This is a genomic window from Thermoanaerobacter siderophilus SR4 (assembly GCF_000262445.1).
In the GTDB taxonomy this organism is placed as follows: domain Bacteria; phylum Bacillota; class Thermoanaerobacteria; order Thermoanaerobacterales; family Thermoanaerobacteraceae; genus Thermoanaerobacter; species Thermoanaerobacter ethanolicus.
The window spans coordinates 1725007-1782677 of the sequence record NZ_CM001486.1 but is presented as its reverse complement, the minus strand read 5'-3'; the positions used below and the strand labels follow the sequence as shown (position 1 = coordinate 1782677).

At 33.7% G+C, this 57671-nt stretch carries 49 protein-coding genes and 6 pseudogenes (1 of these 55 running past the window's edge); 5 read left to right on the top strand and 50 right to left on the bottom strand.

Annotated elements, in window-relative coordinates; translation table 11 throughout:
• A protein-coding gene (locus THESIDRAFT1_RS08695; RefSeq protein ID WP_003871506.1) for a lytic transglycosylase domain-containing protein crosses the window boundary here: on the top strand, positions 1-344 show its 3' portion. The gene continues 229 nt to the left of window position 1, outside the view; the window shows 344 of its 573 coding nt (coding positions 230-573); its start codon lies off the left edge, out of view; the stop codon is at positions 342-344.
• A gap of 59 nt (positions 345-403) precedes the next feature.
• Here THESIDRAFT1_RS08695 and ltrA read toward each other — a convergent pair whose 3' ends face one another.
• From ltrA to THESIDRAFT1_RS08600, 20 genes are all read right to left on the bottom strand, one after another.
• On the bottom strand, positions 404-1816 hold the full coding sequence (gene ltrA / locus THESIDRAFT1_RS08690) for a group II intron reverse transcriptase/maturase (protein WP_006570150.1): 1413 nt from the start codon (positions 1814-1816) through the stop codon (positions 404-406).
• Positions 1817-2257: 441 nt separating this feature from the next.
• Positions 2258-2821, bottom strand: a complete 564-nt coding sequence (gene pdxT / locus THESIDRAFT1_RS08685; protein ID WP_180367019.1) for a pyridoxal 5'-phosphate synthase glutaminase subunit PdxT — start codon at positions 2819-2821, stop codon at positions 2258-2260.
• Between the two features lies 1 nt (position 2822).
• Entirely contained in the window at positions 2823-3701 is an 879-nt protein-coding gene (gene pdxS / locus THESIDRAFT1_RS08680) for a pyridoxal 5'-phosphate synthase lyase subunit PdxS (RefSeq protein ID WP_004397232.1), read from the bottom strand.
• 418 nt (positions 3702-4119) lie between these two features.
• Positions 4120-5748 (bottom strand): MBL fold metallo-hydrolase RNA specificity domain-containing protein, encoded by a 1629-nt coding sequence (locus tag THESIDRAFT1_RS08675; RefSeq protein WP_039929300.1) that lies wholly within the window; start codon positions 5746-5748, stop codon positions 4120-4122.
• 19 nt (positions 5749-5767) lie between these two features.
• Positions 5768-5950: a hypothetical protein gene (locus THESIDRAFT1_RS08670; protein WP_006570148.1), complete on the bottom strand. Its 183-nt coding sequence runs from the start codon at positions 5948-5950 to the stop codon at positions 5768-5770.
• Positions 5943-6383, bottom strand: a complete 441-nt coding sequence (gene mntA, locus THESIDRAFT1_RS08665; protein WP_003871029.1) for a type VII toxin-antitoxin system MntA family adenylyltransferase antitoxin — start codon at positions 6381-6383, stop codon at positions 5943-5945. The genes THESIDRAFT1_RS08670 and mntA overlap by 8 nt, the downstream gene beginning before the upstream one ends.
• Positions 6384-6424: 41 nt before the next feature.
• Positions 6425-7669 carry a TIGR02679 family protein gene (locus THESIDRAFT1_RS08660; protein ID WP_157632017.1) on the bottom strand — a complete coding sequence of 415 codons (1245 nt, stop codon included), beginning with the start codon at positions 7667-7669 and terminating at the stop codon, positions 6425-6427.
• 42 nt (positions 7670-7711) lie between these two features.
• A complete protein-coding gene (locus THESIDRAFT1_RS08655) occupies positions 7712-11878 on the bottom strand; it encodes a TIGR02680 family protein (RefSeq protein ID WP_006570146.1) in 4167 nt (1388 codons plus the stop codon).
• A complete protein-coding gene (locus THESIDRAFT1_RS08650; protein WP_006570145.1) occupies positions 11871-13022 on the bottom strand; it encodes a TIGR02678 family protein in 1152 nt (383 codons plus the stop codon). Before THESIDRAFT1_RS08650 ends, THESIDRAFT1_RS08655 begins: the two co-directional genes overlap by 8 nt.
• A gap of 10 nt (positions 13023-13032) precedes the next feature.
• The gene (locus tag THESIDRAFT1_RS08645; protein ID WP_006570144.1) at positions 13033-14520 is read right to left on the bottom strand and encodes a TIGR02677 family protein; all 1488 of its coding nucleotides are present in this window, start codon (positions 14518-14520) and stop codon (positions 13033-13035) included.
• A 127-nt stretch (positions 14521-14647) separates the two neighbouring features.
• Positions 14648-14776, bottom strand: coding sequence for a hypothetical protein (locus tag THESIDRAFT1_RS14620; protein ID WP_279624996.1), 129 nt, complete (start codon positions 14774-14776; stop codon positions 14648-14650).
• An 80-nt stretch (positions 14777-14856) separates the two neighbouring features.
• Positions 14857-15207: a phenylpyruvate tautomerase MIF-related protein gene (locus THESIDRAFT1_RS08640; protein WP_006570143.1), complete on the bottom strand. Its 351-nt coding sequence runs from the start codon at positions 15205-15207 to the stop codon at positions 14857-14859.
• 29 nt (positions 15208-15236) lie between these two features.
• The gene (locus THESIDRAFT1_RS08635; protein WP_006570142.1) at positions 15237-15458 is read right to left on the bottom strand and encodes a type II toxin-antitoxin system HicA family toxin; all 222 of its coding nucleotides are present in this window, start codon (positions 15456-15458) and stop codon (positions 15237-15239) included.
• Positions 15458-15664, bottom strand: a complete 207-nt coding sequence (locus THESIDRAFT1_RS08630; RefSeq protein WP_006570141.1) for a type II toxin-antitoxin system HicB family antitoxin — start codon at positions 15662-15664, stop codon at positions 15458-15460. Before THESIDRAFT1_RS08630 ends, THESIDRAFT1_RS08635 begins: the two co-directional genes overlap by 1 nt.
• Positions 15665-15727: 63 nt before the next feature.
• A complete protein-coding gene (locus THESIDRAFT1_RS08625) occupies positions 15728-16105 on the bottom strand; it encodes a nucleotidyltransferase family protein (protein WP_006570140.1) in 378 nt (125 codons plus the stop codon).
• A gap of 59 nt (positions 16106-16164) precedes the next feature.
• Positions 16165-17427 (bottom strand): Nramp family divalent metal transporter, encoded by a 1263-nt coding sequence (locus THESIDRAFT1_RS08620; RefSeq protein ID WP_006570139.1) that lies wholly within the window; start codon positions 17425-17427, stop codon positions 16165-16167.
• A 22-nt stretch (positions 17428-17449) separates the two neighbouring features.
• Positions 17450-18814 carry an RtcB family protein gene (locus THESIDRAFT1_RS08615; protein WP_039929539.1) on the bottom strand — a complete coding sequence of 455 codons (1365 nt, stop codon included), beginning with the start codon at positions 18812-18814 and terminating at the stop codon, positions 17450-17452.
• Between the two features lie 678 nt (positions 18815-19492).
• Entirely contained in the window at positions 19493-20410 is a 918-nt protein-coding gene (locus tag THESIDRAFT1_RS08610) for an aldo/keto reductase (RefSeq protein ID WP_006570137.1), read from the bottom strand.
• Positions 20411-20603: 193 nt separating this feature from the next.
• Entirely contained in the window at positions 20604-21158 is a 555-nt protein-coding gene (yfcE, locus tag THESIDRAFT1_RS08605; RefSeq protein ID WP_006570136.1) for a phosphodiesterase, read from the bottom strand.
• Between the two features lie 423 nt (positions 21159-21581).
• Positions 21582-22664 (bottom strand): Rpn family recombination-promoting nuclease/putative transposase, encoded by a 1083-nt coding sequence (locus THESIDRAFT1_RS08600; protein WP_006570135.1) that lies wholly within the window; start codon positions 22662-22664, stop codon positions 21582-21584.
• A 508-nt stretch (positions 22665-23172) separates the two neighbouring features.
• Here THESIDRAFT1_RS08600 and THESIDRAFT1_RS08595 point away from each other — a divergent pair.
• The gene (locus THESIDRAFT1_RS08595; protein ID WP_006570134.1) at positions 23173-24183 is read left to right on the top strand and encodes a DUF7309 domain-containing protein; all 1011 of its coding nucleotides are present in this window, start codon (positions 23173-23175) and stop codon (positions 24181-24183) included.
• A gap of 235 nt (positions 24184-24418) precedes the next feature.
• Here THESIDRAFT1_RS08595 and THESIDRAFT1_RS08590 read toward each other — a convergent pair whose 3' ends face one another.
• From THESIDRAFT1_RS08590 to THESIDRAFT1_RS08575, 5 genes and pseudogenes are all read right to left on the bottom strand, one after another.
• A complete protein-coding gene (locus tag THESIDRAFT1_RS08590; protein WP_006570133.1) occupies positions 24419-24598 on the bottom strand; it encodes a hypothetical protein in 180 nt (59 codons plus the stop codon).
• A gap of 70 nt (positions 24599-24668) precedes the next feature.
• A pseudogene (locus tag THESIDRAFT1_RS08585) lies at positions 24669-25702 on the bottom strand (Rpn family recombination-promoting nuclease/putative transposase).
• Between the two features lie 256 nt (positions 25703-25958).
• Positions 25959-26489 carry a hypothetical protein gene (locus THESIDRAFT1_RS14965; RefSeq protein WP_244262620.1) on the bottom strand — a complete coding sequence of 177 codons (531 nt, stop codon included), beginning with the start codon at positions 26487-26489 and terminating at the stop codon, positions 25959-25961.
• The gene (locus THESIDRAFT1_RS14960; RefSeq protein ID WP_244262619.1) at positions 26486-26878 is read right to left on the bottom strand and encodes a nuclease-related domain-containing protein; all 393 of its coding nucleotides are present in this window, start codon (positions 26876-26878) and stop codon (positions 26486-26488) included. Before THESIDRAFT1_RS14960 ends, THESIDRAFT1_RS14965 begins: the two co-directional genes overlap by 4 nt.
• Positions 26879-27103: 225 nt before the next feature.
• Positions 27104-28207: a plasmid pRiA4b ORF-3 family protein gene (locus THESIDRAFT1_RS08575; RefSeq protein WP_006570130.1), complete on the bottom strand. Its 1104-nt coding sequence runs from the start codon at positions 28205-28207 to the stop codon at positions 27104-27106.
• Positions 28208-28491: 284 nt separating this feature from the next.
• Between THESIDRAFT1_RS08575 and THESIDRAFT1_RS08570 the strand changes: the two genes are divergently transcribed.
• Positions 28492-28806 (top strand): hypothetical protein, encoded by a 315-nt coding sequence (locus THESIDRAFT1_RS08570; protein WP_004397309.1) that lies wholly within the window; start codon positions 28492-28494, stop codon positions 28804-28806.
• Between the two features lie 332 nt (positions 28807-29138).
• On the opposite strand, the gene THESIDRAFT1_RS08565 is transcribed toward THESIDRAFT1_RS08570, so the two are convergent.
• The gene (locus THESIDRAFT1_RS08565; protein WP_039929293.1) at positions 29139-29579 is read right to left on the bottom strand and encodes a DUF4209 domain-containing protein; all 441 of its coding nucleotides are present in this window, start codon (positions 29577-29579) and stop codon (positions 29139-29141) included.
• 189 nt (positions 29580-29768) lie between these two features.
• A complete protein-coding gene (locus THESIDRAFT1_RS08560; protein ID WP_039929290.1) occupies positions 29769-30287 on the bottom strand; it encodes a hypothetical protein in 519 nt (172 codons plus the stop codon).
• 153 nt (positions 30288-30440) lie between these two features.
• On the opposite strand from THESIDRAFT1_RS08560, the gene THESIDRAFT1_RS08555 reads away from it, so the two are divergent.
• Complete coding sequence (locus THESIDRAFT1_RS08555) at positions 30441-31667, top strand: IS256 family transposase (RefSeq protein WP_006570127.1); 1227 nt, start codon at positions 30441-30443, stop codon at positions 31665-31667.
• Between the two features lie 1153 nt (positions 31668-32820).
• On the opposite strand, the gene THESIDRAFT1_RS08550 is transcribed toward THESIDRAFT1_RS08555, so the two are convergent.
• Complete coding sequence (locus tag THESIDRAFT1_RS08550) at positions 32821-34038, bottom strand: IS110 family RNA-guided transposase (RefSeq protein WP_006570126.1); 1218 nt, start codon at positions 34036-34038, stop codon at positions 32821-32823.
• 348 nt (positions 34039-34386) lie between these two features.
• Here THESIDRAFT1_RS08550 and THESIDRAFT1_RS13270 point away from each other — a divergent pair, with 348 nt between their 5' ends.
• Positions 34387-34491 (top strand): transposase, encoded by a 105-nt coding sequence (locus tag THESIDRAFT1_RS13270; protein WP_244262618.1) that lies wholly within the window; start codon positions 34387-34389, stop codon positions 34489-34491.
• A 315-nt stretch (positions 34492-34806) separates the two neighbouring features.
• Here the strand turns inward: THESIDRAFT1_RS13270 and THESIDRAFT1_RS08545 are convergent.
• The 22 genes and pseudogenes from THESIDRAFT1_RS08545 to THESIDRAFT1_RS08450 all read right to left on the bottom strand — a co-directional run bounded on the left by THESIDRAFT1_RS08545 (position 34807) and on the right by THESIDRAFT1_RS08450 (position 57413).
• Positions 34807-35755 (bottom strand): annotated as a pseudogene (locus tag THESIDRAFT1_RS08545) (SDR family oxidoreductase).
• Between the two features lie 34 nt (positions 35756-35789).
• Positions 35790-37435, bottom strand: a pseudogene (locus THESIDRAFT1_RS08540) (polysaccharide biosynthesis protein).
• Positions 37436-37675: 240 nt separating this feature from the next.
• Positions 37676-38794, bottom strand: a complete 1119-nt coding sequence (locus tag THESIDRAFT1_RS08535) for a DegT/DnrJ/EryC1/StrS family aminotransferase (protein WP_006570123.1) — start codon at positions 38792-38794, stop codon at positions 37676-37678.
• Entirely contained in the window at positions 38795-39454 is a 660-nt protein-coding gene (locus tag THESIDRAFT1_RS08530) for an acetyltransferase (RefSeq protein ID WP_006570122.1), read from the bottom strand. It abuts the gene before it with no gap.
• A gap of 23 nt (positions 39455-39477) precedes the next feature.
• Positions 39478-40083: a sugar transferase gene (locus tag THESIDRAFT1_RS08525; RefSeq protein WP_006570121.1), complete on the bottom strand. Its 606-nt coding sequence runs from the start codon at positions 40081-40083 to the stop codon at positions 39478-39480.
• Positions 40080-40880 (bottom strand): hypothetical protein, encoded by an 801-nt coding sequence (locus tag THESIDRAFT1_RS08520; protein WP_006570120.1) that lies wholly within the window; start codon positions 40878-40880, stop codon positions 40080-40082. The genes THESIDRAFT1_RS08525 and THESIDRAFT1_RS08520 overlap by 4 nt, the downstream gene beginning before the upstream one ends.
• Positions 40881-40923: 43 nt before the next feature.
• A complete protein-coding gene (locus THESIDRAFT1_RS08515; RefSeq protein ID WP_006570119.1) occupies positions 40924-41541 on the bottom strand; it encodes a hypothetical protein in 618 nt (205 codons plus the stop codon).
• A gap of 215 nt (positions 41542-41756) precedes the next feature.
• On the bottom strand, positions 41757-42089 hold the full coding sequence (locus THESIDRAFT1_RS14135) for a glycosyltransferase family protein (protein WP_244262617.1): 333 nt from the start codon (positions 42087-42089) through the stop codon (positions 41757-41759).
• A gap of 47 nt (positions 42090-42136) precedes the next feature.
• On the bottom strand, positions 42137-42991 hold the full coding sequence (locus THESIDRAFT1_RS08510; protein ID WP_244262616.1) for a glycosyltransferase family 4 protein: 855 nt from the start codon (positions 42989-42991) through the stop codon (positions 42137-42139).
• Between the two features lie 36 nt (positions 42992-43027).
• Positions 43028-44119 (bottom strand): non-hydrolyzing UDP-N-acetylglucosamine 2-epimerase, encoded by a 1092-nt coding sequence (wecB, locus tag THESIDRAFT1_RS08505; RefSeq protein ID WP_006570117.1) that lies wholly within the window; start codon positions 44117-44119, stop codon positions 43028-43030.
• A 26-nt stretch (positions 44120-44145) separates the two neighbouring features.
• A complete protein-coding gene (locus THESIDRAFT1_RS14130; protein WP_244262615.1) occupies positions 44146-44877 on the bottom strand; it encodes a glycosyltransferase family 4 protein in 732 nt (243 codons plus the stop codon).
• Between the two features lie 116 nt (positions 44878-44993).
• Positions 44994-45365 (bottom strand): glycosyltransferase family protein, encoded by a 372-nt coding sequence (locus tag THESIDRAFT1_RS14125; RefSeq protein ID WP_244262614.1) that lies wholly within the window; start codon positions 45363-45365, stop codon positions 44994-44996.
• 12 nt (positions 45366-45377) lie between these two features.
• Positions 45378-46316, bottom strand: a complete 939-nt coding sequence (locus THESIDRAFT1_RS08495; RefSeq protein WP_006570115.1) for a D-glucuronyl C5-epimerase family protein — start codon at positions 46314-46316, stop codon at positions 45378-45380.
• Entirely contained in the window at positions 46313-47455 is a 1143-nt protein-coding gene (locus THESIDRAFT1_RS08490; RefSeq protein ID WP_006570114.1) for a glycosyltransferase, read from the bottom strand. The genes THESIDRAFT1_RS08495 and THESIDRAFT1_RS08490 overlap by 4 nt, the downstream gene beginning before the upstream one ends.
• 19 nt (positions 47456-47474) lie before the next feature.
• Positions 47475-48068, bottom strand: a complete 594-nt coding sequence (locus tag THESIDRAFT1_RS14120; RefSeq protein WP_244262613.1) for a hypothetical protein — start codon at positions 48066-48068, stop codon at positions 47475-47477.
• An 856-nt stretch (positions 48069-48924) separates the two neighbouring features.
• On the bottom strand, positions 48925-50097 hold the full coding sequence (locus THESIDRAFT1_RS08480) for a glycosyltransferase family 4 protein (RefSeq protein WP_006570112.1): 1173 nt from the start codon (positions 50095-50097) through the stop codon (positions 48925-48927).
• 156 nt (positions 50098-50253) lie between these two features.
• Positions 50254-50961 (bottom strand): acyltransferase, encoded by a 708-nt coding sequence (locus THESIDRAFT1_RS08475; RefSeq protein ID WP_006570111.1) that lies wholly within the window; start codon positions 50959-50961, stop codon positions 50254-50256.
• A gap of 5 nt (positions 50962-50966) precedes the next feature.
• Positions 50967-52046 (bottom strand): annotated as a pseudogene (locus tag THESIDRAFT1_RS08470) (Gfo/Idh/MocA family protein); the annotation flags it as partial.
• 42 nt (positions 52047-52088) lie between these two features.
• On the bottom strand, positions 52089-53414 hold the full coding sequence (locus tag THESIDRAFT1_RS08465; RefSeq protein ID WP_006570109.1) for a nucleotide sugar dehydrogenase: 1326 nt from the start codon (positions 53412-53414) through the stop codon (positions 52089-52091).
• 4 nt (positions 53415-53418) lie between these two features.
• A complete protein-coding gene (locus THESIDRAFT1_RS08460) occupies positions 53419-54534 on the bottom strand; it encodes a DegT/DnrJ/EryC1/StrS family aminotransferase (protein ID WP_006570108.1) in 1116 nt (371 codons plus the stop codon).
• Between the two features lie 152 nt (positions 54535-54686).
• Positions 54687-55454, bottom strand: a pseudogene (locus THESIDRAFT1_RS08455) (Rpn family recombination-promoting nuclease/putative transposase).
• 329 nt (positions 55455-55783) lie between these two features.
• Positions 55784-57413: pseudogene (locus THESIDRAFT1_RS08450) on the bottom strand (AAA family ATPase).
• Positions 57414-57671: the final 258 nt, after the last annotated feature.

The window sequence follows — 57671 nt, the reverse complement described above, 5'->3', positions numbered from 1 at the left end:
ATGTAGATGCAAATCTCATCAGAGCGGTCATCAAAGCAGAGTCTAATTTTAATCCATTCGCAGTTTCTTCTGCAGGAGCGATGGGACTTATGCAGCTTATGCCTTCAACTGCAAAGGAATTAAATGTATCCAATCCTTTTGACCCTTCTCAAAATATAGATGGAGGAGTAAGATACCTAAAAAATTTGTTGGATACTTACCATGACATAAGATTAGCATTAGCTGCATATAATGCTGGTCCTCAATCAGTAGAAAAATATCAAGGTATTCCCCCTTACCAAGAAACTATAAATTATATAAACAAAATTTTAAATGACTTATATAATCGAGTAGGAGCTGAATAATTATTTTATTCAGCGTCCTCTCACACCACCGTACGTACCGTTCGGTATACGGCGGTTCATTAGGAATTGTGTACAATTAGATATCTTTGGGATAAACTCTTATAACCTATGCTTTCAAAGTATTTATTTGTAAGAGTCTTATTTAGGATTGGGCTATTGGATATTCTCCAGTAGCCTTTCCTTGTATTGGCGTATTCCCAGGCTTTTTGTTCTTCTACTCCTAGTTTTACTAAGTTATCATGCTTCGTTTTTATCTTCTTCCATTGTTTCCATATACATGCCCTTAGTCTTCGCCTTATCCATTCGTCAAGGGTTTTCATTATGCTTTTCGCGTCTGCTAATCCAAAATAGTTGGCCCATCCTGTTGTTATTTGATTTAGTCTTTTTATTCTGTTTTCCATGCTTATTCCCTTGTTCCGATTGGTTATTTCTCTTACTTTTTCCTTAAACCTTTTGATGGATTTTTCATGGATTCTTATTCTTACTTCGTTTTCTTTTGTATAGAATGAAAATCCAAGAAATTTTCTTCTCCATGGTCTATCTACAGCACTTTTTGCTTCGTTGACTTTTAGTTTTAATTTGCTTTCTATGAATTTCTTTATGCTCTTCATTACTCTGTTTCCTGCAGACCTGCTTTTTACATATATGTTGCAGTCATCTGCATATCGGCAGAATTTGTGCCCTCTCCTTTCAAGTTCTTTGTCTAGTTCGTCCAACATTATGTTTGCTAATAGGGGACTTAATGGCCCTCCTTGGGGTGTCCCTTCTTCTGTTGATATTTTGATTCCGTTTATCATTACTCCTGATTCTAGGTATCTTCGTATTAACTTTAGTACTCTTTTGTCCCCTATCCGCTTTTCTAGTTTGGACATTATTATGTCGTGGTTTACTCTGTCAAAGAACTTTTCTAAGTCCATATCTACAACCCATGTGTATCCTTCATTTATGTATGCTTCTGCGGCTTTTATTGCGTCTTTTGCACTGCGTCCTGGTCTGAATCCATAACTGCTATCAGAAAATGTATGGTTGTAGACTCTATTTAGTATTTGGGCTATTGCTTGTTGTATTAACCTATCTAGTGCTGTAGGTATTCCTAGTAGTCTTACTCCTCCATCTGGTTTGGGAATTTCTACTCTTCGCACTGGTTGTGGTTTGTATTTCCCCTCCAGCAGTTGTTGTTTTATGGTTGCCCAGTTTTCTTTGAGATACGGTAGAAGTTCATCTACTCCCATCCCATCGACTCCATGGCTTCCTTTATTTGCAACAACGCGCTTGTATGCTGCTTCCATGTTCCTTCGTTCTACTATCATTTCAAGCATCTTGCCGGTATATCTTTGTACCTCGTTTCTTCCATCTTCCGACGCCGATGATATACTATGCACTTCCGTTGTCTTTTGAAATTCCATTTCTCTATTCAACGGACAGCCTCTTTGTTGAGTTGTCTGCAGTCTTCGCATATCTTTCGAGTCCATAAGATTTCCAAAACCTCCTAACGTTCGGTCCTTCCTTATCTATTCATGTCTAGATAAGTACTATGACCTCTGCTGACTTCTCAAGGTTCAGCCATACATCACTGCATGGGTTGTCACTTCAGATTTTACTTCCATGACTTATCCTTGAGACCTCCCCGGGTAAGAACGATAACTTTCATCTCATATATCTGCCAGATTTACTGTATGGGATTCGGGTAGTGTTGGACTTCGTTTTGTTACGCAAACTCATCCATCCCAATTCAGCCTCTTATCTGGTTCTTGTTCATCAGACCGAGATTTTGCCTTAAGCTTCCTTCAGATTCCACCTCACGATGGACACCCTTGCTCTTGGCTAGTGGTTCCCACTACCAAGCCCACAGCGGACTTTCACCGCCTAGTTATCGCCCATGCCGGGCGCACGTAAAAAAGGGCTTTAACAAGTTAAAGCCCTAAAAAGTATTTGTAAAAGCTCAAATCATCTGTAAGTTCTGGATGAAATGCTGTAGCAAGTAAATTGTCCTGCTGTGCCGCAACAATTTTACCTTCATATTTTGCAAGTATCCTAACACCATCCCCTACACTCTCTATATACGGCGCTCTTATAAACACCGCTTCTATCTCATTTTCAGATACCGCTGGTATCATAAGCCGCGTCTTGAAACTGTCAATCTGACTTCCGTAAGCATTTCGTCTAACAGTAATATCCATTATTCCAAGGTGTATCCTCTCATCATTAACTATATGTTTAGCCATAAGTATCATGCCTGCACAAGTACCCCATATAGGAACTTTCCTCTCGTTTAACTTTAAAATGGCATCTTTAAGCCCAAAATCTACAAGTATTTTTCCTATTGCAGTGCTTTCGCCACCTGGAATAATGAGGGCATCGAGAGTTAAGATAGTGTCCCTGTCCTTTGCCTCTACCGCTTCAATTCCTTTTATAAGCTTTAATTTATCCATATGTTCCTTAACAGAGCCTTGAACTCCCAAAACTCCTACGCGCAAATTACCATCCCCTTGTTGCATATAAATCTTTTTCTTCCAGTTGCCTTATATCTATGCTGGCCATCGCTTCTCCTAGCCCTTCTGAAACTTCCGCAATTATTTCCGGCCTATCAAAATATGTTGTGGCTTTTACTATAGCAGCTGCCATTTTCTCAGGGTTTTGCGATTTAAATATTCCTGAACCCACAAAAATTCCATCTGCACCCAGTTGCATCATAAGTGCCGCGTCTGCCGGTGTGGCAATACCTCCCGCTGCGAAATTCACAACTGGAAGTCTTCCGTGTTGTGCAACATATTTTACAAGGTCATAGGGCGCCTGAAGTTCTTTTGCAGCAGCCATAAGTTCGTCTTCCCTTAAAGTTGTAAGCCTTTTTATTTCGGCATTTATCGTCCTCATATGCCTTACAGCCTCTACTACATTTCCAGTCCCTGCCTCTCCTTTTGTCCTTATCATTGAAGCTCCTTCTCCTATGCGCCTTAAAGCCTCTCCGAGGTTTCTCGCACCGCATACAAACGGCACTTTAAAATCCCATTTGTTTATATGGTACATCTCATCTGCAGGGGTTAAAACTTCGCTTTCATCAATAAAATCTATCCCGAGTGCCTCTAAAATCTGTGCTTCCACAAAATGCCCAATTCTAACTTTTGCCATAACAGGGATTGATACTGCTGCCTTTATCTCCTTTATTATTTTAGGATCTGACATTCTTGCAACTCCGCCTCTTGCCCTAATATCAGCTGGCACCCTTTCAAGTGCCATGACAGCGACAGCACCTGCTTTCTCAGCAATAATTGCCTGTTCTGGTGTTGTCACATCCATTATGACTCCACCCTTTAGCATTTGGGCTAAATTTTTATTTAGTTCATACCTTTCATTCATTGTTCTATTCCTCCTTACAATTGTATCGGTATTTGTATGTATCCTAATATCAATTGTATCTATTAAATAATAACAAGTCAATCGGAACATTATAGATACAAAAAAAGAATGCATAACGCATTCTTCAGTTTGTTGACAAAATTATCTTCTCTTAAGGAAGCATTTTGCATTGTTCGCTCCAGAGTTACAAAGCGACTAAATATAAGCTCGACCTCGGACTCCGGCAGGGTTCCTACGTCAGGTGGCGTCCATGCCTCAGGTGCCCGCCTCCGCCGTCCTTGGCTTCGGCCCTGCCTCCGTTCCTTGGTCTTGCTAAGTTTAGTTGCCGCTTTGTAACAAGTCGCTTCACCTATGCAAAATGCCTCCTCTATATGAAAAAAAGAGGTTTGTCTACAGTCTAAAGAATGCATAATGCATTCTAATCTAAAAGTTCTCTATACAATTTCATTAAACTTTCATTTATATTGTTTAACTCACTTACAATAGGACTTAAATCTTTTGTTATATCTTTACTGTTTATTAACTCTTGAAGTTTATTCAATGCTTTGTCACTTCTTAATTTCATTTCTTCGATCTTGTTAGTAAGTTCAACGCTCAGCTTAACTTTATCTTCAGCTTCTGCAGTAAAAAGTTTATCTTCTTCAAAATTATATGTATCATATCGCGAGGGTATCAAAGTCTCTATGCCAAGTTGATTTTCAATCTTATCTGCTAGTTCTTTTTGTGCTTCATCTTCCCCGTGTACAATGAATATTTTCCTTGGCTTATCCGTAAATTGAGAAAGCCAATCTAATATACCCTTTTGGTCTGCGTGTCCAGAGAAACTTTCTATATATTCTATTTCAGCTTTTACGCTAATATCCTCACCAAATATTTTGACATTTTTTTCTCCTTCCAAAAGTTTACGTCCTAAGGTCCCTTTTGCCTGATACCCCACAAACAAAACCGTGCATTCTGGCCTCCACAAATTGTGTTTTAAATGGTGTTTAATTCGCCCAGCTTCACACATCCCACTGGCTGATATGATTATGACAGGTGTTTTAATTTCATTTAGTGCTTTTGATTCTTCTACACTGTGGGTAAAGTGCAAATTAGGAAAGTCGAGGGGTAAATCTCCTCTTTTAATGTATTCTTGAGCTTCACTGTCCAAATATTCAGGATGTTTAGTAAAAACATCTGTTATAGAAGTTGCAAGTGGACTATCTACATAAACAGGTACGTTGTTTAAAAACTCTATTTCGTCTTTGTACAATTCTCTGTTTTTATGTAATTCATATAAAAGTTCTTGAGTCCTTCCGACAGCAAAAGAAGGTATTATGACATTTCCGCCTCTCTTTACGGTTTTTATGATAATCTCCATGAGTTTTTTTGCCCTATCTCCAATATCTTCATGAAGCCTATTGCCATATGTGGACTCACACAAAACATAATCCGCACTCTTAATCGGTGTAACTTCTTTTAAGAGAGGAATTTCTTTATTCCCCAAATCCCCTGAAAATACAATTTTAGTCTCCTTACCTTTTTCATTTACCCAAACTTCAATTATAGAAGAGCCAAGCATATGTCCTGCATCATTAAATCGAACTCTCACATCTTGCGCTGGTTCAATTATTTCTCCATAATCTACTCCATAGAAAATGCTTAAAGAATCTTTCGCATCATCAGCCGTATAAAGAGGTTCCCTCAAAGGCTTGCCTGCCCTTTTTCTTTTTCTATTTTTCCATTCACTTTCCATCTCTTGTATATGCCCACTGTCTGGGAGCATATACCTGCATAAATCCACGGTAGCTTTTGTAGCGTAAATCCTTTTTCTGTATCCCCTCTTGTACAAAAGAGGAATTCTTCCACTGTGATCTATATGGGCATGAGTCAAAAGCACAAAATCGATATCATTTACATCAAAAATAAATTCTTGATAGTTTAGCTCGTCTTCAACTTCTCCCCCTTGAAACATTCCGCAGTCAACAAGAAACTTAGTCTTTTCCGTCTCAACTAAATAGCATGAGCCTGTAACCTCTTTAGCAGCTCCCAAAAAACTTATTTTCACAATAACGTCTCCTTTCATATTAGGAATAATAATTTTCTTCGATCCATTTATTTTGAATTCCTCTTTCTATTCCCCAATATTTGAGCATATCCTCTTTTATATTTTCTTTATTTACTTCTTGCGATACTTTTTTTAACAATATTAAATTTTTTTGTAACTCTTTTATTTTAGAATTTATTGTTTCTATTATACTTTTAGTCACTATTATCACCTACAACACTTTTTACCCATTCTTTAATAACATCCATCTGCACTTTTCTAAAATATTCCATGTCCATATATTCTCTTAGAGTTTTAACCTCAAATTCCACCTTTACATCTTCATTTTCTTCAAAAATAAGTTTGCCGTGCTTTATTACTTGATGCCTTAACACTGGATTTGCAGAATTTAATACTACCAAATCTATATCATCTCGTTTAAATATTGAAACCAAATCGCCAATTAAAGCAAGTTTGTCCATAGGATCATATCCATTCCCTAAAAGTACCGCAATATCAAGGTCACTATTTTTTGTATTAGTGCCTTTACTATATGAGCCAAAAACATATATCAACTTTATGTCATATTTACCCTTTAAATATTGCAAATTTCTCTTAAATATTTCTTCCACTTCTTTTAAATCTCTCTGAACCACTACAGACACCTCTTTAAGAAGGCATACTTATTACCTTAATTTTACCACTCCCCCTTACCTTCTTCAATCAATTTTATATCATTTATAATATCATCTATTATAAGCTCCTGATACCCTGCTTTTTTTATTATTTTCATCTCCTTTGCCACATCAAAGAGTAAAGGTGATTCAATCTTATTTAGCTTACTAAGCCTCACATCATTTATGACTTCATTTGAAAGAGATTTTAAATAATCTTCTAGGCCGTACCTTAAAAAGTGAAACTTGTCTTTATACCTTCTGTACAATCTATCTGCTATCATAAGCCCCTCTGGGTCAAAATCTCCCGAGTAATATATCTCTGTCCCTTCTTTATAAAGCATGTCCAAGAGCAGGAGAGAAGAAAGTTTTGGCTGGCCATATGTGCATACAAGAGGAAATACTTTATTTGTAGCATCTATTAAAGATGTAAAAACTGAAGGATTCTCTACAACATACACTTTCTTAGAAGGGCTTATGACTCTCTCAATTTTACTCAAATTTAAAAGAGGAACTTGCAAGACTTGATTGCTTTCATAAGCAGCCTTAAATACTTGATTTTCCATATCGCCCTCATATGCCAAAAGTCCTGAGAGTGTGACATAATTGGATATTTCATCTATCAAAATACCAACGTTGTAATAAAGTTCTGATATTTCTTCACTTCCTTTTACTTCATTAAGCCCCATTAAAGTGCATAAAGCGTTTATAAACATACTTCCAGCTTCTGTATTTGAATCAAAATAGTGAGGATTACGTGCAATCTGGGAAGAAAACACCGGCAGTCTTTTCTTTTCCCCTTTATAAACAGGCAAATTGTTTATGGCATCGCATACGTACATTATATCTTTTTTTAATCCGTCCTTATCATTTAAATACCTCTGATTTACTGCCCTTACCCCTACAGCGGTTCCTTCATACAAACTTTTTAGCCAATCAATGCACTTACATTCCTGGTATTTAGAGAAGAGCTCTTTAAAGAACTCTTCTCTTTCTTTTGCCAATATTTCCATATCCTCTTTTTTGCTGGTGAGTTTTTCGCCAAAATAGTATTCCAGTATGTCTTTTAGCGTATACTCCTCAAATCGAGTATTTTTTAGCGACTCTTCAAACTTTGCCACATCAATGGATGCAGATTTTTTTGTCCTATAGTCTTTTTTAAAATGGTTTGTAAGTACTTCTTTTTCATCTTCCGTAAGATTATCAAGCTTTACAACGCCTCCAAGACGTCCTAAACTTCTGTACTTTTCCCGTATACCTTCAAAAATCCTCTTGTATCCCTTTTTTCTTTAAAATATTTAAGTTCTTCTTTATTCATTTATAGCACCCACTTCTGTAGCGGCAACCTCCTCTTTCTCAGGAAGTATAAGATGCTTTACCTTTCCATCCCACAAATACTTCATGACCAATACAGCCTTTGCATTTTTTGGCCTTACAAGTTCATAAATTGAAAGCTTGGGAACAGTGTCATAATCTCCCCACAAAACCTGCGAATTCATTATATAATTAAACCTTAAATCCTCAATCAGTTTAAACATATCCCTTATGTTTGTGTCATCAACTCCTGCAAATGCTTCATCCAGAGATATTATGCGAGGTGCAGCCGGCGATGCTCCCTCATATCTTGAGTAAACCGCGGAAAATAAAGGTATATACATGGCCATCGCTTTTTCTCCGCCGCTTAGCTTATTAAAGGCATTATCAGTAAGCTCCTTGCGGCTTTCCCCTTCTTTTCTGTAGTAAAGCTTAAACTCAAACCAATCCCTGTAATCTAATATTTCTTTCATAATCTTGTGAAAAGTTTCTGTATTGTTTTTTTCCTCCATTGCCCTCCTGGCTCTTTCTACTTTTGACCTAAAATGATTTACAACTTTATCAAAGACTTCCTTTTTCAGCATATCAGCATCGGATTTTAAAATATCCACAAGCTCTTTTGTGTCAAGTTCTTCTTCATTAGAAGCAGGAATGCTTCTCCACTCAATAGAGAACTTAAGTCCGCTGGAAGTATCCCTTTCAGACATGAGTTTATTCATTTTCTTTACCCATTCTTCTGCTTTAAAAATCTTTGCTCTTATCTTAATTCCCACATTGTGCATTATAATCTCTTCAAAAAGAATCTTATCAGTCTCTCTTAAAAGGCTTTCATTCGCCATTATATCTTCTTCAATATTAGAATAAAGCGTATATAAAGACACAATTTTACCATTTATATTTGCTGTAATATTGAGCCTTCTCTGCTTATTCTTTGCCTCTTTTATTCTTTCATTGTCTCCCTCATAAGCTTCGTCAAAGATATTGCCAATTGAAAGCCCATATTCCAAAAGTTCGTTGCGAGTTTCAAAATACACATTTTGAAGTCTCTCTGTAAACTTTTCTCTGTCAAAGCCCGCTTTGTCAAAAAAGCCTTTGTATTCAGAAAGAATGCTTTTGCTTAATTTTAACATATCCTCCATTTCAACGTCTTGCTTGACAAAGCCAAGTGCTAATTCCTTTTTTAAACCCTCTTCAACAATATTGTAAATTTTCTCTTTAAGATTAATCTCTTCTTCAATGTTTAAAAGGTCTTTTAAGCTTCTCTGTAGCCTCTCCTCAAGTTTTGCTTTTTCGGCTGATTTATTTGTAATCTCTTTAGGTATTTCCTCCAGCCTTTTTAGGCAAATCTCCAGTTCTTTTTCAATTTCTTCAAGTCCAAGTTCTTTTAATGTCTCTTTTAGCATCTCAATTTTCTTAACAGAACTCTGTATTTTGTTTTCCAGTACGTCTATTTCGTACTTTAAGTTATCAATATCGTATTCTAAATCTTGTTTTTGCTGCAATAACATTTCTTCGTTTGAAATGTGCAAAACATATTTGTTGTATAGTATTTCTACTTCATTAAGCCCTGAAGCGTATTCTTCCGCATATTCATACGCAGAAGAATAGGTATCAATATCTGGATGTATGTTTATGCCAGATGTCAATTCTCTTACAACAGCTTTCTTTTTCTGAAGGTCCTCAAAACAGTTTTTAACTGTGAAAAGCTGTCCATCGAGTTTATGAGAGGTGTATTCATAATCAGCCTTTGCCGTTTTTAAATATCTATATGCTTCTTCAATGTCTTCTTTCCCGGGAAATGCCGAATATTCGTAATCCAGCCTCTGTATCCTTAATTTTTTTGCATTTATTTCCTCATCGATTGCAGATATTTCAGCTTTTATAGCCTGTATTTCTTCTTGTATAGATTTAATAAGCTCTTCTCTGTAGCGCTTTCTAGACTCACTCCCGATGTACTTTGATTTAACTTTATCCCGTGCTTTCCCTTTTATTACTCCTATTCCATATGCGCCCTTTGAATCGATATAGGTTGTCCCGCCTTCTTCTGATACAAATATATTGCTTAAAGCATCTGAAATATCTTCTGGTGAAACCCCTTCTTCATTGTCAACTACTTTAAAATATTGAGATACATTTAACATCATATTAAAGCTTCCAGGCATAACATATTTATCCGCCATATTGCTGTCCATTTGAAGAGCTTTTTCAAAATATTCTTTTGGCACGATAAGAGCATCCAAAAGCCCCATGTCTTCTATCGCAGCTTCTATATTGCCTCTTGTCTCTTCATCCACATCCTCTTTAAAATCAATCGCCATGTAAAGAGGAATGTAAGGAATTCCAGCTTCTTTAAGCCTTTTTCTGTTGTTTATGACTTGTTCATCTCTTTCGGGCTCAGGATCTTTTTTGTTTTTCCATTCCTCCAATAACTTTTCTTTCTCATGAAGTTGATTTTCTTTTGCCTCTCTTTGATTTTCTAATCTTAAAATTTCTTGCTGAATTCCATTTAGTATTTCCTCATAGGGTTTTCTCACAAAAGCCAAAATATCGTCAAATCCTTTATCCTCTCCATACGCCAGTATGACACGGCTTAAGCCTTCCAATTGGCTACTTAAAAGCTTAAGCTCTGCATTGCCCTGTGACCAACTATAAACTCTTTCAACATATTCTCTTTTTTGTTCGTCAAAAAGCCTTTCTGCCTCATTAAGCTTTTTAGCCCTGTCTTCTCTTTCTTTTTTAAGCCTTTCCTGCTCTTTAAGTGCGGCATCATACCTTTTATTTGCTTCTATTTCTTCTCTCAATGCACTCATTGCACGCTTTATTTTATCTTTATGCTTTTTTAATTCATTTTTCCAATAAGTAAAATCAAATTCTTTTCCATACACTTTTTTAAGTTCACTTACAGAAAACTCATGTTCCATGAAATCTATATCCTGTGCAATTGAAGATATATCCTCTAATTTATCCTGTAGTTCTTTATCCAGTTTGTATTTTTGTTCCTCAGTGTTTTTTATCTTTCTTTCTAAACCATAATATTTATCTTGTTTATTCCGGAGTTCTTCTTCTTTTTTAGACTTATCCTCCAAATACTGCTTATATCGATCCTCTTCTTCTAATAACTCCTTTTGGGTTCTTTTAGCATCACCACTTGAAAGCTGTTCTTCCTTTTTCTTTAAGGCTTCTCTTTCACTTTCAAGAGAAATGATGTCATTTCCTAAGTTTGCTATTGTACTTCTGTAATTTTCAATATCTTTAGTTAAATTATCGTATTCTTTTTTTGATGCGTATAAATCGCTGTATGCCTTTACTAAATCCCCAGCCTTTTCATAAAGAATGTATCTGTTATAGTTGTCGTACTCATTTTTAAGCTTTTTTACTGCAGCCATATTCCTGTAAAGAACATCAAGGTGCATCTTAATCTGGTCCATGTTTTCTATGGTTTCTGAAAGAGGCCTCAAATCATCATCTGTGAGTGAAGGCAGTGAAGCCTTCATAATTTCATATATCACAGTAGGCCTGAAGTCTTTGGAAAGCTTTGGACTTCTAAGCTGTATCAGCAGTTTTATGAGCTCGTCGTATTCCTCGATAGAACTAAAGCCAAAAATGTATTTATTGACCATTTCCATATACTCTTTTTGGCTTTCAACTACTTCTCCGCCTTCACCTATTCTATTCTTAAGTTCTTTTTTGGTAAGTGGGACTTTTACTCTTTTGCCGTCATCGCCTATTTCCATTTTGTATAAAAAGAAGTCGATACCTATACGCCTGCCGTCAAGTATTACAAAGCCCCAAAAGTCCATATTTTGATGCCTTTTCGCCTTTAGTCCCATGCCTATTGTAATGTAGCTGTCTTTTTTCTCTTTTTTAAATTCCATGAAAAGATAGCCAGTTCTTTCATCAAGCCCACTTACCTCTTCTTCCCCAAGAAGATAGTCCTCAAGCTTTCTCGCCTTTGAGCCAAAGGGATCAAGTCTTTCAGGACTTTTGTTGCCATCTAATACTAAAGGTATGAAACTCTGCATTGTCACTGACTTTCCAGAACCATTAGCACCTCTTAAAAGAAGCCTTCCATCTGCAAACTCAAATATTTCATCATCATAATACCAAAAATTAAGAAGCCCAATCCTGTTAATCATCCATCTTTCAGCTAATTTTTCACTCATCTGCACCTTCTCCTTTTTCAAAATCTGGAGGATATTCCCCAATTAACTTTGCCGCCATAGGCAATATTTTAATAGAATGCAATTCCTCAACTCTTTTTATCATCTTAAAGCTTTCCATGTTTTCAATGACCTCTTCTATAAGCTGCTTTTCACTCATTTCCCTGTAAGACTTATACCAACCATCACTAAATCTTTCCTTTACTTTCAAAATAATATTTATAAATTCTGCTTCAGTTATATCTATAGTATCATCAGGATTATAGGCGAGTTTTCCATCTTCAATCATTTGTCTTATAATTTTATTTACCTGCAGCATTATATCAGATATGTTTTTGTTTTTGTCGGGAAAATAGGACTTTAAATATTTGTTGTCATTAAAGAGAACAAAAGCAGAAGTTTTGTGGAGGTGAAGTTTTGCATCAAGATACTCCTCTAAATCTTTCGCTATAGTATTTCTGTAATTTTTTATATACATGAAGTCTTGGTCATCAGGTCCTTCACTATACACAGAAGGTGAAAGAATAAGTTTTCGGTACACCCTGTGTCTTCTCTGTATAACCGCATCTTTGGGGTTTGAAAGATTTAAATCCTCCTGCAAAAAATCCTCAATCTTCACGTCTTCTGTAATTTCTCTGTTAAAAGACCTCAAAAAATACCTTGAAATGCCTGTGTTTTCGTAAAGAACTTCAGTATCTTCACTTTCTGAAAACCTCTCGTGGTCACCATCATCTATTTTAATTATGCCAATATCTACAGCAAAATTGAGCACCCGCACAAGTGACTTTCTGTGCTGAAAAAGCGTCCAATCTACTTTATCAGGTCCATCATACTGCGCCTCTATGTATTCCGTTATATTAGACAGCACAAACTGGTCTTCTGGTCCTTTATCCTCCAAAAAAGCTAAAAGCAAACACAAAAATGCATAATCCATAGGCATTTGAAATGCATCTATCCCCATCCACTCTTCAACATCTGACGGCACTTTTTCTAACTTAATAATATATGGGTTTATAATCAATCTATATCCTAACTTCTCTTCAACAAAAGGTTTTATTTTATTCTCAGCATCTCTTATTTTGTTGAAATTTTCTCTATCCTCTCTCAGTATCCAAAAATTTTCAAGAAGCATCTGAAGTTCTTCCATTTTTTCACCTTCAATCAACAAACTCAATTACAATATCAGGCATATCAAGATTACCATCCGTGCATTTCAAAACCGCTCTTTCGCCATTCTTTGGCATGTGAAGTCTGTATGTTCTGCCATCTTCTGTTTTTCCTGTAAAGCCATTTCTTGCTATCGCTTTTCCTATCCATTTAAGTATCGTTGCCCTCACAAAAGGTTTTACAACAGGTAAATCCTTTATCCTTATTCTATTGCCAACAATGCAACTTGCTATTATTTCATCTTCTATATTTTTCTGATTGAGATAGTCCATCAGCATCTCCGTCTTGTCAGCACTTTTATCAATAATCGCATTTGTCTTAACATAATTACTGTAGCTCCTTGTTTTTGGCTTTATAATCACTTTAAAGGGCGGTTCTTCCCATACACTCTGGTTTACACTTTCTGTCTTTCTTTCAAAATCACCCTTTATGTGCCTTGTGTAAAAGCAACCGAAAACCGCCGCAGACAAAAGGTGTGCTTCTTTTATACTACCTGCTTTTGCAAACATTTTAGAAAGAGCAATATATTCATTCTTTCTGCTGGCAGCTTTCATCCTGTTTTCTGCTATTCTCGCCGCATACATTGTTATTTTTCTGATTATTTCATTTGATATATTAAGAAGCCTTACTGCCTCGCTGTCTTCAAAATTATGACCTGTAAACCAAAAAGATATGTTATTCCACTTATCCATCAAATCTTCTTTTACTTCCTCTTCATTTAAAACCCTGTCAATTCTTGGGATACTCATTTCATATTGGCATAACTTATCTACAACGGAATTGACAACCTCCGGACTCACCTTTTTCAAAAAGCTCTCTATGGCAACAGAAAATCTCTGAAGGTCTTTTATAAAATCTCTTAAATATTCTATAAGTTTGTCTTTGTAAATTATAAACTGCTCTGACTTCATAAGTTCATCAGCGTTAGAGCTTTGAAGACTTGCAATGTAATCTGTCGCATTGTGATATATATTTTCAAAGTCGGTATTGAGGTCTTCCCACCATCTGTTTATTTCCTGTAAATCCTCTTTTTTCGCCATTTCATTTATCTTTATTAAATTGCGGTAAATCCTTTCAAATAAAGACGGCTGTAGTGACCCACCATAACCGACGATGCTTTCCAGCCTTATGGTCATTCTCTCTATCTCAATAGAATATGGACTCAGCTGATACCTGAATTTTTTGTTTTTAAATTCGTCAATCGTAGAAGCTTTACTGGTATCTTGTGTCGCAATAAGGTTTTTCCATTCAGTAAGTGCTTTTAAGTCCTGCTCACATTTTTCCATTGTATAGTCAGCAAACATATCAAATTGACTTACATATTCATATACATCCTCTTTGTACAGCCAATATTTAAATTTCTGGTACTGCTCATAAAAATACCTCATGATAAGGCGATATCGCGAAGCATTTTCCGCAGACAAATACTTTACCTCTTCAATCGGTTTTATCACATTCAAATCAAGTTTATCTTCCATAACACTTCACCTTGCATTTATATTTCATATATATTGTAAACTTAATACTCCCTCATTTCAATTTATTTTTTGACCTTTTGAAACAAAAATCCTTATCACTTCCCAAATTTATGGAAATAATAAGGATTCAAAAAATCTTCGCATCATTTTCACTTTTAAGCATTCCATTTCTGTCTGGGATTCTTCTTCGTGCTTCGCACTCCTCAGAAGACATAGGCAGAGATATCATCCTAAACACTTTTTCTTTTGTCATCATTAGACTCTCTACTTTTTCATCCTGAGGCGCAGCCGAAGGATCTCAGGCCCCTTAGCATTGACCATAATATTAATACCCTCTTAAAAAGTACCTCCATTATAACCCCAATTTTGTCCTTCTACCTCTTGGATAACTATATAAATATTGTCTTTTCTATAACCCAAAACCTTATTTAAAATATCACAAATCCTTTTTGATATTTCTTCCTTTTGTCCCCTTTGAAGTTTGCCAACAAGCTTTATCTCTACAATGCCAACCTCTTCAAGAGGTTGTCCACGGAAAAATATATCCTCTTCTTCAGTAAATCTTACCATAAGCCAATTTTCACTTTTCCCTGCAAGTTCATACATCACATCGGCAAATTCTTTCTTTAAAATTTCTTTCTTTTCTGATGCAATCTTTCCTTTTGTAATTAAATTTACAATTGGCATAAATCTCACTCCTTTCCAATAATAAACCATCATAAATGTTTTTTAAATTCCTCTAATGATATTCCTGCCTGTTCGAGAATACTTTTTAACGTTCCTTTAGCTATCTCATAATGGAACGGTACAATAACTACTTTACCATCTGGGTTCTTAAGCTTTATATGACTACCTTTTTGAGAAATCTTCTCAAATCCAAATTCTTTTAGTGCTCTCAAAATTTTGTCTGGCGGCAGAACTGGATATTTCGATCCCATTATATTGCTACCTCCACTGTTGTTATAAATAGCGGTTTCTCTTCCAGGTCAAGCTCTCCATTTTCATAATACAGCTCTAATGCTTCTTTTAGATTATCTAATGCCTCCTCTATAGTTTTCCCCTGAGATGCAACACTGTTTTCAATACACTTTGCTACATACCAATTTTCTTCTTTTTGAATAACTACAGTAAACTTAACTTTCATACTATCACCCCACCAAAATTCTTATTTTAACACAATTAGTATTATTTACCTTACCCACATCCACTACCCTATTTCCCTCCCCTCTTTCTCTATTTCCTTTAACAAAGCCTCCGTAGCATCCCGTTGTGTAACTATACTCACTTTATAAGGCCTTGCAATATTCTCTATTTCAACAAACATTGTCCAGTAGCTAAACTTTTCATCATCCCAATCATCTACAAAAATATCAATATCCGAAAATTCCCAAAAATCAAATCCCCTTGCCAGTGATCCATACAAGACAACTTTACTCACATTATATTTTTCTTTCAAAAATTTAGCAATCTTATACGCTTTATCTAATGCATCCTTTTTTCGTATTTCTAGCATTTCTTTCTCTTTTTTACTCTTTAACCGCCAATTTTCACGTATTTTCTTTTTCTCTTCATCAGTGATACTCATCTTCCTCACCACACAAAATTCTTTACATATATTCTACCATTTTATAGCATTTATATCAATCACCCAACAAAGCTCATAAGAAGCATCGCATTTAAAACCGTCACTATTATTCCTATAGTCCATAACAATACTTTATAAAGCAATGTATTTGCAAACTTACCCATTATCTTCTTTGAAGAAGTCAAATAAATGAGCAAAAAAATTGTAATGGGAAGCTGTACACTTAAAAACATCTGCGAATAAACCAGTCCTTGAAAGGGGCTTTTTACAAAGAATATTATTAGCACTGCAAAAATATATGTAATTCCTACGCCAACTTTTGTATGTGCATCGTGTATATCATAAGGTTCTCCATATATCCCCGCAAAAATACTTCCACCTGCCATACCTGCTGTTATAGATGAAGAAATTCCTGCAAAAAGAAGAGCCAAAGCAAAAACCACTGCTGATGCATTTCCCAAAAGAGGTTTTAACATCTGCTGTGCCTGATTAAGCTCAGTTACAGTTACATTATTGGTAAAAAAAGCCGATGCTGCAACAATAATCATAGCACTGTTTATTCCCCAACCTATTATCATAGAAAAGATAGTATCAAAATACTCATAATTAAGCTGTTTCACTATGACTTTCTCATCTTCTAAATTCCACTGCCTGCTTTGTATTATCTCCGAGTGCAAAAACAAATTGTGGGGCATAACAACAGCACCAAGCACACTCATAATTATAGGCATAGAACCTGCTGGAAATTCTGGTTTCACCCAGCTTACAGCTGCTTCTGCCCATTTCACATCAACTAGCGAAAGCTCAAATATAAAAGAAATGCCAATAAGAGATACAAAACCTATAATCCACTTTTCCAACTTTTTATAGGAATTTGTATAAAGCATCCATGAAACAAAAACAACAGTAATCAAACTTCCTATCTTTATAGGTATCTTAAAAAGCATTTGAAGAGCTATCGCGGCACCTAAAATTTCTGCCATCGCCGTCAAAATCGCCGCAAAGACAGCTGAAATAAGAAGTAACCTCGAAGTAAAAGGCTTTAAAAACTTAGTTGCAGCTTCAGACATGCAATAACCTGTAACTATGCCCAGATGTGCAGCATTATGTTGAAGTATAATGAGCATGATAGTAGATAAAGTCACCATCCATAAAAGCTTATAACCGTAAGACGACCCTGCAGCAACATTAGAAGCCCAATTTCCCGGGTCAATAAAGCCAACAGTAACCAGTAACCCAGGACCTATGTATTTGATAAAATCTAAAGCCATAAGTTTAGGGCGATGTTTACCTTTAAATAAATTTTTGACTTTTGTAATCATTTGTTCACCTCATTTTAAAATTTTAATCTGCACCTTTTACAACTGCAAGAGGCACAAATCGAGCAACAGGTATAGTAATTTCTCTTTTCTCAAGAACAGACACAACCTCTTCTACATCTTTGTAAGCAAGTGGCGACTCATCAGCGATATCTTTATAAGACCGAACATTGTATACTACATCCCCCATAGCCTTTTCAAATTCCTCTTTACTGATTTTTTTAGCCTTATTTCGTGAAAGCCTTCGTCCTGCTCCGTGATTCACAGAATAAAAGGTCTCTGCCGCTTTTTCTGTGCCAACCACCACATAAGAACCTGTACCCATACTGCCGGGAATAAGAGCAGGATGCCCAGAATTCATATAAACAGAAGGATTTTGAGGATGTCCTGCTGGTAGAGCCCTTGTGGCTCCTTTTCTGTGGACAAGAAGTCTTCTTCCCCCGTGTATTTCCCATTTAGCAATATTGTGAGCAACATCGTACACTAACTGAAATCCCATAGATTCAGAAGATTTTTTTAAAACATCTTCAAAAGCTTTCATTACATCAAACATAATTATCTGTCTATTTGAAAAAGCAAAATTAACCGCTGCCGCCATCGCTTTATAATACGCTTTGCCCTCTTTCGAATCAATAGGAGCCGCAGCAAGTCCCTTTTCAGGAACCTCAATTCCGTATTTTTTCGCCGCTTCCCAAAGGATTTTGGTGTAATCTGTAGCAATCTGATGCCCAAATCCGCGGCTTCCCGTGTGAATCATAACGACAATTTGCCCTTTAAAAAGCCCAAATTGTCTTGCCAATTTTTCATCCAAAATAGAATCAACTCGTTGAATCTCTATGAAGTGATTGCCTCCACCTAAAGTGCCAAGTTGTTCCTCTCCTCTTTCCTGTGCTTCCTTTGATACCGCAGAAAGATCAGCACCTGAAAGCCCACCATTTTCTTCAATATACTCCAGATCTGATTTTTTTCCAAAACCAGCTTTAATAACCGCTTCTACCCCTCTGTGCACTACATCATCAAAAATTACCCGTGTAATACCCTTGTGTTTTCCCTTTTTCCCTATGCCTGTAGGAACATAATACTCGATCCGTTCTATAAGTTTACTTAAAAGCTCTTTATTAAAATACGCTGCTTCAAGGCTAGTTCTTAAAAGCCTTACACCACAATTAATATCATACCCTACCGCTCCAGCTGAAATAACACCTCCCTCATCTATTGCCATAACTCCTCCTATAGGAAGCCCAAACCCTTCGTGAATATCAGGCATACCTATAACAGGTTCCACAACTCCGGGAAGACTAGCAGCATTGACAAGCTGCTTCAAAGACTGGTCTTCATACAAAAGCTCTTTTAACGTATCATTCACATATATTACAGCATCCACTCTCATTTTCCCAAACTTAGGAATGCACCATCGATTAATCCCATCTTTTAGAACTGTATACCCCTGTATAACTTCTACCCCATAGGGAGTCACTCCCTTCTTCTCATTATTTCCCTACAATTAACGAATAGAAACATATCATCTATGTTACAATCTTTCTCAATTGTCCTGCCATTTCCTTTTTAATTTCATTATATCACACTTTAATTCACATTTAAGTATTCACAATAGTCTGGGATACCCGAGGAGAAACAAAAAATCCTCTAAAATATCTAACCAGATTCATTATAAAAAAGGTACTAATTGCTTAGTACCTTTCAGACTATAGACAAACTTTCGTAAAGGAGATATTTTGCATAAGGAGCGACTTGTTACAAAGCGACCCGGCACTCAAGTAAGTACGCTTGTTTTTTTCTATTTTTGCTTTATAAACTTTCTTACTTGAGTGCCGGGAAACTTAGCAAGACCGAGGGTGGAGGCAGGGCCGAAGCCATGGATGGCGGAGGCGGGCACCTTAAGGCATGGATGCCGATTGTGCCCGGTACCCTGCCGGAGCCCGAAGGTCGAGCTTTAGTTTTGTCGCTTTGGAACATCGGAGTGACGATGCAAAATATCTCCTTTGAATATTTTTTAACTTTGTCAACAAACTGAATATTTTCTTTATCACAAAAATAATACTCACCTTTATGGTAATTTATTCCCTACAGCCCTATATAACTCATACCATTCCTCTCTTGTAAGTTCAATCTCTGATGCTTTGCATATATCTTTCAATCGAGCAGGATTTGTCGTACCAACAATAGGTTGTATCTTTGCTGGATGTCTTAAAATCCATGCAATAGGTATAGCAATACTTGGCACACCCTTTTTAGCAGCAATTTCGTCAATTTTGTCATTAAGTTCTTTAAATTTTTCGTTATCTAAAAAAGTGCCTTCAAAAAATCCATATTGGAACGGTGACCACGCCTGTATCGTAATATTCTTTAACCTGCAATACTCCAAAACACTGCCATCTCTATCTATAGACTGATCTACTTTCATATTCACATTAAAACCAGAATCTATCATACCTGTATGCATAATACTAAACTGCAATTGGTTTATGATAAGCTTTTGGTTTAAATACTTACTAAGCAGTTCTATCTGCATCGGATTAAAATTACTTACACCGAAATTTCTAACCTTGCCACTGCTGTGAAGTATTGAAAAAGCCTCTGCAACCTCTTCTGGTTCCATCAAAGTATCAGGACGGTGTAATAACAGAACATCTATGTAGTCAGTTTTGAGCCTTTTTAAGCTTCCATCGACAGATTTTAAAATATGCTCCTTTGAAAAGTCATAATATCCATGTCTTATACCACATTTAGTTTGAATAATTATTTTCTCTCTGATACTTGGCTTCATTTCTATGGCTTCAGCAAAAACTTCTTCAGATTTGCCACCGCCATATATATCAGCATGGTCAAAAAAATTTATGCCTTCCTCCAGAGCCGTATTTATAAGTTCCGCCACTTCCTTTACAGGCTTATCAGCAATCCTCATACAACCCAATGCAATTGCCGAGGCCTTTATTTCCCCATTACCAATATTGATATACCTCATTTAAAACACCTCTTAACTTTTTGCTTTTATTATAACATACAGCAAAAATTTTTCTAACCGTTTTATCACTAAATCCTATCTTATCTCTGGTTACAATATAATCAACTTTTTTCGTCTTACATCATTCCCAAACTTCCGATTAATTATAAGGTAATAAATGTAATTACATTAAAATCATTATATCACTTACATATCATTCCAAAAACAAAATATCTTTTCCGCTTTCCATATCAATTATATGAACACTTCCACTTTCAACTTCAATAAATCCTACCGAATTAATCTTATCTTCCCGTTTGCTGAGAGATGTAGAACCCGGATTAACCACCACACAATTTTCAATCTTTTTTATTAAAGGAATATGCGTGTGCCCAATTATAAAATAATCTAATTTATACTTCTTAATCAACTTATGTATATCTTCATCAGAAATATTGTGACCATGATTAATCATAAATCTCTTCCCCTCAATGAAAGCAAAGACATACGGTGTTTGTATAGGTACATCAAGCATCATTTGGTCAACATAAGCATCACAATTCCCTTCTGCAATCAAAATTGGAACGAGAGAGGCATTTACAGCATCAGCAAGTTTTTTCGGGTCATATCCTTCAGGAATTTGATTACGGGGTCCATGATATAATACATCCCCTGCATGTAAAATAATATCCGAATCATTTAAAAAATTCCACGCTTTTACCCATGATTTATAATCTCCATGAGTATCACTTATAACACCAATTTTCATAGAATATCACCTTCCTGTTTGTCATTAGTTATGTCAGATAAGCCCTAAGCCACCAAAAATTTATTTACTCTGTATTACCATAAGAACCAGTAGTTTCCTATGTAGACCTTTGTTAGCCCTTCTTCTTTCGCTACATTAAAACTTACTACATCTACTTCCTACTGGTGGTTGGCACATCATGCATTTTCTTACATAATATTTCTACATGGCATACTCAAAATCCTTCTTTTTTAATTATGAAATAAAAAAACAAAATCTCTTTCCCTTTTAGAATCTTCTGCTGATTTTCACTTTACTAATTTAGTGTGTAATTACCCCCCACTTTTTAAACACACAAAAAGTGGGGGGTATCTACAGGAATAATCTTGCTTGCAAAGTTATATCAATATATCGACAAAGATAAAGGCACCAACTCATGTACCATTACTTTATAAACCTTTCTAAATCTTCTATTCTCTCTATCTCAAATATATTATCTACTATCGCCATCAGCGTATTCCTATTTGCTCCCTCTATTTTCTTCATATATTCTTCAGGAACATCCCCAAACTTTTTCTTCAATAATTTAATAACCGTTTCTTCAATTCCTTTTTCTATCCCTTTTTCTATCCCTTTTTCTATCCCTTTCTCTATCCCTTTTTCTATTCCTTTTTCCATCCCTTTCTTTATGCCCTTCTTTATTCCCTTCTTTTCACGTTCTTTCATCTCTTGTAATATTGTCTTTTCAAAATTAGATATCATAACCTCCACCTCCTTACTCTCCTCCAATATCCTCTCTATGTCTTCTCTATCTTCTTTCGGCAATCTCCTCATCAGTATCCTTTTTAGCCATGTCTTAAATAACAATAACCTGTCTTCATCTAGTTTCTTTAACGTTTCCGATAACTCTCTTAACCTTTTTATCAACTCTTCAAAATCTATTCTTTGCTCTAACAAAAATACAGAACCAATTAAGTTCTCTAATTCTAATAATTCTTCTTTACTATAATTGTTTATGTCTATCAATATATATCTGAAATCTACTACATATTCTTTGAAAATATCATAAGAATTTAGCATCTCTTTGTAACTTATATTAGCCGTCCATTTACGTTCACCATTATACAATACTATTGGTACAATAACTGGTAATTTAAAATCTTTTTTCCTCGCCTCTTTTTTAGGTATATCTTTTAATATGCTCCTCCATATCTCTACCATATATAAAAGCAATCTATAGGGCATTTGATAGTCAACTGTGGATTGTAGTTCCATCAGTATATAAAATATAACTTCTTTTTCTTTTAATTTTACTCTGTAAACTAAATCAGCTTCTTTATCTGCAAAGTCTTGTAATATATATGATTTGTCAACTTTAACTACATTTGCTTCGTCTATATCGTCTACCCATTCCTGTTTTACAAAACTTTTTAATAACTCTATAAACACTTTTTTACTTGATAACAGAAATTTATATCCTTTGTCATGCTGATTGTGAATAGCTTCCTTTATATTTTTATCATCCATTATATTTTGCTCCTTCTTAATATCATTATATCTCATAAATGATAACTTTTGAATAACAATTTATAATTGTTGCTACTAAATCTCTAAACAATTTTCATTCTGTCTTTATTTTACCATTTTATTTCTCAAAAACCAATATTAATATTAAAAATATTTCATATATCGACAAAAATAAAAACAGGAATAATTCTGTTTGCTAAAATACCTTTAAAGCCTTACAAATACCCATTCTTTTAATCTTTTACTTTTACCATAATAAAACGTTTTGTAAACTTAAACGAAAGTTGAGAACTTCAATCCTTTCTGGTACAATGTATATCAAAGCTATATTCTATTATTCTATTGCATGTACAGTAGATAAAGAATAAAATAAAAGCAAGAAAGGTTCATGAGAGTATAGAAATTTAGCAAGTCACAACTCATTCACGTATTGAAAAAATTAGGGGTTTGAAAAACTTTACAATGAAAAAGGCATAAGAAAATTTTATAAGAAAGGATGTAAATAGTAATGGAAGAAAAAGCGACATTAGAAGAATGGAAAGAATTATATGAGGTAACTTCTAAAATAAAGGAATTAAACCCTTGGAAATATTTTTGGGATGTAGATGTAATAACACTAATCTTACCAGAAAATGATGAACCAGTATATTGCAGTGTAATGGGAAGGGGAGGAGAATTTTACGGTATAGGTTTTTATTTTGGGTTTGATGCTTTAGATAATTTTTACAAAATTATTGAGGCTACCGATATACCACCACAGCAAATTCAGCGATTTCAAGAAGATAATGTAATTATATGCTATTTTGGGGATAGAGAAGAGTTGTTTAAAGAAGAATTGCAAATTGTAAAAGCCCTGGGATTGAAGTTTAGAGGTAGAAATAACTGGATCTATTTTAGATCTTTCAAGAAAGGATATGCTCCTTATATTTTGAATAAAGAAGAAGTATTAAAACAGACAGCAATAATGAGACATTTATTACAAGCACTAAAAAATTATATTGAAGAAGATATTGTAGTTAACTTCGAAGAGGGAGAAACTTTAGTTCATAAATACGATGAGCAAAAAAATGAATGGGTTACTTTAGCAGCACCCCTTTTGTTACCCCAAAGAAAATATTTAATCCCTATATTAAAAGATGAGCTTCTTTTATCAAGAATGGCAAAGCAACCAACTACTTCTGCCGAAATAGAAGTTGATATAGCGTACTTGAATACCATAATTAGAGATAAAGAATATGATAGACCAATTGCAGGGAGAATTTGTATTCTTGCTGATTCTAAATCAGGGATGATAATAGATCAACATATTCTTACTCCAGAAGATGATGAAGTGCAATATATTTTTGATATGGTAATTCCATATATTTTAAATATGGGTAAACCAAAGAAAATATTTGTAAGAGATGAGTATTTATTTCATTTATTAGTTGATTTGTGTGAAAGAACTAAAATTAGTTTATATATAAAGAGAAGACTTGATGCGATTGATTATTTCATAGAAGAATTTGCAAGCTTTTGATAGGGAGCAGGTTTTTATCTGCTCTTACTTATTTTTAATGCCGAATACCAAACCTATATTCTGTTGCATGTATAGTATATGTAGTTCATATTCTCTTACCAATAAACATTAAATTCACCTCATTAACTTATAAATTACTAACCTCTAAAGTTACTAACTTTAGAGTTAGTAATATTATAGCAACAGATTTGTTTTTTCATGTCTACCAAATTGTCTATTATTATTCTGCAAGATATCATGTATTTATCCATTCATCAGCTAATTCATCCATAAGCTTCCACACATCTCCTAACTTCCATTTATTACTTATACTATCAACCTGCTCTTTTCTATGCCAAGTGTTACAATAAGCGTACGTATAAACTCTTCTTGGCAAAAAAGATTTAACAGTTACTGTTGCAAAGCTTACCACCATTAACTCTTCCTTCAAATTCTAATATAGATCTGTTACCAAAAAAATAAAGACACTACTTTTCATAGTACCTTTATTTCAAGAACTTATCTAAATCCTCTATTTTATCTATCTCAAATATATTATCAACAATAGCCATCAATGTTTCTCTGTTTGCACCATCTATTTTCTTTACATATTCTTCAGGAACATTTCCAAATTTCTTCTCTAATAACTTAATAACAGTTACTCCTATTCCCCTCTCCATGCCTTTTTCTATTCCTTTTTCTATCCCTTTTTCAATACCCCTTTTCTCGCGCTCTTTCATCTCTTGCAATATGGTTTTTTCAAGATTTGATATCATTATTTTCACCTCCTTGTTTTCATCTATTATCCTCTCTATATTTTCTCGCTCTTCTTCCGGCAATCTAGCTAGTAATATCTTTTTAAACCATGCTTTAAATAATAATATTTCATCTTTATCCAAGTTGTTTAATATCTCTGATAATTCCTTAAGCCTTTTCATTATTTCTTCAAATTCTACTTTTTGTTCTAATAAAAATACAGAAGCTATTAAGTTTTCTAACTTTAATAATTCTTCTTTTGTATACCTATTTACATCTACTAGTATATATTTGAAATCTACTGCATATTCTCCAAAGGTTTCATAGGAATTTAGTGTTTCTTTGTAGCTTGTTTTTGCTGTCCACTTACGGACTCCGTTGTACAATACTATCGGTACTATAACTGGTAATTTAAAATCTTTCCTTCTTGATTCTTTTTTGGTATGTCTTTTAGTATGCTTCTCCATATCTCTACCATATATAAAAGTAATCTGTAGGGCATTTGATAGTCAACTGTAGATTGTAATTCCATCAATATATAAAATATAACTTCTTTTTCTTTTAATTTTACTCTGTAAACTAAGTCTGCTTCTTTATCTGCAAAGTCTTGTAATACAAATGACTTATCTACTCTAACTACATTTGCCTCGTCTATATCATTTACCCATTCATGTTTTACAAAACTTCTTAATAACTCTATAAACACTCGCTTACTGGATAACAAAAATTTATACCCTTTGTCATGCTGATTGTGAATAGCTTCCTTTACATTTTTATCATCCATGACATTTTGCTCCTTCTTAATATTATTATATCTCATAAATGATAAGTTTTGAATAACAATTTATAATTGCTGTTACTAAGTCTCTAAATAATTTTCATTCTGTATTCATTTTACCATTTTATTTCCTAAAGACCAATACAAATATTAAAAATATTTCGACATATATCGACAAAAATGAAAATGTGTAACACAGCAAAGCCCTGAGGATAATATTAATAACTTAGCTTCACCTAACACCTTTACTATTTTTCAAGCTTTAAGAATAATAAAAAAACCACACATTTTTATCTTTCTTATCCTGCCTTATTTCGCTTATTGTATAATTTTGGTTTTTATACTCCTCTGCAACTTTTTGGGCATCTTCCTTTGTTCCCAAAATCCTTACATACATTTTACCACTTGAAGTTTTCCCTGTTGTAACTTGGTATCTTTTTTCATCCTCTTCTTTCCTTTTACTATGCTTTCTCTTCCATTCTTCATGATCTAACGGTTTAGCATTTTTTACAGCTTCAATAATCAAATTAATATCCTCTTCACATATATTTTCTCCTTTTACTTTTCTAATTTCTCCAACAGCTTCCATTCCGCCAATAACAACAGGCATGCTGCAATCTTTAGCTTTCACCCATTTAGCCCGTTTAAATATTACAATTGGATATATATGATCTTTAACTCTCTCATGTAAATCAGGCAAATTTTCTTCTAACCATTTTTTAAACAATTTAACATGCCTTTCATTTTGATTAGTAGGACTTTGAACTTCAGCCCATTTATTACCTTGTTTCATACGCACTTATCTTTTGTCCCTAAAAAAGCCCCATCCCATGACTTTGTCTCTAATACAAAAATTCCGTTCGTATTTAACACAAGATGGTCAATTTGTATAAATTCGTCAGGTTCTACTTCTAAAACAAGATCATTTATAACAACTGCATTACTTGGAAGCCACAAATGCAATGCCCATCCTACTGAATTTTCACCACTACTTCCCTGTTCTTTTTCAGAAATACGCCTCCATGTATAAGCAACATCCGCAATAGGCTCTAAAAGCCATCCAAAAAAGCCTTCACTAATTTTGTCTAGATGTTTTTGTTTTTCTCTTTCTTCTTTTTCTTTGATTTTCTGATAAAAAAGCTTTTTTATTTCTTTATCCTGCTCTACAAAACGGGCTAACATTTTTCTCCCCCTTACATTCTTCCTTTTGGCAATGTTGCACTATTGAAAAAATTTGGTACTCTCATGCGGATATTTTTAACAAATTTCCTTTCAAATCCTTACTTTCTGTGAAAATATAAATTGCTTTCTTTTGATACTTGAAGTTTATCATTTTCGAGCATTATATTAAAAGTATCACAAGTAAAATAAACATCAACTAGGGGTTTAAGGTCTAAAAAATCAAGACTACACACAATACCATTTAAGCTCATTATTCACTATGGCAATATCAAACTCCCTGTATCCTCTAGCTGCTGCTATTATTCTGACCACGAAGTTTTGGGGAGCCTTTACATTCTCCAGAGCCTTAAGAAAGTTTTCATAAGCAGTTTCTCCATCTATATCCTCAGGAGGGGCATCCCCTTCGCCGTCAAGACAGACGGGATGATTTAGTTCATAATTTTCTGTAACATCTTCTACATCAATATATATTTGCCAGTTAGCTCCAAAATCGTATATATATTTTAATTTCCTGTAATGGGGTATATATTCTGACAACACTATATCCCTTTCAAGTTTTGTCTCTATCTCTGTAGGAACATCAAAAGCTTCTTCATTGCCTACTAATCGCACAACTGGCTTATAATCTCTATTCTTATAAACCTCATCACTATAAATATAGAATTCGTGGAGATGATAATCTCTCCATCCAAAAACTATTTGTAAAGCTTTATGAAATTCACGAAATGTCATATTAAGTGGGATTATCAACTCTCTCCATACATTATGTCGTTCTAACTCAAGCTTTGCTTTCACTTTCACAGCTTTACTGCCAAAAATAGGTTTACCCCAAAATTCCTGCAAATCTTTAAACATCTCCTCACTAGGTCTTATATATCCGCCTCTACCATCCCCTACAAAATATCTATTTGTTTTTCGACTTACAATAGTTTGAAAAATAGATCTGTCCTTCAATAAGTCCTCACCGTAACCTACAACCTCACAAGACTTATTCATTCTTGCTACGGAAAACTTATCCTTTGTTTTAGCGTATATAATACCATTAGCTTTTCTCATATACTCTTCTACAACTTCTTCTTTTATGTGTTCAGCTAAAAAGGTTTTACATATACCTTCTTGTATAATTTCATCCAGCTTTTTAAAATCTTTTGCTTTAAGATTATACAAAACTACAACATATCTGTTTTTGTCATTTACAAGAACCACACTCTTTCTTCGATTCAAAGTTATTAAGTTGGCATGCCAGCAAAATAACGGATCTTCATCAGAGTAAGGTAAAGGATCTATCTTTAACTCATTTAATAATTTTCTGGTACACTGTATTAACATCAACCTCTCCTCCCATACTCTTCTCCCATAAATTAAAGCTAATATAATTTTATCATTCTGCCCTCTAAAAGCCAATATGAATATCAAAAATATTTCGACATATGTTATTAAAAATAAAAATTCTCTCTTTCAATTTCTTCAATACAAAGTAAAACTCGTATTTCATCAAGCGTAATGTTTTACCTACTTTTATCCAGAGAAATTTTTACACAAAAATTTGGACTTGACATATGTGAAACACATATATATTTGAGGCATAATATGTATATAGGGGGATATCTATAATGTGTTTTGGTAAATTAGCAAACATCATAAAAGGTATTTGGAAAAATAAAAATGAGGGCAGTGATAAAATAACACTGAGCCTTTATGGTCTTAATATAAGTGTCGAGAGAAAAACAAATATCAATATTCCACATGAAGTAACAGTAGTAGTCCCAAGAGTTGAGCTTAGAAAAAAGATAAAAGATAATGAGGAAGAGATAGAGATAATAATGAATAGTATAACTGTTGTACACTCTCCACATCATGAATTAGCAGGTCTCCCCTCTTCTCCAGTAATTCCTAAGCAGTATTCCCATAAATGCAACAAAAATTAACATTAAAAATAATTGTTATAGTATATTGACATTAAAAATGTTGCAGCCCCTATAAAAAATGAGCGTATACCGGATATAAGCTATTTGGGTGCATAAATTTTTAACAGCGTTTTTTGCGTTGACCTCTTTTTATAATTTATTTACCAAAATGGCAAAGCTCTTACATCCAAAAAAATACCTAGGGTAAATTCTGCTTCAATATCTTTTTAAGGTATCTCATTTCCATTTTACCATTTATTCCTCAAAAACCAACACAAACATTAAAAATATTTCGCCATATCTCGACAAAAATGAAAAATTGTATAATTTTGCTTCTATATTCCTCCGCAACTTCATCTATCCTTCTCCTCTTTCACTAAAGCTAAACATAATAAAACATGAAAAACTCTGTCAGCAGCCATTTGATTAAAAGTTTCTGTAGGACTTATACCATGACATACATTATTTCGTAAGTTCCATCCCCGAGGATCAGAGAGCAAGACTCTCAGATAAAGACACATATCTTCTCCCAGGACATTGATTATATTTTCATCAGTCAATAAATCATCTAAATTTTTATAATGAAATCCCCCTGAACGAGATGGTTTTAATATAGGTGCTCCTATCTTCTCTGCTAAATTTCTAATTGAAGCTTCAATTTGTGGTATCAAAATATGCAAAGCAACAAGGAAATCATCATCTAAATACGCTTTTATTCCTTTAATAAGAAGGTCTTTTCTTCCATCTTCAAAAATAGGAGATGCAAGCATGTATTTGTCACTTGACAAATACATCCACCGTTCCCCTATGTATTTTCGCATACATAAAAAATTGTATCTCTCGGTAGGAAATCTTTCAACTGAAATACTGAGTATTTTTTAGTTTATCATAAATAATCAGGTTTTGCATTTAATATTATAATTTACAATTTATGTTTTGTTGCCAAAATCTCTTACAAAATTTGCAAAGTTCATTTATTTAGTTTATTTATTTAAGTTTTGGGTTTCGATCCTAGTAACCACACCATTTTTTGACACCATTACATTAAAGTATGAATTTCCCTCATCAGCAAGTTCTAGATAATAACCATCTTTATTCTCTTCTGCTCTAATAACACTCACTTTTCCTTGTGTTTTAAACCACGATTCAACCCTACCCCTAACGTGTTCTACCACATTCTCAAGAGTAACCTCATAAAAAGAACAGTTCGATCTATTTAAAATCATATTAATAATGTCTACTATTGTAGAGATTAAAGAAGCAGCTATAGGAAGCCAGATTTGTAATTCATGGTTTATATCCGAGGCACCCCAGTGCATTATTCTTTCCTGGTACTCTAGAAGGTAAATTCCTCCTTCTTGCATATACTTAGAAAGCGCATTTTTAATTTCTTCTAATACTTCTTTATAATCAATATTATCAAAAGGTAACTCAATGAATGTAATAGCAAGAGCATTTTCGTCAAGATAAGAAGAAACCTCTCTTATAAGTATATACATCAAGTTATACTACTCCTTTCTTAGATTAATTGTTTTATTTTTAAACTTGTAAAAGTTAAGTCTATATAATTGTGTAAAAAGGGGTTGAGCCATTCCCCACCCCTGGTTAGAATAGAAATAGAAACGAACCAAAAAATCTAACTGGAGGGATGAGAAATGGCTCAATATAATATTACCATAGATTCTGAAATTTTGCATTACCTTTTTGTACAAGGGACTAAGGATGAAAAGCTAGCTAAGTTGTTGGAATCTGTACTTAATCAAATTTTAGCAGCTCAGGCTACTGAACAAGTTAAAGCTGAACCTTATGAAAGGATAGAAGAAAGACAGGATTATCGTAATGGTTATTATTCAAGAAGTTTAATTACCAGAGTTGGAACTCTCACCTTAAGAGTTCCAAGACTCCGCAATGGCAAATTTACCACTGACCTTTTTAACCGTTACCAGAGAAGTGAGCAGGCCCTTTTGTTGGCACTAATGGAGATGGTGGTTAATGGAGTATCTACCCGAAAAATCGAAGAAATCACTTATGAACTTTGTGGGACTGAATTTTCAAAATCCACAATTTCCGAGCTTTGTAAAAATCTCGATCCTATTATTACAGCGTGGAATTCAAGACCTTTGAGAGAAAAAAGTTTTCCTTTTGTCATAGTTGATGCAATGGTAATAAGAGTAAGAGAAGAGGGACGTGTTCGTCAACGCAGCGTATTAATTGCTGTAGGAATAAATGAGGACGGCTATAGGGAAGTATTAGGCCTTATGATAGGAGACAGTGAATCAGAAGATAGCTTTTGCGAATTCTTTTCATGGCTGAAGCAGAGAGGGCTCCATGGAGTTGATTTGGTAGTTTCCGATCATCATAGAGGACTTGTACAAGCTATTTGTCGACACTTCCAGGGAGCTACGTGGCAAAGGTGCCAAACACATTTTATGAGAAATATCCTTGATAAGACTCCAAAAGCTTTACAAAAAGAATTACATGCCAAACTAAAAGCCATATTTGGAGCACCAGATCCCAGAACAGCGAGAATGCTATTAAATCAAGTATTAGATGAATATAGAGATAAAGCTCCTAAAGCAATGGAGATTTTAGAAGAAGGGTTTAAAGATGCAATAGCGGTTTTAGAACTTCCTGAGCCTTATCGAAGGAGACTTCGCACTACTAATATGTTAGAGCGTCTAAATGAAGAAATTCGTCGTCGTGAAAGAGTTATAAGAATATTCCCAAGTCGAGAATCTGGCATTCGTCTAATAGGAGCATTGTTAATGGAACAAGATGAAAAATGGGCTTCAGGGAGGAAGTATTTAGATATGACTGAGTATTTCGAGTGGCAAAAAGAAATTTCAAAAAAATCGAAAGATAAGGTTATTTCAATAAAATGACCTTTATCACCACCGTTAGTTTTTGATAACTGCTGGAGCCCCATGGTGTCAAGGACGGGCAAAAGCCCGGCGTAGCGTATCCTTGACACCATGGGGCGGAAGCAGTACAATGAATTGAACGGTGGTGATAAAGAAGGTTCATATTCTAACCAGGGGGATTTTACACAAAAATTTGGACTTGACCCTTGTAAACGCGCATCTTATAAAAATATCAGGGTACAAAAATAAATTCCAAATATTTTGGGAATAATCCAATTAAATATATCTTTCTGCATATATTTCAAAAATCCTGCATTAAAAAACAAAAAATCCTATATATTTTTTGTTTTTGTCGTGTCATTTTTATTTAAGTCTATATTACGCAAAAATAAACAAATCATTTTCGATTTTTTGATGGAAATAAAATAGACAAAAAGAAGTTAAAAACCCCAACTCACAAAACAGGAAATACCTTAATTTAGTACCGTTATGAGAATTCTAAGACTTTATATTTTTTATAATTTCTATAGATTTTGCAAAAACGTTGTACCGGCATGTTAGTTGCAAAATAAAATTCCCCAGAATTGCAACGAAAAATTTCCAGCTTTTTTGCCAAGCAGGATAAGGTTTTAGTAATTGTATTTGAAAATCATGTCAAGGACAAAACCCATAAGGGTGAGCGTTAGCGAATCCTTGATATGATTTTCAAATACAATTATAATGCTGTAAACTGCTGGCAAATTTTCCAGCACTCATTTTGCAAGAGCGGGGAATTTTCATTTGCAAAAAACAACCGGCATTATAATTCGGTATGTACATAAACTTCAGTGAGAGAGCATTTAGATATGATTGAATATCTTAAAATAACAAAAAGTAAAATACAAAACTTTCTTAGCAAAATCACCTTTCTCACCGCCATTAGTCCCTAGGAACTACTAAAAAGATGTTGTGTTAGGAACATAAGAATGGTCAACTGTAGCATATCTTTCAACCGCGACTCGGCACAGCCAAATAAATTGAACAGAGGCAACAAAAAATTAGTTTTCTATCCCGAAAATAGAACACTGCCGAAAAAGACAAAAAAACAATAACTATACAAACCTATAGCATTCCGCTTCAAAAAAATTACTCTATAGGTCTTACGAGGCATTGTATTAAATTGTGTATACAAACCTTACACTGCATTCTCCACGGTGACTTTTAATCCTAATGCCTCTAATTTCTTGATGGACTGTTTCACAATTGCTTCTTTCTTGCGTTCTTCGTAATAGTTTACTCCTAACTCATTATATCTCTCTTTTCGCTTTAATAAATAATACACAATCGTAAGGATACTGTGAGCTACAGCAACTGCAGCGCGATTGGCTCCTCGCCGGGCAGCTATACGGTGATACTGCGCTGATAAATATGTATCTTTCGTGTGAGCAGCAGCTCTTGCGGCTTCTACTAACACAGACCGTAGTTTTTCGTTCCCTTTTCGTGTTCTACCCGATTTTCGTTTCCCTGCACTTTCATTGTTACCTGGAGCTACTCCTGCCCAGGAGCAAAGATGCGCAGCAGAAGGAAATTGGTCCATGTTTGTACCAATTTCAGCTATTATGTGTTCAGCTGTGCGTCTGCCCACTCCTGGAATAGTGTCTAAACGCTCCAGGTCCTCCTCAAAAGGGAGCATTCGCTTCTTTATCTCTTCATCCAATAAGGCTATTTGTTCATCGAGAAAATCTATATGTGCCAGCTGTGTCTTTAACATTAATCTTTGATGTGGCCCTATTAAACCATTTAAAGCTTTCTTTAGTTCTTCTTTCTTATTCTTTAATCGTTTCTGAGCCAATTCGGATAAAATGGCAGGATCTTTTTCTCCATTAATTATAGCTTCAATCATCGCACGTGATGATTTCCCCAGTATATCTGTAGTCACAGAAGCAAGTTTAATATTTGCCCCCTCTAATACTTTTTGCATCCGGTTTATTTCTCTGGCACGTTCTTCTATTAAGCTCCGTCGATATCTTATTAATTCCCGCAATTCCCGCTGCTCTCTTGAAGGAATATAACTGCCCTGCAGTAAACCATGCTGCAATAATCCTGCAATCCACTCCGCATCCTTTACATCCGTTTTTCTTCCCGGTACATTCTTAATATGATTAGCATTTACTACCATTGGATTGAGCCCCTCAATCTCAAGAATATTGTAAATGGGCTTCCAGTAAGAACCTGTACTTTCCATCGCTACATGTGTACAACTTTTACTTTTAATCCAGTCCACCATAGCTAGTATATCTTCAGTCATCGTGGAGAATGTACGTATTTCTTTTTCTTCTGGTGTAATTACGCAAGCTACTACAGTCTTTTTATGAATGTCTAAGCCACAACAGCGTGGATATATAACTTCCATTTGTATCATCCTCCAGCGGCTTTTAGATTTGAAGGGCTGGTGCAACAACCTCTATTCGATTATTCTATCCCGCGTGCTTCCATATTGGAGCAACAGTCTGTGGTGCACCCGGTCGTTGTGGTTCAGTCTGGTTATCGGGCTCAAGGCACCAAAATGGTAACGACCTGCCTTCACCAGCCGCTATACTGATTATATCATCAAAAAAGGACATTTTCATTCTCTGCTGGTGCCGCATTTGTTGCGGCATGGGAGTCTGGTTAGAAAAATTCTTACAAAAAAATTTAGACCTGGTTAAAATCTCGATCCCATTATTGCAGCGTGAAATTCAAGACCTTTAAGAGAAAAACGGTGATAAGAATAAAAGAAGAAGGGCATGTCCTTCAGTACAGTATACTAATCTTTGTAGGGATAAATGAAGATGGTTATAGAGAAATATTAGGCCTTATGACATGAAATAGTGAATCAGAAATGTGAAAATTATAAATTATCCGGATATAGTAATTTTAAATTTCATTAGTAAGCTTTCTTCATAAAAGTTTTAAAATGTTGTTAAATTAAAGAAAAATTTCCATTTTTTGTACAATATCTTTGCATTTCATATCTTTCCATCTCCTTAATTCCTATTTTACCATTCATCCTTTAAGATCCATCGCAAAATATTATAAAAATTCCGTCATTTTTCGACAAAAATAAGTCAAAACACTCTATTATACACTCTATTATGTTACAGGTACGTTTCCCATGCCTAAAATAAAACTACAATAAACCTTATCCTTTTTTCCCTACTGCAACCTCATCCTCTACATATTTCACCCTATAATACTCAATTGTCTCCTTTAATCCCTCTTCCAAACTATATTCTGGTTTCCACCCGAGTACCTCCAAAGCCTTTTTATTATCAAGATAACTATGCACTATATCTCCTTTCCGAGGCTCTGTATAAACGGGTTCTAAAGAGGTATTCATAATTTTATTCATCATTTCCACAAGCTCATTTATACTCGTGGGCTTATTCGTGCTTATATTTACAACCTCATTATCTCCTCTCTCCAATGCCAAAAGATTGGCTTTAACCACATCTTTTACATAAACAAAATCACGCGTTTGGTTTCCATCTCCGAAAATAATAGGTCTTTCTCCTTTAAGCATTTTATCTGTAAAAATAGATATTACTCCACCTTCTCCTTTTGGGTCCTGTCTTATCCCATACACATTTGCATAGCGTAAAATTGTATATTTTAAGCCATACAATTGCCTGTATACCTCAAAGTAATGCTCTGCTGTATGTTTTGATATTCCATAGTAAGATATGGGATTTACTTTATGTTTCTCATCAATAGGAAGATACTCAGGGTTTCCATATACTGCTGCCGATGAAGCATATACAATCTTTTTAACACCACTTTTTCTGCAGCATTCCAGTAAATTTACTGTCCCCAGTACGTTTCCTTTTGCATCAAATACAGAATTATCAATTGATTTTTGAACATCTATTTGAGCTGCTTGATGTATTACATAATCAGGTTTTTCTTTTTCAAATATTTCACATAAGTCTTCATCTATGATGTCTTTTTATAAAAATGGCCTTTTTATTTATAAATTCTTCTTTTCCTGTTGAAAGATTATCCACTATTACGACTTCATATCCATTTTCAATCAGCAAATCTACTACATGTGAACCTATAAAGCCTGCACCACCTGTGACTAAAACTTTCATTATCCGTATCTCCTCACTTATTAAAATTCAAAAACTATTCTATTTCAGTAGCAGCAACTTCTTCCATTAAGAAACGTTGATAATCAGGATTATACTCTGGTACAAGTGACTTTATAAACTCTCTTATTTCATCTTCATCCATATCATCTATCTTATCTTTATATTTTTTCAATGTTAAAATTAAATTCCCATAATCAACAGAAACGGGCTTTTCAATAAAAATTTTCTCATGCTTCGTCGACACGTATTTATCATCACTTATTAATAATTCCTCAAATAATTTCTCTCCTGGCCTTAAACCAATAATCTTAATAGGTATATCTACATCAGGTTCAAAACCCGATAATCGAATTAACGTTCTTGCTAAATCTATAATTTTAACCGGCTCACCCATATCAAGTACAAATATTTCGCCACCCTTTGCCATAGCACCTGCCTGTATAACCAATTGAACAGCTTCTGGTATTGTCATAAAGTATCTTTTTACTTCTTCATGGGTCACCGTAACAGGTCCACCTTCTGCAATCTGCTTTTTAAAAAGAGGTATAACGCTTCCATTGCTTCCTAACACATTTCCAAATCGCACTGCAACAAACTCAGTTTTACTTTTTTATCATATTCTTGAACTATCATCTCACATATGCGCTTAGAAGCTCCCATAACACTTGTAGGATTGACAGCCTTATCTGTCGAAATCATTACAAAGCGATTGACACTATATAAGTCAGAAACTTTTACAAGATTCAATGTACCATATACATTGTTTTTAATAGCTTCATGAGGGCTGTCCTCCATTAATGGAACATGTTTATGAGCAGCTGCATGAAAAACAATATCAGGAGTATACTTACTAAAAATTTTATTCATTTTCTTTTCTTCTCTTATATTCGCTACTAAGCAAACAACATCAAGTTTAGGATATTTTCTTTTCAATTCTTGCTGTACTTCATACATATTGTTTTCGTATATGTCTAGTATAATAAGGCGAGAGGGTGAAAATCGGGCTATTTGTCTGCAAAGTTCAGCCCCAATAGATCCTCCTCCACCTGTAACCATAACTTTTTTACCTTTTATATAACTGCTTATTTCCTCTAAATCAATTTTGACAGGTTCTCTACCTAACAAATCATTTATATCAACATCTCTTATACTACTTATTGATATTGTTCCATCGACTAACTCATAAATAGCTGGCAATGTCTTAACTTTTATGCGCATTTCACTACATTTATCAATAACTTTTTTCAAAACAGTTCTAGGCGCAGAAGGGATAGCAAAAATAACTTCATCAATTTCCTTCTCCGTAATAACTTCCTGAATATCATCAATTTTCCCCACAACAGGCACATCATCAATACTTCTGTGTAATTTAGACACATCATCATCTACTATTGCTACAGGCTTAAGACCTGTTTCTGGATGATTTTTTATCTCCCTTACAAGTATACGCCCAGCATCTCCAGCGCCTACTATTAACACTTTTTTGTATTTTATATTCTTTACTTTAACTTTACTGTTATTTTCCATATAACTTCTATAAGCAATACGACTTCCACCTATTAGCAATGCACTCAAAAACCAGTATAAAGGATAAATAGAACGTGGCAAATGTATTTGTAAAAACAGTAAAACAAAAGCAGCCATAGCGCTGCCAATGGTAGTAAAAATAATCAAATCCATAATATCATGTAAACTTGCATATCTCCAAATTTTATTGTATTGTTTGAAAAAGATAAATGTTACGACAGTCACTGTAACTACTATGTAAAAGGTTTTTTTGTATAAGAGAAAATATTGGTGAGGAATATTATAGTCAAAACGCAAATAAAAAGCTAGAAAATATGCTATATTCAATAGGATAATATCAATAAGCAATAATAAAATTTTTCTCTTGTTTTTCCGCATATAAATCTCTCCCATTTACCTACTATATATCTTTATTGCCTCTTTTAACTTATCGACTACATAATCAATTTGTTCATCTGTTATTTTATTGAAAAAAGGTAAAGCTATTGTAGATCTTGCCACTTTCTCTGTTATAGGAAAATCTCCTTCTTTATGGCCAGTTAATTTTTTTATGTAAGATTGTAAATGTACTGGCGTAAAATAAGGTCTACAACCTATATCATTGTCAATTAAATACTGCATCACCTTATCTCTGTCTATGTTTTCATCTACTCTTATCACATAGACAAACCAACTCATCTTATTTACTTCAGGAGCAATGTATGGTATTTTAACTCCCTTGACATCTTTCAATCGTTCATTATATTTCTCAGCTATTTCTGAACGCCTCTTAATTATCTCTTCTATCCTTTCTAACTGAACTATTCCAAGAGCAGCATGTAACTCACTAAGACGGTAGTTAAAACCGAGCCGTTCGTGTTCTAACCACAAACCAGTAATAGGCCTTCCCTGACTTCTCATACTTCTACTTAGCTGTGCAATTTCTTCATTATCTGTAACAATTACCCCACCTTCAGCAGTTGTAATCTGTTTATTGGGATAAAAAGCAAAAGCACCCGCATCACACAAAGTTCCTGCTTTAATACCTTTATATTCTGAACCTAATGCCTCACAAGAATCCTCAATAACTTTGAGACCATATTTTTTGGCTATCTTATTTACCCTTTCCATGTCCATTGGCTGTCCAAAGACGTCTACTGTTAGAATTGCTTTGGTTTTCTCTGTTATTTTTTCTTCTATTTTGCTAATATCCATGTTTAATGTATCTGGATTAATATCTACAAAAACAGGCTTTGCCCTTTCAAATAAAAAACAGTTTACAGATGCTATAAAAGTAAAAGGTGTAGTTATAACTTCATCTCCACCTTTTATGCCCAATGACCTTACTATTAAATGCAAAGCACTTGTCCCACTATTCACTGCAATCGCATATTTTTTCCCTACGTAATCAGCTATCTTTCTTTCAAATTCTTCTATCTTGGGTCCAATGCTTAAAATATCCGACTTTAAAACTTCTACAACTGCGTTGATTTCTTTTTGGGTAATATCTGGTCTTGATAAAGGAACTTTCATTTATTCATCCTCCTCATGAAATTTTATTGGCTTTGCTGGAACTCCCACTGCTGTACAATAAGGCGGTATATCATCAACAACAACTGCCCCTGCACCTATAATTGACCATTCACCAATTTTTTTACCCTGTATTATCGCACTTCCTGTACCAATACTACATCCTTCTCCAATAGATACGTTTCCTGAAATATTTACACTAGGTAATATCGTAGCATAATCACTTATAACAACATCATGACCTATAGTACAGTCAAGATTAACTATAACATGTGACCCAATTTTTATGTTTGTAGTAATAATATTCCCTGCACATATTATAGAACCCTCACCAATCGTCAAATATTGTGACATTATAACAGTAGGATGGATCAGCGTTGCGAATTTTACATTATATCTTAAAGCTTTTGTTATTAAATTTCTTTTTATTTTTGGATCGCCTACTGCACAAACTACATACAAATCATTAAATTTTTCAATTACTTCAAAACCACCTAACACAGGATAGTTATTTAAAATCTTTCCCTTATTGTGTATATTCTCATCAATGAATCCCAATAAATTCCATTTTTGTTTTTCTTTATTAATATCTTCAATCAACCAAGCAACTTCTCGTGCAAATCCACCAGCACCTATAATCACTATATCTTTTATATTATTCATCGTTGATACCTCCGTTTCACTTCTTAATCCTTACTTCCCGTAAATTTTGGCATTGTAGCATAACCTTCAGCAGAAATACCTTCCCTTTTTATTACTTTTATAAGTGTTAAGAATAATATTTTAAAATCCAGCCATAAACTCCAATTATCTACATACCATACATCAAGTTTAAATTTCTCTTCCCAAGAAAGACTATTGCGTCCATTTACTTGTGCCCAACCAGTTATACCTGGCTTTACATCATGACGTCTCATTTGCTCCTCTGTGTAATAATTCAAATATTCCATGAGTAAGGGTCTTGGCCCCACTAAACTCATATCTCCTTTTAAGACATTAAATAATTCTGGCAACTCATCAAGACTTGTAGTTCTAAGAAATTTACCTATTTTAGTCAGACGTTTTTCATCCGGTAAAAGATTCCCATATTCATCCTTCTCATTAGTCATCGTCCTAAATTTATATATTGTAAAAGGTCTCCCCTTGAATCCTGGTCTTTCTTGTTTAAATATAACAGGAGGACCCATTGTAACAAGGATAACTAAGGATATAATAATTAGCAAAGGTGATAAAACAATTAATAGAAAAAAAGACACAAAAATATCGATTAATCTTTTTGCAATCAACTTCAAGAAAAATTTCCCCCTCCTTTTAAAAATTTTGAGAGGAATCGCCAAGCAATTCCAATAGACATCAAAATCCTTGAAGAACAATCACCTTCGTCCGAAAGACCGGGATGAGAGCCTTTGGTACTGAGAATTTTAAAAAGAGCTCGTATTAACTCTGCCTCTTCTTTAGTTAAAAACCCTATTGTTTCCAGAAATCGGCGTCGTTCTCCTCCGGGAGCTAACCCTTCTTTGGGAAAATTCGGCATAGCCTCTGCTATATTATCGAATATCGCCTGGAGGAAAGAACGAATAGACGCATTAGCTGCCGCCCACCGCTCTTCAGCATAATTTTCTCGAGCATCTTGTAGATGTTGTAAAGGTACGAACCAACCTAAATCAAGTAATTTTTGTTCAAGTTTATTTCGTATGTGGGTAGTTTCTGTGGATGCAGGCAAAGCCTTAATTATCTTTCCATTTTCAATTTGATACCCATCTAGCGCTAAACACTCTTCTAATTTCCTTATTTTCTCCATTACCAGACTCGAAACCGGTGCTCTCTCTTCTATTTGCTTAATTGTTTTAACCGTTTCTATAACAATATCATCCCAAACCTTGTCTTTGTCTTCCGTGCTATTAAGTTGATCAAGATAAGCAATAACTTCTTGAATTCGTCTTAACTTCCCCGTACCTTGGGGTAAATGCCGATAAATATTAAGTAGTCCAAACTTAGTAAAAAAATTTTGCAACTCCCCGTCTGAAAAAAGTTCAGATAGAATCTCTCCACAAATAGCCATTGTCCTATCAGAAAACTTTCTTGCCATAAAACTTTCCTCCTTCCTTAACGGAAGTGGTGGTAAAACTATATCAGCAATCATTTAAAATTCTATTCTTATCTTTCCAAGCAATATATTGAATGAGAATACTCGGAAAATACATACGATCTGCATATTTATCATGCAAATAAGATTTAATCCGTTTATGGATAAATTTATCTATCTCATCAAGACTTAGATTAAGCCAATTCCCTTTAATCTCCTTTGCCTTTTCTGTAACTAATACTTTAGCTATAGTCCAAGAAGATTCTTTTACATACTTTTGTTTTAGCAAATTTTCATGAATACGATGAACATCTTTATGGGGAAAAATTCCAAAACGATAAAGTGCAGTTTTAACTCTCTCAGGAGAAAAAGATTTTTCTATTTTATTCTTCTTCAATTCTCTTCCTGATTTTACTTCTATAATCAAAGCTAAATTATCTCTATCAATATCAAATCCCCATGTGGAAAATTTTTCTTTATCCCAGTCTTTATTTTGTCCTCCAACTTCTTCGTAAACATAAGGAAACCTAATTGCCAATAAATCACAATCTGCTGTACCTCTTTGCTCTCCTTGTCCAATGTTATGCAATACATAGTTTTGTAATAAGAAAAATCCATTTAAGCGAAAATACCAATACGTTAATTCTTCAGCAAAATTATTCATTTACTTCACCTCAAAAAATCTTACTAGTTACAAATACAGACTATATATCTCATCCATTTCGTTTAAAACTTTTTCAATAGCATAATCTTGTATAATTTTTCTACCCTCTTCTCCCATTTTGGCTTTCAAGCTTTCATCTTCGACTAACTTTTTAATTGTCTTAGTTGCCTCTATATCATTAACAGTAAACTAGCCATTAACATTTTAAGTAAAAGTCATAACTCTAACTCTTTGATTAATTTTTCGGTTAATTTTCTTATATCGTAATGTTGCTCTACATATTTTCTCCCATTTAAACCCATTTGGTTTCGCTCTTTTTCTGATAAATTTTTTATTTTTAATATCCCCTCCGCAAGTAATTTGGGATTTTCTGGAGGAACAATTATACCAACATTTGCTTCTTCTATTATCCCCTTTGAAGCACTTACGTTGGAGAGTATAGGTCTACCACTTGCAAGGTAATCAAATATCTTGTTTGGACTTATTCCATATTTAAATACATCCATATGTTTTAGAGAATGTAACAACAAATCAGCTTTTCTCAACACTGTTGGTATAAATTTCTTTGGAACAGGTGATAAAAAAACAATATTAGTTAATTTTTTTTGTTTGCCATTTCAATTAAACTCTCTTTCTCTACCCCATCTCCTATTAAAATAAACTGGATATCTTTATAATCTTTCAATAATTCCGCTGTTTCTATCACAACTTCAAGACCATTAGCAGGTCCATGAGCTCCCGCATATACCACTTTAAATTTGTCTTTATATTTTTTGAATGCTTCAAAAACCTCAAGATTTTCATCAATTGAGATATCCGTTTCAAACCTCTCCATATTTACACCATTCGGTATCCATACTATTTTTTGTTCTGGCACCCCTCTTTTGGCTATATAGCTTTTTGCATCAGGTAATAATACTATAATTTTTTCTGCTCTTTCATACATAAATTTCTCCCATATATATAACAACTTAGCAAGGATCGAATTTTCTTTAATTACTCCCATATCTATCGCCGTCTGAGGCCATAAATCTCTGACTTCAAAAATAAACCTCGCTTTATATTTCCTAGACAACCACCATCCTGCAAGAGGAGCAAAAAAATGCATAGAAGATCCTATTATGATATCAGGCTTTTCAAATTTTTTAGCGACTTTAATAACTCTAAAAGCATAAGAAATCATATTTACTACTCTTCGCCAATCATTTTTTGTGTACGGAAAAGTGTTAAGCCATACAAATCTTACTCCATCAAAAACTTCTTCTCTAACCGATTCTTTCGCAGAAACTTTTAGGTGTTTTTTTGTAACATGGTCAAATCCCGAAGCGAATATTGTGACATTAAATCCCTTTTTAACCAATTTCTTGCCAAAATCATAATGTCGTGTTCCACCTGCCATGTCAGGACTAATTGCGTAATGATTTAATATCCAAATATTTTTACCACTCAAAGATTATCACCTTACCTCATTATGTTAAATCTTACCTTACAACAGATATTTTCTTAACACCTTAACTATTTTTTCTGCCGCCTTCCCATCTCCATAAGGCTCTGCATCTAAACCATGTGGAGCATTCAAAACTTTTCTTATACTTTCTTCAATAAATTTTTCAGAATCTGGAGGTACAAGATAATTCCATCCCAAATCCACAAGTTCTACCCATTCTGTTTCTTCTCTTAATGTAACACATAGTATCCTATAAAAAAATGCTTCTTTTTGCACTCCTCCAGAATCAGTAATTATGAGCTTTGCATTTTTTTCTAATTTAACCATATCAAGATACCCAACTGGCTCTATTATTTTCAGTTTTTCCGATACTTTCTCATAGAGTCCCTCTCTTAATAATGCAGCTTTTGTACGTGGATGAAGTGGCATAACAATCGTGATATCCTTCCCTATTTTACAAAGCGCATTAAAAATTGTTTTTAATCTTTCAGGAATGTCAGTATTATAAGCCCTATGGATTGTAGAAAGGATGTATTCCTTGGGTTTTAAATCTAAAGTTTCTAATATTTTGCTCTGCTGTCCTGCTTTTTCTCCGTAAAATATAGCAGCATCAAACATCACATCTCCAACATAATATATCCTATCTTCAGCTATCCCTTCATTAATTAAATTATTTGCTGCCACTTTTGTAGGAGCAAAAAGTAAATCAGATACATGATCTGCAACTATACGGTTAATTTCTTCTGGCATTTTTCGATTAAAAGAGCGAAGCCCAGCCTCTACATGAGCAACAGGAATCTGGAGCTTCGATGCAGCGAGTGCTCCTGCAAGTGTAGAATTTGTATCACCATAAATTAATACTACATCAGGCTTTTCTTTTATTAAAACATCTTCAATTTTTTCAAGCATATGAGCTGTTTGTACTCCATGACTACCTGATCCTATACCAAGATAGTAATCAGGCTGAGGAATTTCAAGTTCTTTGAAGAATATATCACTCATATTATCATCATAATGCTGTCCTGTATGTACAATAATTTCTTTCATATCATTGAAATCTTTTAGCTTTCTCGAGACTGTAGCAGCCTTAATAAATTGCGGCCTAGTACCGATAATAGTTACTATTTTCATAATTCCTTACTCCCTCAAAATCCATTTTAATTATTACCCATCAAATATAGTAACTCTTCTACAATTTTCGATAAATTAAATTCTTTTTCTATTTTCTCAAAACCTTTTTCACCTAACTCTTCCCTCAGTTTTTCATCGTTAATTAATTTCATAATAGCTTTTGCCAATTCATCTGAGTTTTTTTGTTCAACTATAATTCCTGCTCCACCTTCTAATAACTCAGGTATACCACCTGTATTAGTAGAAATAACCGGTATTTTATGGGCCATTGCTTCCATAAGAGAAACAGGAATACCTTCCTTTTCACCATCGTCTGTCACAATACTCGGCAATATGACACAATCAATCTTTCCACTCCTATATAGTTCTATAAGTTCATCATGTGGTAGTTGCCCCTTTAAAAAAATTCTATCTTCTAAATTTAGTTGGGTAACTGTTAGTTTTAATTCATCTTCTAAAAGTCCTTTCCCAAAAAAATAACAATAAACATTGCAATTTTGAGTTTCTATCACCTTTTTAATAGCTTGAATTAAATAGATATGTCCCTTTTTAACTACAAAATTAGCAGGTACCGCCATTAAAAGAGCTCGATTCGCTTTTTTGAGATCTAATTTTTTAAAATTAACATCCACCTTAACCCCAACACGCAAAATATACAATTTATCTCTATATTCCTTGACATATGATAGTATTTCATCATACCCATTTTTATCAATAACTCTTATAAAATTAGAACTTCTAGCTTTTTCTCTTAGCATATTATTTTCTGCGATGTCCCAACGATGCGCTGTAAAACTCCATGGTATACCTGTTAATTCTGATGCAATATAAGCTAAAGTTGAAGGAGTTGAAGCCCAATGAGCGTGAATATGATTTATTTTCTTTTTTTTAAAATCTCGCTAACAACTAAACCTTTTGGTATAATGAGTAGATTCTTCAATATTTTTCCAAGGCTACCTGAATGTCTTAATATTTTAAAAATTATCTCAACAACCCTTAAAGGATGTTTTATAAAAATTAAAAAGCTCTTTAATATTAAGTTTAAACTTAAAAGAGGAATATGCATTGTAAATTTAGCTACCTCTTTTGGTTCATCTCCTAATGCAATTTCTTTCTCGGGTCGAACTGGTATTACAACAACATCATGACCTTTTTTTATAACTTCTAAAATCTCTGGAAGTATAAATTGTTCACCTTTCCCATAAGGTGTCTGCGACGTGATATATGCTATCTTCATCCCTTTCATATCAACTCTCCTCTACTTAATTAATACAACCTCTCCGGGTTCCTTTATTTTTTGATATGCCTTTACAATAAAAGCCCTAGTTCTTTTAAATTTGTTTGATAAATATGATTCCCATTTCTCTTTTACTGTTTTGAACTCAATCGTATTAAAAAGCTCATATAAAACTTCAAGCAAAGCTATATGCAACTTATGATAAAATGGACTCGCAAGATTACCACACTGATCGTAATAACTCCAATATCCTGTGTCATATTTGTACAACTCATCTTTCAAGGTATCCAACGTTCTTTGCAACGCTTCCTTGTATCTACCATCAGAAGTCGCCTTGAATATATCGTATAAGCCAAAAACGGCAAATATCCAGCCATTTAATATCAATACAGGCTTTGATTCGACCACTTCTTCCAAAAATAACTTATCATTAACGTATCTCGCAGTGCCACCTTTTTCCACAGGAAGCAACATTAAATCTATCGCTTTTTTAGCTCTATCCACAAATTCTTCATCGCCATTTTCCTGAAAAGCTCTTATCAATAGAGATGCTCCTTCTCCTTGAGTCATTGCTGAATATTTGTAAAATTTTTTACTTCCAATCCTTTCAAATACATCCCATCCTCCCAATTCATCTTGCTCATTCACAACCCAATCAACTGATTTCCAAAACTGCTCAAAATATATATCTTGCTTCGTTAGCAAATACAAATCGTAATTGCCCAAACCATATTGAATTACAGTAGTAGGAAAATAAATCTTTTCCCCATCCATTTTGACATTCATAGGTAAACCTCTTTTATCAGTTTCACCATGCCAATTAATTTTTAAAGTTAAATCATTATAATACCCTTTTATCCCTTCTTTAGAATAAATTTTTCCAATTCCCTGGTTAACATGTAAAGCACTTTTCCCTAGAAGTATTCTTAAGTATTTTGATAATATCCTTACATACCTCATAATAAAGAAGCTCCCTTTTTCAACTTAAATTGCAATAAACTTTCATACAATTTTTCGTACTTTTTTACCATTACACTAATATCAAACTCTTTCTCAGCAACTTCTTTAGCCTTTTCTCCTAACTTCTGACATAAATCTTTGTTCTCAATTAACATCAGCATTGCTTTAGAAAAAGCGTTTACATTCTTTGGGGGAACAAGAATTCCTGTAATATTATTCTGTATTAACTCTGGAACCCCTCCTACTGACGTTGCTATCACAGGTCTTCCAGCAGCCATTGCTTCCATAACACTTAGGGGATTACCTTCCCAATCTGAAGATAGAACAAACACATCAGAAGCATTTAGAATATCTGGAATATCTGTCCTTATTCCAAGGAAATAAACTTTTTTTTCAAGTCTATGCAATTTAGTTATCTCTTCAAGCCTTTCACGCTCTTCTCCATTTCCTACAATAATTAGCTTGGAATTATCATGTTTCGCAGGACCTTTTGCAAATGCTTCTATAAGTAACGCTTGATTCTTTTGCGGCGCTAACCTTGCTATATTCACAAACAAAAAATCTTCCTTTTGAAAGCCTTCTTTTTCTCTCCACTCTTCACGGCTTATATTAACTTTTTGGTAATATTCCACAGGTATACCATTTAAAATAAGTGGAATGTTTTTAATCCCATAAACAGAAGTTAAACTTTCACTAACTAGTCTTGATATGGAAATCGGGATCACCCCAAAGGAAAAAGCAATTTTATGAACCAATTTGCCAACTTTGTCAACTTCCTTTTCAGCAATATTGTGAACAGTATGAACTTTTACAGGTACCTTATGAAGCAACAGAGAAGGCAATACATATCTAAGAACATACCGGTGGGTATGGACAATATGAGGTTTGAAAGATTTTATTATTTTATCAATTCTAAAAAACATCCTTGGATCAAATCCTTTTTTCTTCCCCAGATAATAAACTGGTATATTTTCATTTTTTAATATTTTCTCTAATTCTGTATGTAGGGGTCCAAACATACTTATAGCTCTTATCTCGTACCTTTCTTTATCTAAATATTTCATTAAATTTACTGTTAAACGTTCTGCCCCACCATAACCAAAATTAGGTATTATTTGAAGTACCTTAACTCTATTCATAATTACCTCCTCTACATTTTTAAAAGGAATATTTTTTGAAGTTTAATAACAAATACAATATCAAAAAAACTATAGTGGGAAAAATAAGATAAACTCCATCCCAAAGAAGAATTGCTGGGTCTGCGTATAGTACTACCATCGTTGAAAAATATAATATCCAAGCTATTTTTAAAGATCTTAGCACAGGATTAGAAACATTGCTGAATATTCTTTCAAATAAAGCTAAAAGCATACCTAAACAAAACATTATAAAAACTACTCCAAAGATATTTGCTGAAAAATAACCTGCCCCTAGGATATCTACAGGAATTCCACCTTTCTCTGTTCCCAAAATAATTAATGTATTCTCTTGAGATAGAGTTAAAGGAAAGTCTATATTAATGTCTAAAATTTTCGATATTAATCCCAACGGAATTCTTAAAATTCCTAGAGGAAAATCTAAAAAATAGCGATAAGAAGTTTTTATAGGCACATTACAAAGTATATTGATTAAAGAAAGGTATGGAAAAGAAAATTCAGCAAAAAAATTAGAGAAAATATCTTGCAAACTATTGTATACAGGCTTTCCAAATCTTATTCCAAACCAATATTTCCCATATAAAATTATTGACAAGCTTACTCCTAGAGAGAGGACAAGAAACAAAATTCTAAATATACGTTTTTCTAACGTAGAGTACAAAGTTAAAAAACAACAAGTAAATAATTAATTAGATGTAATCTTCCAGCTTTTAGAATTAATACAAGTAAAGAAAGAATACCAGAAATTCCAAAACCAAGAAAATATAAGAAACGCTTCTTAAATGAAGAAAATTTATTCAAACTAAGTCCTAATAGGACATATGAAGAAAAAGTAACGATCAAAGAGAAAGTAAGAAAAGTGAAAGATGTTTCTTCCACTCCCTTTACTTTAATCCCACTTCTTAGTAAACCTGAATACATAATTAGGTCAAAAAGAGGTGCTGATCTTTTGTATATATATAATCCCAAAGAAAAAAACCCAAAAAAGTACAATAATGCTTAAAAGTAACCAATAAGAATCACTTATTTTATTTAACTTAAAATTAATACTACAACCAATATTCCTAAATATTGAAAGCCCTAAATAGTAGCCTACTACTGTACAAAAAAAACCTATAACAGATATCACCGAAGCAAGAAAACTCCAATAAGCGTCTTTATAGTTTATATTAAAAATCCACATTGAAGATGGAGGAAGAGAATCAACTTTAAAGTCAAACAGTATTATGTAACTAGGTGCGAGGAAATATATAATAAAATAAACAATATTAAATCCCCTAAGGAAATCAATAAATTTTATTTTTCTCCATCTCCATATTTCAAAAAAAACAATCATTAATCCTAAAATTAGAACCACTATCAAAGTAAACATTATTACTATAAACCCTCCAAATACTAACTCTTATCTACCAATGAAGGTAATTAAAATTTTTTATTCTCATTTTTTTATATCATTTTATAGCTTTCTCATAAACTTCTATGAACTTGCGTGCATGAACAATATAAGAATGATTCTTTTCTATATACTTCCTTGCTTCTTGTCTAATAGAATCTAATTTGTAAAAATCTTCTTTTATCTTTTCTATAATATAAGCAATAGCTTCTTCTGATTTTTGCTCAACAAAAAAGCCGTTTACACCATGTTTTATAATTTCTTTCATCCCCCCAATAGGAGTACAAACTACAATCTTACCACAAGACATACCTTCAAGCATCGAAAGTGATGTAGCTTCCTCTACACCATCAGATGTTATAGAAGGTATAAGAACAACATCACATACTTTGTAATATTTTACAATTTCGTCATGCGGAATACCCTCTAGAACTTTAACATTCTTATTTTTGTGAGTTATATTTAGAATTTCTTCTTTCAATGGTCCTATACCTGCAAAAATAAACTTGATATCCTTCTCCTTTAAGATATTTGCAGCCTTGGCAGCATAAATAACCCCATTTTTCTTTACATATCTTCGCGGTATAAAAACAACAAAATCTTCTTCTCCCCATCCTAATTCTTCTCTAATTTGCTTTTTTTCTAATTCACTGATTGGTTTAAAAATATCTATATCAACTGCATTGAAAATGACGTCAACCTTTTCTTTAGGAAAAGAAAATTCACTTACTACATATTCTTTAATTCTGCTATCCACAGTAATTATTCTCTGAGCTTTATCTATTGCCCTCTTCTCAAGATCTCTCCCAAATCTCTCGAAATCTGGAATATCTTCTTTTGAAAAGCCTCCATAATTTATAGCTTCTCTTGTATAATATCCATGCAGTGTTAAAACTATTTTTTTACTATTACAGAATGCCCCTGAAATAACATCATGAGCATTCACTACCTGAAATATTTCGAAATGTTGCTTTTTAAAAAATTTTTCTATTAGTTTTGTTCGAGTAATTACTCTATCTTTATAACTCATAAATTTATAAAAAGGATATCTAAAAACCAATTTTGCCTTTTCAAAACTAGAAAAAGTATAATATTTAGTAACAACATTAACGTTATTTAATCTTAATCCCTTTTCTAAAAGTAAAAGATGTATTTGCAACCCTCCTAAATTTGTAATATAAGGATTATAAGATGAAATTAGAGCAACATCCTGAATACGGTTATCTCTCATTTACTTTACCAACCTTTCTTTAAAATTAGTTTAGCTAAATAATGAACTACCGAAAACTCAAATATTTTTTATATAACTCAACTTTTATGTTCCATACAACTTTAACCACGTTATACTAATTTTGTTAAGGAAGAGCTAGATAACTTCCTACTTTTTTTATTTCTTAACCCGCCCTGGATTCCCTACCACAATCTTACCATCTTCTACATCTTTAGTCACAACTGAACCAGCTCCAACAAAGGCATCTTCACCTATTACTTTTCCGGGTAAAATTGTAGCATTGACTCCAATTCTACTTTTTCTTTTAGCAGTTACTCCTTTCATCTTGCTAAATCTGTCTGGATCTCTTCCAGCAGAATTATCATTAGAAGTTGCGACGCAAGGAGCAATAAAAACTTCATCTTCTAACTCTGAATAAGCTGTGATATAGGCATTTGTCTCTATTTTGCATTTAGATCCTATCTTGCAGTAATTTTCTATTGCAACACCTCTTCCTACAATAGTCATATCACCTATCACCACATCTTCTCTAACAGTTGCCAAATCAGCAATTAAACATTTTTTACCTATTTCACAGCCAGCGTATATCACGGCAGAAGTACCTATTATGCAATCATCTCCTATTTTACAAGGAAGTTTTTGTTGTTTATCTTTGAAAATACTGGTCGCAGCTCTCATTGGCTGTTTGCCAATTACTACATTATCATCAATTCTCACATTGTTACCTATGATACTTCCTTTATATATAGTGACATTATTTCCTATAATGCAGTTATCTCCTATTACTACATCATCTTCAATAACTGTAAAATAGCCTATTTTCACGTTTTGCCCAATCTTAGCTTTCTCAGATATGTAATTCATTTTCATCATTCCTTCATATCAAGTGTTGAAAAATCTTTTAAAGGAAATTCTACAGGTAAGCCTGTTTTTCTTGATTTGTAAATTGCCAATACTATCTCAACAGCTTTTTTACCATCTTCTCCAGTTATGTAAGGTTCTCTATCGTTTAGTACTGCATCAATAAAATCTCTATACAATGGAGTATGACCGTATCCATATACTGTATCTGGGTCTTCATAATTAGCTTCTTTTTTTACTTCTTCTTCATCATCTAATCCATCCGCAAATTTCCAGTCAATTATTTTGTTAATAGCAACTCCGCCAATTCTTACTGTGCCTTTTTCCCCAAATATACTCAATGTTTCTTCAAGATTTTTAGGATAAATACAAGCACTTCCTTCTATAATTCCTATAGCACCATTTTTAAATCGCAGTACTGCTGCTCCCATGTCTTCCCCTTCAATATTTCTTAAAAATGTATCTGCTTCAGCATAGAGTCTTTCAACAGGTCCCATCATCCACTGGAGAAGGTCAATATTGTGTATGCCCTGATTCATTAAAGTACCACCATCTTGTTCCCATGTACCTCTCCAAGAAGCTTGTCTATAATAATCGTCATTTCTGTTCCACCTTATACTGGCAACTCCATGAACCAATTTGCCAAAACTATTTTCTTCTACAGCTTTTCTCAATTTTTGAACAGTTGAATTAAATCTATTTTGATGGCATACAGTTAATTTTCTATTATATTTTTTAGCAGTTACAATCATTTCATCCGCATCTTTGATAGATAGAGCCATTGGTTTTTCAACAATTACATGTTTACCTGATTTCAAAGCATTTATAGTTATTTCAGCATGTGTACCAGAAAATGTAGCAATACTTACTATATCTATATCGGCTCTTTTTAGCAGTTCTTGATAATCCCGATATACTTCTATGTTATTTATCTTTACATTCTTTTTATCCAATAGCTCTCTATATCTTTTTTTCAATAACTCAGCCTTTTCAATTTCTAAATCACACAGTGCAACTAATTCTGCATTATCATGATTATTTACTAAAGCTTCAATATGCTTAAAAGAAATCCTGCCACAACCAATTAATCCAAATCTTAATTTTTATCCATTTTATCACCTACAGCACTTCTATTTTTCTTTTAATTCTTTTAAGTTTTTTGTAGCATTTCTTGTGTCAAAGACAAATTTCGCTGTCTTAACTATATGCTCATAATCGTACTTTGTGTGGTCTGTTGTAATTACAACAAGGTCAGAGGAACTTAGTAAATCATCAGTTAGGTTCTCTGAATGATACAATTTGCCATTGTGTTTAAATTCAGGTACATGAGGATCGTTATATTTTACTACTGCTCCTTCTTTTTCTAATATTGAAATTATCTTTAAAGCTGGTGATTCTCTTATGTCATCTATATCTTTTTTATAAGCTACTCCTAAAAGCAAGATAGTCGAACCATTGATTGGCTTTTTAAATCTATTTAAAATTCTTGAAATGCGCTCTACTACAAATTCTGGCATGTAATTATTTATTTCACCTGAGGTTTCAATAAGTCTTGTATGATAGTCATATTCCCTTGCTTTCCATGCGAGATAAAAAGGATCTATGGGAATGCAATGGCCACCAAGGCCTGGACCAGGATAAAAAGCCATAAAACCATAGGGCTTTGTCTTTGCTGCCTCAATTACTTCCCATACATCTATGCCCATGCGATAACATATGATGGCCATTTCATTAGCCAAGGCTATATTGATATTTCTAAAAGTGTTTTCATATATTTTTTCCATTTCTGCTACTTTAGGACTTGATACTTCAAACACTTCACTTTCAAGGACATTTCTATAAAGAGCAGCAGTAATTTTTGTACATTGCTTTGTAACGCCACCTACAACTTTAGGAGTATTTTTTGTATTGTACTGCTTGTTACCAGGGTCTACTCTTTCAGGAGAATAGGCTAAAAAATAGTCCTCTCCGCATATCAAGCCAGTCTCGTCTAAAATAGGTTTTACAACTTCTTCAGTGGTACCAGGATATGTAGTGCTTTCAAGTACGACCAACATGCCTTTATGTAAATATTTTGCTATTTCTTTGGTAGAGTTAATTATGTAAGATAAGTCAGGCTGTTTATTTTTATCAAGAGGAGTAGGAACACATATTGCAACTGCATCTACATCTTTTAAAAAAGCATAATCATTTGTGGCTGTTAATCTCCCCTGCTTAACTACTTCTTTCAAATCTCCATCCAAGATATCACCAATGTAATTTATACCGTTGTTTACTTTTTCCACCTTGTGCTCTTGAATGTCAAATCCTATTACTTTATATCCTGCTTTAGCTTTTTCCACCGCAAGAGGTAATCCTACATAGCCTAACCCTATTACCCCTATTACTGCCCTTTTACTCTCTATTTTGTCCAAAAGTTCATAGTATGTACTGTTAAATTCTTTCTCCCTCTCCACAATCTCAATCTCCTTCGTCTACAATTTTGTGTAGTACTTCACTGACATAGTTAATCTCTTCATCAGTAATTTCAGGATACATCGGTATAGCAAAAATTTTTCTACATACTTCTTCAGCAACTGGCAAGTCGCCTTCTTTGTAGCCCAAATTAATATAAGCTTTTTGAAGATGTAAGGGCACAGGATAGTATATCCCTGTTGCAATGCCATATTCTTTTAATTTTTCCATTAAAAATTCTCTTTTTTCACTTTGTATACAGTACAAATGATATATGGGTTTGGCTTCTGGCAATTTATATGGAGTTTTTATGACATCTGATAAATCTTTTAATAGTTCGTTATATTTATTAGCTACACTGATTCTTTGACTATTCCACACATCAAGATATTTTAATTTTACTCTTAAAATTGCAGCCTGTAGTTCGTCGAGTCTGCTGTTATATCCAATTTCTTCGTTATAATATTTCTTTTTACTGCCATGTTTTCTGAGCATGTCCACTTTTTCAGCTATCTCTGGATTATTAGTTACAACCATTCCTCCATCGCCATAACCGCCTAAGTTTTTTGTGGGAAAGAATGAAAAGCAGGCGACATCTCCAAAAGTACCCACTTTTTGGCCTTTATACTCAGATCCTATTGCTTGACATGCATCTTCAATTACGTATAAATTGTGTTTTTTGGCAATTTCCATGATTTTGTCCATATCACAGGGTTGTCCAAAAATATGTACTGGTAAGATAGCTTTTGTCTTTTCAGTAATTTTTTCTTCTATCAAATCAGGATTTATATTGTACGTATCTGGGTCTATATCAACAAAAACCGGTGTAGCACCTACTTGAGAAACTGCTTCTGCTGTTGCAAAAAAGGTAAAAGGAGTTGTTATAACTTCATCTCCTGGTCCTATATTGAGAGCTCTTAATGAAAGCACCAAAGCATCAGTCCCATTTGCTACACCTATCGCGTATCTTACACCTAAATATTCTGCTATTTCTTTTTCAAAAGCTTTTACTTCTGGACCTAGGATATATTGGCCATTTTTTAAAACTTTTTCTATTGCTTGATTTATTTCCTCTTTTAAATTTTTATACTGTCGTTTTAAATTAATTAATTCTATTTGCATATTTAAAACCCTCTCTAGAAATTTTGATTTCCCTTAAAATAAAAAAATCCCCCATCTACCCAATTATACTAAATTATGATTTCGTACAATTAGTTTCTCTTTCTCGCTTTCTCTCCCTTAGGTAAGAGAAAATAATTCAAACTCATCTCAATTTATATATATTTCTTCAACTCTTCTAATTTCTCTATCTTTAAAATGTCTTTTGCTAACTGAAGTAAAGTTTTATCATCCAATTTTGCAATACCTTCCAAATATTCTGCTGGAATATCTGTGAATTTTTCCTTGAGTTGCTCAAACACTACCATGCGTATTCCTTCTATTTTGCCTTCCATTCTCCCTTCCATTTTTCCTATTTTTAAGCCTTCCAACTTCCCTTTTTTAAGTCCTTCTTTTAATCCTTCTCTTCTCGTTTTCCTAAACTCTTCTCTCAAGCTTCGTTCTAAATTTGAAATCATCTCTTCCACCCCCTCACTTTGTACTAAAATTTCTTTTATCTCTTTTTCTTTATCCTCTGGTTACAATACAATTGGAATAATAGCCGGTAATTTAAAATCTTTTCTTTTTTGTTCTTTCAACGGTATATCTCTAAGGATTTCTCTCCAAACTTCAATTATATATAGAAGCAATCTGTAAGGCATTTGAAAATCGACTTTTGATTGCAATTCCATCAATATATAAAAGAAAACATCTTTATCTTTCAATTTCGCTCGATAAATCAGATCAGCTTCTTTATTTTTAAAATCCTGCAATATAAAAGATTTGTTTATGCGCATTACACTGGATTCATCTATTTCATTTACCCAATCCTTTTTGACAAAACTTCTTAAAAGCTGTATGAATACTTTTTTATGAGAAAGTAGGTATTTATAGTCTTTATCATGTTGATTGTTTAAAGTTTTTTTATTTTCACCATTCCCCATTATACTTCACCTATTATTATATCATTTTAAAGATTAAAAAAGCCAATGCTTCGCCTTGCGGGCGCAAGTGCTTAAAAAGCACCGCCTCCGCTTCTGTATCTATATTACCACCAATAGAACTTATGGGCGCCGAAACAGCCTCATAAGTCCTATCGGATCATGTCAAAATTTAGCGTGAACAATAATATATATTCGACGTAAATTTACATTTTCCTTCTTTTCCAAAGGAATTTTTTATAATTTTATAGAATGATATTCCATGAAAAGATTATAGTAAACCTTTGAAGTCTGATATTATTCCTTCCTGATGCTGGATAACTTTCTTCTCATTACTCTTCAAATATTTTGTAATCTCCTTTTCCTATAAATACCACTAATGCTTTCTTTAAATTTTGTTTATCTTTAAATTGCATACTTTCACGGTATCTCTTTAATTGTTCTTTCCCTTTTTCTATTATCTCTCCAATATATTTTTCGTCACTTTTCTTTACATACTTTAGCTCTATCAACCATTCGTATTTTACATCTGGCATTCTTATGTCTTTTTCTAAATAAATATCTATATAACCTCCCTCTGTTTCTTTCTCACTTATAGGCTTGTATATGTTACTCATTGTCAAGTATGAAAAGAGTATTATTTTTATATATTTTTCATCAAATTTTATTGTATCTCTATTGGATAATACTTTTAGAACTTTTTCACTTATAAATTTTATAAAGTTCTTTATTTTTCCTTCAAATGCCATTTCCCATATGGCTTTTGCTATTTCCAGCATTTCATATTTTATGTTGTTTTCTTCCTTTAATTTTCTACCGAAGTACTCCCAATACATTGTTTTTATTACGTAATTAGGTATGCCAAGTTCTAAGATATTGTACCTGTAATCTTTTATTGTTAATAAGCCCATATAAAATAGAAGAGAAATAAAGTATTCTTCGTCGTACATTCTGTCAAATGAAAATTTTGTTACTATCTCCGCTACTATCCTTTCCTCTTTTATGATCCTCTCTAACAATGCCCTGTTCTCTTCATTCATTGTAAGCCTGTTTAGCCTGCCATAGTCTGTCTTTACATTGTCGTCTATTAGATACTCTGGATATCCTCCTGTGTTTTTGTATTGTGCTAAAAAGTATAGTACCATGTCTGGATTGTATACCCTTGTCCTGGCATTTTTGTTGAATTTATAGCCATCGTATAATTCCCTTAAGTTATTTATTAAATTCTCTTTTTCCTCTATCCCTACTTCTTCTAGTATCTTCACTACTTCTTCTTCTGTAAATCCTAGCATCTCATTTAAGCTTAAATCCATTGTGACATTTAATGCTATGTTAAACCCACTCGTTAAGTCATCCAGCATTATTGGAGATATCCCTGTTATGAATATCCTGTCTATTACACTCTCTGTCCCTATCTTCAATGTCTCATAAAAGTCTCTTACAAAACCTGATGCCCTCACTATCTCTCTGTAAAATTCACTCTCACCCATCGCTATTATGTCATTGGCAAAATGGTCATATTCGTCTATTATTAGATAAATCTTTTTACCTACTTTTTTTACTTCATTTATTATCGTCATTATAACCGCATTTATATCAGTTATTTGGTCAATTTTCTTCCTTATTTCTTCCGTATTTTCTAATATACCCTCGTATCTGCCTAATAAAGCATTTATTGAATTTTTCACACTTAACAAAAAGGACTCTTTTAGTTGGTCTTTGTTTTCTGTGTTTAGGGCCTGAAAAATTCAGTTTGAGTATCATATAACTGTTCTTTAGCTTTGTGGAATTCTTCCCTATAATAAGTCGCCAAATAGTTCTCAAAGTCTTTCTCATTGTTTATGTCCTAATAGTTTTCCTAATGGGGAAAAAAAAAAAACTTTTCCCCAACCTCCCTCGGCCTATGAAAAACCAGGGTTTTTTGCCTATTTTAAGTTCTCCTTCTTCTCTATTATTTATCATCTTTGGTCGCCTAAATTTGTTTTCCTTTCTTCCTTTCCCCCCCTCTCCAAATTTGGAATTTTCCCAAATTCCCGAATTTTTTCCTTCAATTTTTTAACCCCACCCCTTTTACTTTTTTCCCTTTTTTTTTTTTTTTTTTTAAATTTTTTTTTTGGGGAACCTTCCCCCCCCCGGTCCCCCCAAAAGAAAAAAAAAAAAAAAAAAAAGGCGGCCCCCCCCCCCTTTTAACAACACATCACTTTTTTTTTTTCTCCTCTT

Bases quoted from the DNA above. Each gene is read 5' to 3' on its own strand.
- ltrA (WP_006570150.1), bottom strand. From the start codon at position 1,816: ATGGACTCGAAAGATATGCGAAGACTGCAGACAACTCAACAAAGAGGC.
- pdxS (WP_004397232.1), bottom strand. From the start codon at position 3,701: ATGAATGAAAGGTATGAACTAAATAAAAATTTAGCCCAAATGCTAAAG.
- THESIDRAFT1_RS08655 (WP_006570146.1), bottom strand. From the start codon at position 11,878: ATGAGTGAAAAATTAGCTGAAAGATGGATGATTAACAGGATTGGGCTT.
- THESIDRAFT1_RS08650 (WP_006570145.1), bottom strand. From the start codon at position 13,022: ATGGAAGAACTTCAGATGCTTCTTGAAAATTTTTGGATACTGAGAGAG.
- THESIDRAFT1_RS08645 (WP_006570144.1), bottom strand. From the start codon at position 14,520: ATGGAAGATAAACTTGATTTGAATGTGATAAAACCGATTGAAGAGGTA.
- THESIDRAFT1_RS14620 (WP_279624996.1), bottom strand. From the start codon at position 14,776: ATGATGACAAAAGAAAAAGTGTTTAGGATGATATCTCTGCCTATGTCT.
- THESIDRAFT1_RS08640 (WP_006570143.1), bottom strand. From the start codon at position 15,207: ATGCCAATTGTAAATTTAATTACAAAAGGAAAGATTGCATCAGAAAAG.
- THESIDRAFT1_RS08635 (WP_006570142.1), bottom strand. From the start codon at position 15,458: ATGGGATCGAAATATCCAGTTCTGCCGCCAGACAAAATTTTGAGAGCA.
- THESIDRAFT1_RS08630 (WP_006570141.1), bottom strand. From the start codon at position 15,664: ATGAAAGTTAAGTTTACTGTAGTTATTCAAAAAGAAGAAAATTGGTAT.
- THESIDRAFT1_RS08625 (WP_006570140.1), bottom strand. From the start codon at position 16,105: ATGAGTATCACTGATGAAGAGAAAAAGAAAATACGTGAAAATTGGCGG.
- THESIDRAFT1_RS08620 (WP_006570139.1), bottom strand. From the start codon at position 17,427: ATGATTACAAAAGTCAAAAATTTATTTAAAGGTAAACATCGCCCTAAA.
- THESIDRAFT1_RS08615 (WP_039929539.1), bottom strand. From the start codon at position 18,814: ATGAGAGTGGATGCTGTAATATATGTGAATGATACGTTAAAAGAGCTT.
- THESIDRAFT1_RS08610 (WP_006570137.1), bottom strand. From the start codon at position 20,410: ATGAGGTATATCAATATTGGTAATGGGGAAATAAAGGCCTCGGCAATT.
- yfcE (WP_006570136.1), bottom strand. From the start codon at position 21,158: ATGAAAATTGGTGTTATAAGTGATACTCATGGAGATTATAAATCATGG.
- THESIDRAFT1_RS08600 (WP_006570135.1), bottom strand. From the start codon at position 22,664: ATGGATGATAAAAATATAAAGGAAGCTATTCACAATCAGCATGACAAA.
- THESIDRAFT1_RS08595 (WP_006570134.1), top strand. From the start codon at position 23,173: ATGGAAGAAAAAGCGACATTAGAAGAATGGAAAGAATTATATGAGGTA.
- THESIDRAFT1_RS08590 (WP_006570133.1), bottom strand. From the start codon at position 24,598: ATGGTGGTAAGCTTTGCAACAGTAACTGTTAAATCTTTTTTGCCAAGA.
- THESIDRAFT1_RS14965 (WP_244262620.1), bottom strand. From the start codon at position 26,489: ATGAAACAAGGTAATAAATGGGCTGAAGTTCAAAGTCCTACTAATCAA.
- THESIDRAFT1_RS14960 (WP_244262619.1), bottom strand. From the start codon at position 26,878: ATGTTAGCCCGTTTTGTAGAGCAGGATAAAGAAATAAAAAAGCTTTTT.
- THESIDRAFT1_RS08575 (WP_006570130.1), bottom strand. From the start codon at position 28,207: ATGTTAATACAGTGTACCAGAAAATTATTAAATGAGTTAAAGATAGAT.
- THESIDRAFT1_RS08570 (WP_004397309.1), top strand. From the start codon at position 28,492: ATGTGTTTTGGTAAATTAGCAAACATCATAAAAGGTATTTGGAAAAAT.
- THESIDRAFT1_RS08565 (WP_039929293.1), bottom strand. From the start codon at position 29,579: ATGTATTTGTCAAGTGACAAATACATGCTTGCATCTCCTATTTTTGAA.
- THESIDRAFT1_RS08555 (WP_006570127.1), top strand. From the start codon at position 30,441: ATGGCTCAATATAATATTACCATAGATTCTGAAATTTTGCATTACCTT.
- THESIDRAFT1_RS08550 (WP_006570126.1), bottom strand. From the start codon at position 34,038: ATGGAAGTTATATATCCACGCTGTTGTGGCTTAGACATTCATAAAAAG.
- THESIDRAFT1_RS08535 (WP_006570123.1), bottom strand. From the start codon at position 38,794: ATGAAAGTTCCTTTATCAAGACCAGATATTACCCAAAAAGAAATCAAC.
- THESIDRAFT1_RS08530 (WP_006570122.1), bottom strand. From the start codon at position 39,454: ATGAATAATATAAAAGATATAGTGATTATAGGTGCTGGTGGATTTGCA.
- THESIDRAFT1_RS08520 (WP_006570120.1), bottom strand. From the start codon at position 40,880: ATGGCAAGAAAGTTTTCTGATAGGACAATGGCTATTTGTGGAGAGATT.
- THESIDRAFT1_RS08515 (WP_006570119.1), bottom strand. From the start codon at position 41,541: ATGAATAATTTTGCTGAAGAATTAACGTATTGGTATTTTCGCTTAAAT.
- wecB (WP_006570117.1), bottom strand. From the start codon at position 44,119: ATGAAAATAGTAACTATTATCGGTACTAGGCCGCAATTTATTAAGGCT.
- THESIDRAFT1_RS14130 (WP_244262615.1), bottom strand. From the start codon at position 44,877: ATGCTAAGAGAAAAAGCTAGAAGTTCTAATTTTATAAGAGTTATTGAT.
- THESIDRAFT1_RS14125 (WP_244262614.1), bottom strand. From the start codon at position 45,365: ATGAAAGGGATGAAGATAGCATATATCACGTCGCAGACACCTTATGGG.
- THESIDRAFT1_RS08495 (WP_006570115.1), bottom strand. From the start codon at position 46,316: ATGAGGTATGTAAGGATATTATCAAAATACTTAAGAATACTTCTAGGG.
- THESIDRAFT1_RS08490 (WP_006570114.1), bottom strand. From the start codon at position 47,455: ATGAATAGAGTTAAGGTACTTCAAATAATACCTAATTTTGGTTATGGT.
- THESIDRAFT1_RS08480 (WP_006570112.1), bottom strand. From the start codon at position 50,097: ATGAGAGATAACCGTATTCAGGATGTTGCTCTAATTTCATCTTATAAT.
- THESIDRAFT1_RS08475 (WP_006570111.1), bottom strand. From the start codon at position 50,961: ATGAATTACATATCTGAGAAAGCTAAGATTGGGCAAAACGTGAAAATA.
- THESIDRAFT1_RS08460 (WP_006570108.1), bottom strand. From the start codon at position 54,534: ATGCAAATAGAATTAATTAATTTAAAACGACAGTATAAAAATTTAAAA.